This window comes from Burkholderia pseudomultivorans, from assembly GCF_902499075.1.
Classification (GTDB): domain Bacteria; phylum Pseudomonadota; class Gammaproteobacteria; order Burkholderiales; family Burkholderiaceae; genus Burkholderia; species Burkholderia pseudomultivorans.
In genome coordinates, this window is sequence record NZ_CABVPP010000001.1 from 286885 (window position 1) to 344555 (window position 57671).

The 57671-nt window shown below is 68.0% G+C and carries 49 protein-coding genes, 1 tRNA gene and 1 pseudogene (1 of these 51 running past the window's edge); 24 read left to right on the plus strand and 27 right to left on the minus strand.

Going from position 1 to position 57671, the window contains the following annotated elements:
• Positions 1-16: 16 nt before the first annotated feature.
• Together BST28156_RS01245 and BST28156_RS01250 are read right to left on the minus strand one after the other, a co-directional pair.
• Complete coding sequence (locus BST28156_RS01245) at positions 17-571, minus strand: DUF3005 domain-containing protein (RefSeq protein ID WP_060243155.1); 555 nt, start codon at positions 569-571, stop codon at positions 17-19.
• A 197-nt stretch (positions 572-768) separates the two neighbouring features.
• A complete protein-coding gene (locus BST28156_RS01250; RefSeq protein WP_060243152.1) occupies positions 769-993 on the minus strand; it encodes a hypothetical protein in 225 nt (74 codons plus the stop codon).
• A gap of 242 nt (positions 994-1235) precedes the next feature.
• Between BST28156_RS01250 and BST28156_RS01255 the strand changes: the two genes are divergently transcribed.
• From BST28156_RS01255 to BST28156_RS01265, 3 genes are all read left to right on the plus strand, one after another.
• Complete coding sequence (locus BST28156_RS01255; RefSeq protein WP_174901241.1) at positions 1236-2786, plus strand: NCS1 family nucleobase:cation symporter-1; 1551 nt, start codon at positions 1236-1238, stop codon at positions 2784-2786.
• Between the two features lie 38 nt (positions 2787-2824).
• Positions 2825-3553, plus strand: a complete 729-nt coding sequence (locus BST28156_RS01260; protein ID WP_174901242.1) for an aspartate/glutamate racemase family protein — start codon at positions 2825-2827, stop codon at positions 3551-3553.
• A gap of 61 nt (positions 3554-3614) precedes the next feature.
• Positions 3615-4763, plus strand: coding sequence for a LysR family transcriptional regulator (locus tag BST28156_RS01265; protein WP_174901243.1), 1149 nt, complete (start codon positions 3615-3617; stop codon positions 4761-4763).
• Positions 4764-4822: 59 nt separating this feature from the next.
• Here BST28156_RS01265 and BST28156_RS01270 read toward each other — a convergent pair whose 3' ends face one another.
• Positions 4823-6376 carry an MFS transporter gene (locus tag BST28156_RS01270; RefSeq protein WP_174901244.1) on the minus strand — a complete coding sequence of 518 codons (1554 nt, stop codon included), beginning with the start codon at positions 6374-6376 and terminating at the stop codon, positions 4823-4825.
• Between the two features lie 100 nt (positions 6377-6476).
• Here BST28156_RS01270 and BST28156_RS01275 point away from each other — a divergent pair, with 100 nt between their 5' ends.
• Together BST28156_RS01275 and BST28156_RS01280 are read left to right on the plus strand one after the other, a co-directional pair.
• Positions 6477-7355: a LysR family transcriptional regulator gene (locus BST28156_RS01275; RefSeq protein ID WP_174901245.1), complete on the plus strand. Its 879-nt coding sequence runs from the start codon at positions 6477-6479 to the stop codon at positions 7353-7355.
• 260 nt (positions 7356-7615) lie between these two features.
• Positions 7616-8563: an ABC transporter substrate-binding protein gene (locus tag BST28156_RS01280; RefSeq protein ID WP_174901246.1), complete on the plus strand. Its 948-nt coding sequence runs from the start codon at positions 7616-7618 to the stop codon at positions 8561-8563.
• A gap of 40 nt (positions 8564-8603) precedes the next feature.
• Here the strand turns inward: BST28156_RS01280 and BST28156_RS01285 are convergent, their stop codons facing one another.
• A complete protein-coding gene (locus BST28156_RS01285; protein WP_174901247.1) occupies positions 8604-8996 on the minus strand; it encodes a phage protein NinX family protein in 393 nt (130 codons plus the stop codon).
• A 189-nt stretch (positions 8997-9185) separates the two neighbouring features.
• Here BST28156_RS01285 and BST28156_RS01290 point away from each other — a divergent pair, with 189 nt between their 5' ends.
• The 6 genes and pseudogenes from BST28156_RS01290 to BST28156_RS01315 all read left to right on the plus strand — a co-directional run bounded on the left by BST28156_RS01290 (position 9186) and on the right by BST28156_RS01315 (position 15078).
• The gene (locus tag BST28156_RS01290) at positions 9186-10253 is read left to right on the plus strand and encodes an ABC transporter substrate-binding protein (RefSeq protein ID WP_174901248.1); all 1068 of its coding nucleotides are present in this window, start codon (positions 9186-9188) and stop codon (positions 10251-10253) included.
• Positions 10254-10267: 14 nt separating this feature from the next.
• Entirely contained in the window at positions 10268-11110 is an 843-nt protein-coding gene (locus tag BST28156_RS01295) for an ABC transporter permease (protein WP_060243125.1), read from the plus strand.
• Positions 11111-11143: 33 nt separating this feature from the next.
• Positions 11144-11968, plus strand: a complete 825-nt coding sequence (locus BST28156_RS01300) for an ABC transporter permease (RefSeq protein WP_174901249.1) — start codon at positions 11144-11146, stop codon at positions 11966-11968.
• Positions 11969-12007: 39 nt separating this feature from the next.
• Entirely contained in the window at positions 12008-12859 is an 852-nt protein-coding gene (locus tag BST28156_RS01305; RefSeq protein ID WP_060243120.1) for an ABC transporter ATP-binding protein, read from the plus strand.
• Positions 12860-13007: 148 nt separating this feature from the next.
• A complete protein-coding gene (locus tag BST28156_RS01310; RefSeq protein WP_009690305.1) occupies positions 13008-13952 on the plus strand; it encodes a TauD/TfdA dioxygenase family protein in 945 nt (314 codons plus the stop codon).
• Positions 13953-14128: 176 nt separating this feature from the next.
• Positions 14129-15078: pseudogene (locus BST28156_RS01315) on the plus strand (TauD/TfdA dioxygenase family protein).
• Between the two features lie 72 nt (positions 15079-15150).
• Here the strand turns inward: BST28156_RS01315 and BST28156_RS01320 are convergent.
• Positions 15151-16812 (minus strand): ABC transporter substrate-binding protein, encoded by a 1662-nt coding sequence (locus tag BST28156_RS01320; protein ID WP_174901250.1) that lies wholly within the window; start codon positions 16810-16812, stop codon positions 15151-15153.
• Between the two features lie 284 nt (positions 16813-17096).
• Between BST28156_RS01320 and BST28156_RS01325 the strand changes: the two genes are divergently transcribed.
• On the plus strand, positions 17097-17504 hold the full coding sequence (locus BST28156_RS01325) for a DUF427 domain-containing protein (protein WP_174901251.1): 408 nt from the start codon (positions 17097-17099) through the stop codon (positions 17502-17504).
• A gap of 248 nt (positions 17505-17752) precedes the next feature.
• Positions 17753-18745, plus strand: coding sequence for a sulfonate ABC transporter substrate-binding protein (locus tag BST28156_RS01330; protein WP_174901252.1), 993 nt, complete (start codon positions 17753-17755; stop codon positions 18743-18745).
• A 28-nt stretch (positions 18746-18773) separates the two neighbouring features.
• Here the strand turns inward: BST28156_RS01330 and BST28156_RS01335 are convergent, their stop codons facing one another.
• Positions 18774-19355: a putative glycolipid-binding domain-containing protein gene (locus BST28156_RS01335; RefSeq protein ID WP_174901253.1), complete on the minus strand. Its 582-nt coding sequence runs from the start codon at positions 19353-19355 to the stop codon at positions 18774-18776.
• Between the two features lie 67 nt (positions 19356-19422).
• On the opposite strand from BST28156_RS01335, the gene BST28156_RS34625 reads away from it, so the two are divergent.
• Positions 19423-19758: a type 2 periplasmic-binding domain-containing protein gene (locus BST28156_RS34625; RefSeq protein WP_254596331.1), complete on the plus strand. Its 336-nt coding sequence runs from the start codon at positions 19423-19425 to the stop codon at positions 19756-19758.
• A 21-nt stretch (positions 19759-19779) separates the two neighbouring features.
• Here BST28156_RS34625 and potE read toward each other — a convergent pair whose 3' ends face one another.
• Entirely contained in the window at positions 19780-21165 is a 1386-nt protein-coding gene (potE, locus tag BST28156_RS01345) for a putrescine-ornithine antiporter (protein ID WP_174901254.1), read from the minus strand.
• A gap of 41 nt (positions 21166-21206) precedes the next feature.
• Complete coding sequence (locus tag BST28156_RS01350) at positions 21207-23507, minus strand: Orn/Lys/Arg family decarboxylase (RefSeq protein ID WP_174901255.1); 2301 nt, start codon at positions 23505-23507, stop codon at positions 21207-21209.
• 484 nt (positions 23508-23991) lie between these two features.
• Here BST28156_RS01350 and BST28156_RS01355 point away from each other — a divergent pair, with 484 nt between their 5' ends.
• Positions 23992-26169, plus strand: coding sequence for an ornithine decarboxylase (locus tag BST28156_RS01355; RefSeq protein ID WP_174901256.1), 2178 nt, complete (start codon positions 23992-23994; stop codon positions 26167-26169).
• A 172-nt stretch (positions 26170-26341) separates the two neighbouring features.
• Positions 26342-27505, plus strand: a complete 1164-nt coding sequence (locus BST28156_RS01360) for an MFS transporter (RefSeq protein ID WP_174901257.1) — start codon at positions 26342-26344, stop codon at positions 27503-27505.
• Positions 27506-27608: 103 nt separating this feature from the next.
• Here BST28156_RS01360 and BST28156_RS01365 read toward each other — a convergent pair whose 3' ends face one another.
• The 8 genes from BST28156_RS01365 to BST28156_RS01400 form a co-directional block, all read right to left on the minus strand.
• Entirely contained in the window at positions 27609-28766 is a 1158-nt protein-coding gene (locus BST28156_RS01365) for an iron-containing alcohol dehydrogenase (RefSeq protein WP_174901258.1), read from the minus strand.
• Positions 28763-29098: a putative quinol monooxygenase gene (locus BST28156_RS01370; RefSeq protein ID WP_174901259.1), complete on the minus strand. Its 336-nt coding sequence runs from the start codon at positions 29096-29098 to the stop codon at positions 28763-28765. The genes BST28156_RS01365 and BST28156_RS01370 overlap by 4 nt, the downstream gene beginning before the upstream one ends.
• Before the next feature lie 34 nt (positions 29099-29132).
• Positions 29133-29705, minus strand: coding sequence for a glycerol-3-phosphate responsive antiterminator (locus BST28156_RS01375; RefSeq protein ID WP_060253108.1), 573 nt, complete (start codon positions 29703-29705; stop codon positions 29133-29135).
• Positions 29706-29710: 5 nt separating this feature from the next.
• Positions 29711-31273, minus strand: coding sequence for an FAD-binding oxidoreductase (locus BST28156_RS01380; RefSeq protein ID WP_174901260.1), 1563 nt, complete (start codon positions 31271-31273; stop codon positions 29711-29713).
• On the minus strand, positions 31270-32949 hold the full coding sequence (locus BST28156_RS01385; RefSeq protein ID WP_059515037.1) for a glycerol-3-phosphate dehydrogenase/oxidase: 1680 nt from the start codon (positions 32947-32949) through the stop codon (positions 31270-31272). The genes BST28156_RS01380 and BST28156_RS01385 overlap by 4 nt, the downstream gene beginning before the upstream one ends.
• An 18-nt stretch (positions 32950-32967) precedes the next feature.
• A complete protein-coding gene (locus BST28156_RS01390) occupies positions 32968-34509 on the minus strand; it encodes an FGGY family carbohydrate kinase (RefSeq protein WP_174901261.1) in 1542 nt (513 codons plus the stop codon).
• Positions 34506-35969 (minus strand): MFS transporter, encoded by a 1464-nt coding sequence (locus BST28156_RS01395; protein WP_174901262.1) that lies wholly within the window; start codon positions 35967-35969, stop codon positions 34506-34508. The genes BST28156_RS01390 and BST28156_RS01395 overlap by 4 nt, the downstream gene beginning before the upstream one ends.
• Positions 35970-36202: 233 nt before the next feature.
• The gene (locus BST28156_RS01400; protein WP_174901263.1) at positions 36203-36925 is read right to left on the minus strand and encodes an SDR family oxidoreductase; all 723 of its coding nucleotides are present in this window, start codon (positions 36923-36925) and stop codon (positions 36203-36205) included.
• Between the two features lie 133 nt (positions 36926-37058).
• On the opposite strand from BST28156_RS01400, the gene BST28156_RS01405 reads away from it, so the two are divergent.
• The 3 genes from BST28156_RS01405 to BST28156_RS01415 all read left to right on the plus strand — a co-directional run bounded on the left by BST28156_RS01405 (position 37059) and on the right by BST28156_RS01415 (position 40628).
• The gene (locus BST28156_RS01405) at positions 37059-38006 is read left to right on the plus strand and encodes a LysR substrate-binding domain-containing protein (RefSeq protein ID WP_174901264.1); all 948 of its coding nucleotides are present in this window, start codon (positions 37059-37061) and stop codon (positions 38004-38006) included.
• A gap of 137 nt (positions 38007-38143) precedes the next feature.
• A complete protein-coding gene (locus tag BST28156_RS01410; RefSeq protein WP_009690835.1) occupies positions 38144-39532 on the plus strand; it encodes a uracil-xanthine permease family protein in 1389 nt (462 codons plus the stop codon).
• A gap of 469 nt (positions 39533-40001) precedes the next feature.
• Entirely contained in the window at positions 40002-40628 is a 627-nt protein-coding gene (locus tag BST28156_RS01415) for a hypothetical protein (protein WP_174901265.1), read from the plus strand.
• Between the two features lie 177 nt (positions 40629-40805).
• On the opposite strand, the gene BST28156_RS01420 is transcribed toward BST28156_RS01415, so the two are convergent.
• The 7 genes from BST28156_RS01420 to fdnG form a co-directional block, all read right to left on the minus strand.
• Positions 40806-40901: transfer RNA gene (locus BST28156_RS01420), tRNA-Sec, on the minus strand.
• A gap of 30 nt (positions 40902-40931) precedes the next feature.
• A complete protein-coding gene (selB, locus tag BST28156_RS01425) occupies positions 40932-42860 on the minus strand; it encodes a selenocysteine-specific translation elongation factor (protein ID WP_174901266.1) in 1929 nt (642 codons plus the stop codon).
• Positions 42857-44296, minus strand: a complete 1440-nt coding sequence (selA, locus tag BST28156_RS01430; protein WP_174901267.1) for an L-seryl-tRNA(Sec) selenium transferase — start codon at positions 44294-44296, stop codon at positions 42857-42859. Before selA ends, selB begins: the two co-directional genes overlap by 4 nt.
• Before the next feature lie 135 nt (positions 44297-44431).
• Positions 44432-45367 carry a formate dehydrogenase accessory protein FdhE gene (gene fdhE / locus BST28156_RS01435; RefSeq protein WP_174901268.1) on the minus strand — a complete coding sequence of 312 codons (936 nt, stop codon included), beginning with the start codon at positions 45365-45367 and terminating at the stop codon, positions 44432-44434.
• Between the two features lie 110 nt (positions 45368-45477).
• Complete coding sequence (locus tag BST28156_RS01440) at positions 45478-46104, minus strand: formate dehydrogenase subunit gamma (RefSeq protein WP_060243067.1); 627 nt, start codon at positions 46102-46104, stop codon at positions 45478-45480.
• Complete coding sequence (gene fdxH, locus BST28156_RS01445; RefSeq protein ID WP_060243064.1) at positions 46101-47015, minus strand: formate dehydrogenase subunit beta; 915 nt, start codon at positions 47013-47015, stop codon at positions 46101-46103. Before fdxH ends, BST28156_RS01440 begins: the two co-directional genes overlap by 4 nt.
• Positions 47016-47025: 10 nt before the next feature.
• Positions 47026-50097 carry a formate dehydrogenase-N subunit alpha gene (fdnG, locus tag BST28156_RS01450; protein ID WP_174901269.1) on the minus strand — a complete coding sequence of 1024 codons (3072 nt, stop codon included), beginning with the start codon at positions 50095-50097 and terminating at the stop codon, positions 47026-47028.
• A gap of 143 nt (positions 50098-50240) precedes the next feature.
• Between fdnG and BST28156_RS01455 the strand changes: the two genes are divergently transcribed.
• The 3 genes from BST28156_RS01455 (at position 50241) to BST28156_RS01465 (ending at position 53681) form a co-directional block, all read left to right on the plus strand.
• Positions 50241-51164 carry a YihY/virulence factor BrkB family protein gene (locus BST28156_RS01455; protein WP_060243056.1) on the plus strand — a complete coding sequence of 308 codons (924 nt, stop codon included), beginning with the start codon at positions 50241-50243 and terminating at the stop codon, positions 51162-51164.
• 408 nt (positions 51165-51572) lie between these two features.
• Positions 51573-52733, plus strand: a complete 1161-nt coding sequence (locus BST28156_RS01460; RefSeq protein WP_060243054.1) for a porin — start codon at positions 51573-51575, stop codon at positions 52731-52733.
• A 474-nt stretch (positions 52734-53207) separates the two neighbouring features.
• The gene (locus BST28156_RS01465; RefSeq protein ID WP_060243052.1) at positions 53208-53681 is read left to right on the plus strand and encodes a VOC family protein; all 474 of its coding nucleotides are present in this window, start codon (positions 53208-53210) and stop codon (positions 53679-53681) included.
• A 24-nt stretch (positions 53682-53705) separates the two neighbouring features.
• Here BST28156_RS01465 and BST28156_RS01470 read toward each other — a convergent pair whose 3' ends face one another.
• Together BST28156_RS01470 and BST28156_RS01475 are read right to left on the minus strand one after the other, a co-directional pair.
• Positions 53706-53870 (minus strand): hypothetical protein, encoded by a 165-nt coding sequence (locus BST28156_RS01470; RefSeq protein WP_155640678.1) that lies wholly within the window; start codon positions 53868-53870, stop codon positions 53706-53708.
• A 156-nt stretch (positions 53871-54026) separates the two neighbouring features.
• Entirely contained in the window at positions 54027-54476 is a 450-nt protein-coding gene (locus tag BST28156_RS01475) for an HU family DNA-binding protein (protein ID WP_006492882.1), read from the minus strand.
• A gap of 258 nt (positions 54477-54734) precedes the next feature.
• Here BST28156_RS01475 and BST28156_RS01480 point away from each other — a divergent pair, with 258 nt between their 5' ends.
• Entirely contained in the window at positions 54735-55853 is a 1119-nt protein-coding gene (locus BST28156_RS01480; RefSeq protein WP_060243050.1) for an acyltransferase family protein, read from the plus strand.
• Between the two features lie 265 nt (positions 55854-56118).
• On the opposite strand, the gene galU is transcribed toward BST28156_RS01480, so the two are convergent.
• Together galU and BST28156_RS01490 are read right to left on the minus strand one after the other, a co-directional pair.
• Positions 56119-57006: a UTP--glucose-1-phosphate uridylyltransferase GalU gene (gene galU, locus BST28156_RS01485; RefSeq protein WP_040129812.1), complete on the minus strand. Its 888-nt coding sequence runs from the start codon at positions 57004-57006 to the stop codon at positions 56119-56121.
• 227 nt (positions 57007-57233) lie between these two features.
• A complete protein-coding gene (locus BST28156_RS01490) occupies positions 57234-57377 on the minus strand; it encodes a hypothetical protein (RefSeq protein WP_006479318.1) in 144 nt (47 codons plus the stop codon).
• Between the two features lie 212 nt (positions 57378-57589).
• Between BST28156_RS01490 and BST28156_RS01495 the strand changes: the two genes are divergently transcribed.
• On the plus strand, positions 57590-57671 hold the 5' portion of the coding sequence (locus tag BST28156_RS01495) for an acyltransferase family protein (protein ID WP_060243047.1). Its footprint extends 1094 nt past the window's final position; the window shows 82 of its 1176 coding nt (coding positions 1-82); its start codon is at positions 57590-57592; its stop codon lies beyond the right edge, outside the window.

Sequence of the window (57671 nt, forward strand, 5' to 3'; positions counted from 1 at the left end):
ACGGACCGCCCGCACCTCAGTCGACGCGCTCCAGACGGATCACATGCTCGGCGCGCGTGCCGTCGCCATGCTCGATGTCCACGTCGCCGACATGGCGCACGCGCCAGCCCGGCCGCGTCGCGATCTGCGGCAGGTTGCCGGACGGCCGGCTCTCGATGCCGCCGAGCCCTTCGTCCGGCGTATCGATGCTGTCGTCGAGCGACGCATTCGAATAGATCACGTTGTCGTGCCACTCGGACGCGCCGGTTCGCGCCTCCATGCCCTTGCCGTCGACGTCGACCGTGTTGTCGGTCATCGCCATGTTCGCGTTGTCCAGCGTCACGATCCGGCCCGCCGCGCGGCGCACGGGATCGCCGCTGTCGACCGCATGCGCGCTCGTATCGATCGGCGGCAGGCCGGTCGGCGTCTTCGCCGCGATGGCCTCGGGCGACAGCGGCCGATGCTGCGCGACCTCGGCCGCCTGCGTCGCCGCATCCGGCATGTCGTGGCCCGCCGCGGGCGTCTTCACGGGGCTTTTCGCCACCGCTTCCTGCTGCTGTTTCGGGGTTGGATTCGATTCCGCGTTCTGCATCGCACCTCCTTGTCCGGCCGGCGTGCGCACGCGTCAAGCCGGCGCGCCGCCGGTCCGGAATTCGCTACAACGGCCCTTGCAAATCTTTCAAACGCGCGCGCCCCCACGCGCGCCGCCCGGCGCACGTGTCCGGCTGGCACGATCGCACGGCATACCGCACCGCGGTGCGGCCGGCACACCGTCCGCGAACGCGCCCGTCAGCCGCCGCTCGCGCCGCTCGGCGACGAAGCCGCGCCCGGCGCACTCGCCCCGGCGCCCGGCGCGGTGGACGGCGCGGGCGACATGCCGCCCGTGGCGCTCTGGCCTGAACTCGTGTCGCCGGTGTCGGCCTTCTTCTGACAGCCCGCACCTGCCGCCAGGCCTGCGATCAGGATGCCGGCGAACACGGCACGCGATACGTGACGAAGTGAATATCGCTGCATGACACCTCCTGCCGATGTCGTGTGGATGGAACCCGATTACAAGCAATTCGCGTACCGCCGCCGTCCGCCACAGCGAAGCCGTCGTCGATCCACCCCCATTCATTTTCCGAATGCCGGCCACGCGAATATTTAATTTCCCATCGCTCCGACGCCCGCCCATACTCGCGTACGAATCCGACACATAACATCCACGGTGGCCGGGCGAGCGTTGCGTGCATACGCGGCCGGTTCGCGCCCCGAACATGGAAGGAGACACCGGCGTGCAACTGGAAGCCACCCACCGCGCGGGCATCATGCTCGGCGCGGACGACGCATCGCATCGAACCGACGCGGCCGCGCGCGACCCTGCGCTGAGCCCGCGGCTGCACAACCCCGATCTCGCGCCGACCCGGGCCGAGGGCCGGACCTGGGGCCGCTACAGCATCTTTGCGCTGTGGACCAACGACGTGCACAACATCGCGAACTATTCGTTCGCGATCGGGCTGTTCGCGCTCGGCCTGTCGGGCTGGCAGATGCTCGCATCGCTCGCGATCGGCGCGGTGCTCGTCTACTGCTTCATGAACCTGACCGGCTACATGGGCCAGAAAACCGGCGTGCCGTTTCCGGTGATCAGCCGGATGAGCTTCGGCATCTATGGCGCACTGCTGCCCGCGATGATCCGCGCGGTGATCGCGATCGCATGGTTCGGTATCCAGACCTATCTCGCGTCGGTCGTGCTGCGCGTGCTGCTCACCGCGATCTGGCCGGGCCTCGCCGCGTTCGACCGGAACGCGGTGCTCGGCCTGTCGTCGCTCGGCTGGATCACGTTCGTCGCGATCTGGTTCGTGCAGATCGGCATCCTCGCGTACGGGATGGAGATGGTCCGCAAGTACGAGGCGCTGGCCGGCCCGATCATCCTCGTCACGACGCTGTCGCTCGCCGCGTGGATGTTCAGCCGCACCGGCGGCCATCTCGCGCTGTCGATCGGCGCGCCGCTGACGGGCCTGAAGGCCTGGACGGAAGTGTTCGCGGGCGGCTCGCTGTGGCTGGCGATCTACGGCACGCTGGTGCTCAACTTCTGCGATTTCGCACGCTCGTCGCCGAGCGCGAAGACGGTGCGCGTCGGCAATTTCTGGGGCCTGCCCGTCAACATCCTCGTGTTCGCGACCATCAGCTTCGTGCTCGCGGGCGCGCAGTTCAAGCTCAACGGTCAGGTGATCCACAGCCCGACCGAAATCATCGCGACCGTGCCGAACAAGCTGTTCCTCGTGCTCGGCTGCCTCGCGTTCCTGATCGTGACGGTCGCCGTCAACATCATGGCGAACTTCGTCGCGCCCGCGTTCGTGCTGACGAGCCTCGCGCCGCACCGGCTGACGTTCCGCCGCGCGGGCCTGATCAGCGCGACGGTCGCGGTGCTGATCCTGCCGTGGAACCTGTACAACAGCCCGGTCGTGATCGTCTATTTCCTGTCGGGCCTCGGCGCGCTGCTCGGGCCGCTGTACGGGATCATCACGGTCGACTACTGGCTCGTGCGCAAGCAGCGCGTGAACGTGCCCGACCTCTATACCGAAGCGCCGACCGGCACTTACTTCTACACGCGCGGCGTGAACCGCAAGGCGCTCGCGGCGCTGGTGCCGTCCGCGCTGATCTCGATCACGCTCGCGGTCGTGCCCGCGTTCAGCGCGATGACGCCGTTCTCGTGGCTGCTCGGCGCGGCCGTCGCGGGCAGCGTGTACTGGCTGAGCGCCGATCGCAAGCGCGAATACGAAGAGCGCTCCGGCGAGCACATTGCGGTCGCCTGCGCGCAGCACTGAACCTCGAACACATGCAACAGGGAAATACGGAGTCGCCGATGAGGATCCTGATAGTTAACGTCAACACGACCGAGTCGATCACCGACGCGATCGCCGCGCAGGCGCGCGCGGCCGCGTCGCCCGGCACCGAGATCGTCGGGCTGACGCCGCGCTTCGGCGCCGAATCGGTCGAAGGCAACTTCGAAAGCTATCTCGCGGCGATCGCCGTGATGGATCGCGTGCTGAGCTACGACGAACCGTACGACGCGGTGATCCAGGCCGGCTACGGCGAACACGGCCGCGAAGGCCTGCAGGAACTGCTGACGGTGCCGGTCGTCGACATCACCGAAGCGGCGGCCGGGGTCGCGATGCTGCTCGGCCATCGCTACTCGGTCGTCACGACGCTCGACCGCACGGTGCCGCTGATCGAGGATCGCCTGAAGCTCGCCGGGCTCGACGCACGCTGCGCGTCGGTGCGCGCGAGCGGCCTCGCGGTGCTCGAACTCGAGGAGAGCCCGGCCCGCGCGATCGAAGCGATCGTCGAGCAGGCGCAGCGCGCGGTGAAGGACGATCGCGCGGAAGTGATCTGCCTCGGCTGCGGCGGAATGGCCGGCCTCGACCGGCAGATCGAGGAATGCACGGGCGTGCCGGTCGTCGACGGCGTGTCGGCCGCGGTGGCGCTCGCCGAAGCGCTGGTGCGCCTGAAGCTGAAGACGTCGAAGGTGCGCACGTACGCGCCGCCGCGTCCGAAGCGCATCGTCGGCTGGCCGGCCAGCTTCGCGAAATGATGCGCCGCCGGCCGGCCGTTGCCATGCGTGCGGGCCGCGTGTCGCGGGGAGGATCATCGCCATGCGGGACGCGCTAGATCCGCACGCCTGCCCGGCCGGCGCGTTCGATACCACGAACGCGCTCGACGTACTCGATGCGCGCCTGATGCGCATCCTGCTCGTGCTGCTGACCGAGCGCACCGTGTCGCGCGCGGCCGTGCGGCTCAACATGTCGCAGCCGGCGACCAGCGCCGCGCTGAAGCGGCTGCGCACGCTGCTCGGCGATCCGCTGCTGGTGCGCAGCCGCTACGGGATGGTGCCGACCGAATTCGGCGCGCGGCTGATCGAACCGCTGCGCAACGCGCTGCGTGTGATCGACTTCATCCGCATCCAGCAGCCTAGATTCGATGCGCGCACGTCGGTGCGCACCTACCGGATCGGCTGCCCCGACTACCTGAACGTGCTGTTCGTGCCGAAGCTCGTCGCGCTGTTCCGCGAACGCGCGCCGAACGCGCAGCTCGTGTTCCATCCGCTCGGCGACGGCTTCGACGACGAGCGCGCACTCGCCGACGGCGAACTCGACCTCGTGATCGACAACCGCCCTGCCCGGCTGTCGCGGTTTCGGCAGGACCACCTGTTCGACGATCGCGTCGTATGCCTGATGCGCGCCACGCATCCGCTCGCGCGACGCGGCACGATGACGGCCGCCGACTTCGCCAATGCGCCGCAGCTGTGCCCGACGCCGTCGTGGCTCGAAGCGTCGGGCGCGATCGACCGGCAGCTCGAACGCGTCGGCCTGCAGCGGCGGATCGTCGTCACGCTGCCGCACTTCGAACTCGCCGCGCACGCACTCGTGCGCTCGGACCTGCTGCTGACCACCACCTACCGGCTCGCGCGGCATTACGCGAAACTGCTGCCGCTCGGCGTCGTCGCGTTGCCGGCCGATCCGCCCGACATCGCGTACCGGATGACGTGGAACGAAGCGGGCTCGTGCGTGGAAGGCGTGCACTGGCTGCGCGGGCTGGTTGCCGAAGCGACGCAAAGCTGGCTCGGGGCGGAAGCTGTGCAGCCGGCGGTCGCTGCGATCCCGGCATCGAAAGCGGCCGCTGCGGTCGCGCCGGAACCCGCTCGCACGCCGCGTCGCCGGCATGCGACGCAGTGCGGCAAGGCACCACGCGCGCCCGTCGCGCGCGTGTCGCGTCCTCATCGTCTGCCGTCGAAGTCGCACTGAGGCGTACGCAGCGTTCCAAGTCGCGCCATCTCGAACGGAACCGCAGCGAGCTTCGCCCGTCACGCCGCGCGCATTGGCTGCGCAAGCAACCGGTATGCGACCACCGCAACCCCGAGCGCCAGCACGCCGCTCACGACGAGCGTATCGCCGAAACCGCGCGCGAACGCCGTCGGCGCGGCCTGCGCGAGCGCGCCGGCGGCCGATGCCGGCACGCGCCCGAGCGCCTGCGCGAGATCGCCGGCCAGCAGGCTCGACATGAATCGTGCATCGACGCTGCCGCGCAGCGCGGACCCGGCCTCCAGCAGGCGGTCGAGCTGCGCATGCGTGCGAGCCGCCAGCACCGCGCCGAGCACGCCGACAGCCGTCACGATCGCCGAGAAGCGCGTCGTCGTGCTGATCCCCGACGCCATCCCCGTGCGGTTCGGCGGCACGCACGCCATGATCGCCTTCTGCGTGTCGCCGTTCATGATGCCCGCGCCGCAGCCGGTCACGAACATGCCGAGGGCGACCCATCGATACTCGCCGCTCGCCGTCAGCGCCGCGGTCGCGAGATTGCCCGCGCCGATCAGCGCAAGCCCGCCGGCCAGCACGCCGCCGGACGATACGCGCGCCCCCAGCGCCGCGCCGAGCGACGGTCCCGCGATCATCGCGAACGCGAACGGCAGCATCCCGAGTCCTGCGTCGATCGCCGACATCCCGAACGCGTTCTGCAGGTACAGCGGCAGGAACGTCATCATCACCTGCGCGCAGGCCGCATAGCCGAACATCGCGAGCACCGCGCCGACGAAGCGCGGCTCGCGGAACAGCGCGAGATCGATCATCGGCCGCGCCTGCCAGCGTTCCGCGCCGACGAAGGCCGCGAACAGCACGGCGGCGAGCGCGAGCCGGCCGAGCGTCGCCGCCGACAGCCAGCCGTGCGACGGCGCGCCGATCAGCGCCGCGATCGCGCCGGCGAGCGCCGCGCCGAACAGCAGGCTGCCGGCAAAGTCCACGCGCTTCGCGTGCGGATCGCGCGACTCGTCGATCGCGACACGCGCACCGGCCGCCAGCAGCGCGCAGACCGGCAGATTCAGCAGGAACACCCAGCGCCAGCCGATCCACTGCGTGATCGCACCGCCAACGAGCGGCGCGACGGCCGTCGCGATACCCATGCACATGCCCCACACCGCCCATGCGCGCGCGCGTTCGCGACCGTCCGGGAAACGGTTCGCGATCACCGCGAGCGCGGCCGTCAGCAGCAGCGCGGCGCCCGCGCCCTTCGTCGCGCGCGCGGCGATCAGCCAGCCGGCCGAGGGCGCGATGCCGCAGCCGAGCGACGCGATCGCGAACAGCGCAAGGCCGATGCCGAGCATCCGCTTGCGGCCGAAGCGGTCGGCAAGGCCGCCGGCCGGCAGCAGGCACGCGGCGAACGCCGTCATGTAGGCGCTGACGACCCATTCGATGTCGGCGAAGCTCGCATGAAAGCTGCGCGCGATGCTCGGCAACGACACCGCGACGACGTTCGTGTCGAGCACGATCAGCGAGCAGGTGGCCGACGCGACGGCAAGCGTCGCGGCGGCCGGCATGCGGGGGCCCGCGCGCGTCGTGGCTGGCGCCGGTGAAGAAAGGGACATCGACGACTCCGGGACAGGATGGACGAGCCGTATGCTAGGCTTGCCCGGTATTGCCTGTCATTGACACTCCCACGCTGTTTTATTGACGAATCCTGCAATCATGGACCGGCTCGAATTCCGTCACGTCCGCGCGTTCCTGAGCGTCGCGCAGCATCTGCACTTCGCTCGCGCGGCCGAGGCGCTCGACATGGCGCCGCCCGCACTCACGCGACAGATCCAGGAAGCCGAGCGCCTGCTCGGCGTGCGGCTGTTTCACCGGTCGCGGCGCGCGGTCACGCTGAGCGCGGCGGGCGAGGCCTACCTCGGCGAGGCGAGCGCCGCGTTCGAGCATCTGCGGCGCGGCCGCGAGCTCGCGGCGCTGGCCGAGCGCGGCGAGCTCGGCCGCATCGAGATCGGCTATGTGTCGTCCGCCGTCTATTCGGGCACCTTGCAGCGCACGGTCGGCGCGTTTCGCGCCGCGCATCCGCGCATCGAACTGGCCCTGCGCGAAGTGCCGATGGACGACGTCGCGCGGCAGCTCGACGCCGGCCGGCTCGATCTCGCGTATGTGCGGCCGCCGTTGGCGCTGCCGGGCGGCCTGCGGATCGTCACGCTGCAGCGCGACGTATTCGTCGCGGCGGTGCCGGCCGATTCGCGTTACGCGTCGATGGCGACCGTGCGCGCCGCCGACCTCGCCGATGCGCGCTTCGCGGTGCCGGAGCAGGAGCTGGGCACGCTCGAAGTCGCGCGCCGCGGCCGCTTCGCGCCGGTGATCGCCGCGCGGCCGGGCGGCTTGCTCGCGGTGCTCGCCTGCGTGTCCGTGAACGGCTGGGTCGCGGTGATTCCCGATGCGCTCGCCGACTGCGTGTCGCTGCCGGGCGTCGTCTACCGGCCGATCGCGGGCAAGCCGATCATGTCGGAACTCGCGCTCGCGCATCGGCGGTTCGAAAAAGCGCCGGCAGTGCGCGCTTTCCTGAAGACGGTCGTGCCGGCCGCGTAATCCGCGTCGGCTATGCACGGGCCGATGACGAACGCGCGTGACCGCCGCCAATATCACCGGCGCCCGTCGCGCCGTCGCGGCACATTCCACGCGAACTTCGCGCTGCCGGCCCGCGTGTGTGCATGCAAGCCTCGGCCGCCACGCACCCGCTCCGCCCGAATATGCATTTCACGATTCGATGTTTGCCGGCGGGAAACCGATTCCGTAAGCTGCCCGGCAGCCGCGCCACGAACGCGCGGATCATCGAGGACACGCCGCCGATGCATCACGCCCCTTCCGTCGCCCGCCGCCGCACGCTGCTGCGTCTCGCGGCACTCGCCGCCGCGCCGCTCGCCGGTCGCGCGCTGCCCGCCCGCGCTGCGGCGCAGGATCTGTCGAACGTCACGCTGGTGCTCGGCGACCAGGCCGGCGGCCTGCGCGCACTCGCGGAGGCCGCGCGCGTGCTCGACGGCGCGCCGTACCGGTTCCGCTGGGCGAATTTCCAGGGCGCCGCGCCGCTGTTCGAAGCGCAGCGCGCGGGCGCGATCGATCTCGCACCGGCCGGCGACCTGCCGGTGCTGACCGCCGCGCTCGGCGATCCGGCGCTGCGCATCGTCGCGACCCGCGTCGGCTCGCCGGCGTCGCTCGGCATCGTCGTGCAGCCCGACTCGCCGGTCCGCACGGTCGCCGACCTGAAGGGACGCGCCGTCGTCGTATCGTCGGCGCGCGGCAGCATCTCCCAGTACCAGTTGTACGGCGCGCTGCGCGAACACGGCCTCGCGCCCGCCGACGTCGACGTGCGCTTCGTGCTGCCCGTCGATGCGTTCGCCGCATTCGAGGCCGGCCAGATCGCGATCTGGGCGACCTTCGATCCGTACTACGGGCATGTGGTGCGACGCGGCGCGCGCGTCGTGCGCGACGGCAGCGGCATCAACTCCGGACTCGCGTTTCTCACGTCGCCGGTCGACACGCTGAACGATCGTGCGAAACGCGCGGCGCTCGCCGACGTGCTCGCGCGGCTCACGCGCGCCGGTCAATGGGCGCTGACGCATCCGGCCGACTACGCGAGCGTCTATGCATCGCTGACGCGCCTGCCGCCCGATGCGGCCGCCGACATCGACGTGCTGCAACGCGTCGCGGATCGCGCGGCGGCGGATGCGATCCTGCCGAAGCGGGTCGACGTCGCGTCGATCGCGATCCGGAACCTGGGCGCGCCCCAGGCGGGCTAGGAGCGGAAACGGACGGTTCGGGTTCGCAAGATCGAATTCGTCATACCGAAGGCGGCGCGCGGCGCGGCCGCGTCATGTCGAGATCCGGCACGTCGTCGCCGAACGTCGACGCAACCAGCGTGCGCATCGCGGCGACCAGCAGCGTCGGGCCCGACTGGTTGAATGTGCAGCGCTCGCCCGCGGCCGGCACCGCGCGATGCAGCACGGCGCGCCACGGGCCGCGCGCGCCGTCGCGCTCGAACGCGGCAAACGGCAGCCGCTCGACGATCGGGCCGCCGTCGGCCCAAGACGACGACGGCGCGAACGGCACCGCCACGCCGCCCGGCTCGCCAACCACCGTGCACCCCGACGCATCGACGCGCGGCGCGGCGCGATCTTCGGCCATCGCCACCCAGTAATCCAGCGCCGCGCCTGTCAGGTCCTCGACTTGCATGCCCGCCTCCGCTTCGTGTCCGGCGGCGACACGCGCATCGCGTTTCCCCGCCACCGTCTTTGATCCCCCGCGCCAACGCGATAAGCATAGTTCAAATCGTTGCTTGTCCGCGCCCGGAGCGTCATCGAGAATGACCCGACGGGCTCGCGCCCGGTTTCGTTCCCCTAACGTTTCCACTCCGATCGATCCATGCTTCCACTGCGTCTGCTGCGATCGCTGCTGATCGCCTCCGTCTTCGCGCTGCCGGCCGCCGCCGCGCACGCGGACAAGCCCGCCACCATCCGCATCGGCGTCGCGCAGCAAGGCGCCGGCGATCCGCCGACCTTCGGCGGATCGTCCGCGGCGACCGTGCAATTGCAGCAGCTCGTCGAAAAGGAATTCGCGGCCGACGGCATCAAGGTGCAGTGGCTGTTCTTCAAGGGCGCCGGGCCGGCCGTCAACGAAGCGATCGCCAACAAGGCGCTCGACTTCGCGTACCAGGGCGACCTGCCCGCCGTGCTCGCGCGCGCCAACGGGCTCAAGACGCATCTGCTGCTCGCCACCAGCGTGCGCTCGGGCGTCAAGATCGCGGTGCCGCCGGATTCCGACATCAAGTCGATCAAGGACCTGAAGGGCCGTCGCGTATCGATCTTCCGCGGCACGAACCTGCAGCTCGTCGCCGACAACGCACTTGCGAAGAACGGGCTCGATGAACGCGACCTGCGCGTGACCAACCTCGACACCGCGAGCGCGCTGGCCGCGCTCGCGTCGAAAGGCATCGACGCGTCGGTGAACGACTACCAGCTGTACAAGCTGCGCGACGCGGGGCTCGCGAAGATCATCTACGAATCGCAGAACGACGGCCCGCAGTTCACGCGCCAGACCCACCTGCTCGTGCTCGACGACTTCGAGCGCGCGCATCCGGACATCGTGCAGCGCGTGGTCGACGCGGTCGTCAAAGGCGCGCGCTGGTCGTCCGACGAAGCGAACCGCGACGCGCTGTTCAGGCTGTGGGCGAAGAGCGGCGTGCCGGTGTCGTCGTGGCAGGCCGACTATGCGAACCAGCGCCTGAAGGACCGCCTGTCGCCGCTGATCGACCCGTTCCTGGTCGCGCGCTACAAGGCCGTCGCACAGGATGCGCTGCGACTGAAGCTGATCCGCCAGCCCGTCGACGTCGACGGCTGGTTCGAGCCGAAGTATCTCGACAATGCACTGCGTGCGCAGAAGCTCGAACAGTACTGGCCGCGCTACGACGCGTCCGGCAAGCCGCTGTCCTGAACCGGAATCCGCCGATGAGCGACACCGCGATCCCGATCCCGTCGTCCGACCCGCATGCGCTCGGCGCGTCGCCGCGCCGTCGTACAACCGTGAAGCGGCTGGCGTGGCTGCTCGCGCCGTGGGCGCTGCCGGCGCTGCTGTTCACGCTATGGAGCGTAGGCAGCGCGCGCGGCTGGATCGCGCCGCAGATCCTGCCGCCGCCCGAGCAGGTCTATCAGGCGCTCGCCGAACTCGCGGCGAGCGGCGATCTGCTGCGCCATACGCTGATCAGCCTGCAGCGCGTGCTGGTCGGGTTCGCGGCCGGCACGCTGCTCGGTTTCGCGATCGGCGCGGCGCTCGGCCTGTCGCGCACGTTCGAAGCGTACGTGCTGCCGAGCTTCAATGCGCTGGTGCAGATTCCGGTGCTCGGCTGGCTGCCGTTCCTGCTGCTGCTCGTCGGCGTCGGCGAGCCGCTGAAGTACCTGCTGATCGCGCATGCGGCGCTGGTGCCGGTCACGCTGAGCACGCTGCAAGGCTTTCGTCAGACGCCCGCCGCGCTCGACGAGGTTGCGCGCGGGTTCGGCTACACGCGCAGGCAGCGCATCGTCCACGTCGTGCTGCCGGCCGCCGTGCCGACGCTCGCGACCGGCGTGCGGCTCGCGTTCACGAAATCGTGGCTCGCGCTCGTCGTCGTCGAGCTCGTCGCGTCGTCGGAAGGGCTCGGCTACCTGATCGTGTACGGCCGGCAACTGTTCCAGCTCGATCTCGTGATGGCCGCCGTCGTCGTGGTCGGCGCGGTCGGCCTGCTGATCAACCGGCTGCTCGATGCGCTCGAAGCGCGCCTGCGTCGCGGCGTGCCGTCCGCGTTTCGCGGCTGACGCTGTGCGCCGCGCTTCCCGAGGAGTCCTGTCATGCCGCATTCCGCCACGCCGATATCGCACGACGCGCAGCGTGCTACCGTCGTGACGCGACGCCGCCCTGCACCCGACTGGCGCGGCCTCGTGCTGCCGCTGGCCGCGGTTGCGATCTGGTGGGCGATCGCTTCTGCGCACCTGATCAACAGCGGGCTGCTCGTCAGCCCCGCCGACGTGCTGCGCACCGCATGGACGCAGATCGCGAGCGGCGCGCTGGTCCGCGCGCTGTCGGCGTCGCTTGCGCGCGAAGCATGCGGCTTCGCGATCGGCGCGACGGGCGGGCTGCTGCTCGGCGCCGCGCTCGGGCTGTCGCGCATCGCGACGCGCATCGTCGGCCCGAGTTTCGACACCTTCAAGCAGATCTCGCTGTTCGCGTGGATCCCGCTGATCTCCGTGTGGTTCGGCCTCGGCGACGTCGCGAAGGTCGTGTTCCTGTCGCTCGCCGCGCTGCTGCCGGTCGCCGCGCATACCTGCGACGGCATTCACGCGGTGCCGCGCGCGTACGTCGACGTCGCCCGCGCGCTGCGCTATTCGCGGCTTCAGCTCGTGCGCCACGTGATCCTGCCCGCCGCGCTGCCGTCGATCTTCACCGGACTGTATCTCGGCCTCATCTATTCGTGGCTCGCGACGCTTGGCGCCGAATACCTGCTCGTCGCGGGCAGCGGCATCGGCAACACGCTGATCGACGGCAGCGAGCAGTTCCGGATGGATCTCGTGCTGTTCGGGATCATCGTCGTCGGCGCGACCGGATGGGCGCTGAACGCGATCGCCCGCGCGATCGAGCGCAAGGTGCTCGCGCGGCGCGGCGACCTGAACGCCTGATCGTCCCTTTTCCCCGTGACTTGCTACGCCTGCTCCGCCATGACGACCCTCGCCTCCGATTCGCTCGACATCCTCCACGTAAGCAAACGCTACGCGCAGCGCGGCGCGTCGCTCGCCGTGCTCGACGACGTGTCGCTGCACGTACGCGCCGGCGAATTCGTCACGATCGTCGGCGCGAGCGGCTGCGGCAAGTCGACGCTGCTGCGGCTGATCGCGGGGCTCGACACCGACTACGCGGGCGAGATCCGCGCGGGCGACGAGATCGTGCGCGACACGTCGCTGCAGCGCGGCATCGTGTTTCAGGACCATCGGCTGTTCCCGTGGCTGACCGTCGCGCAGAACATCGAGGCCGCGCTGCGCAACGCGCCGCTCGATGCGCCGCAGAAACGCCGCGCGGTTGCGGACCACATCGCGCTGGTCGGGCTGAACGGCTTCGAGCACGCATATCCGAACCAGTTGTCCGGCGGCATGGCGCAGCGCGTCGCGATTGCGCGCGGCCTCGTGAACCGTCCGCGCGTGCTGCTGCTCGACGAGCCGTTCGGCGCGCTCGACGCGCAGACGCGCACGCGCATGCAGAACGAACTGCTGCGCATCTGGGAACAGGAACGCATCACGATGATCCTCGTCACGCACGACGTCGACGAAGCCGTCTATCTCGGCGATCGCGTCGTCACGATGGCGCCGCGCCCCGGCCGCATCGAGCGCATCGTCGACGTCGCGCTGCCGCGCCCGCGCCGCCGCGATTCGCCGGCCTTCGCGCGGCTGCGCGACACGGTGCTCGCCGATTTCGACGATAGCGACGCACACGACGACGACCGGCCGGGCGGCACGCCCGCGCGGACCGATGCGTCGCACGCGCAGCGGATCGGCGCATGGCGGCTCGCATGGTAGGCGCACACGCACGCGCCATTGCATCGCATTCCCGCGCATATCGATCGTTCTCGTCCGCACGCTAAGGTTGTGACGATTGATCGGTTCCGGTTCCGCGCGGTCCCTGCTTGAATGGAAGCCCGAACGCCCTCACCTCAGGAGACTCCCGATGTCCGAAGTCCAGCACGCCGCTCACCCGTCATCGCATGCCGCGCCGCGTACGGCCGCCGCCCCGCTCCAGCTTCGCCAGGTCGCCGGCCGGATCGGCGCCGAAATCTCCGGCGTGCGGCTGTCGGCCACGCTCGACGATGCGACGTTCGACGCGATCCAGGCCGCGCTGCTGCGCCACAAGGTGCTGTTCTTCCGCGGCCAGCGCCATCTCGACGACGCCGCGCAGGAAGCGTTCGCGCGCCGCTTCGGCGACACGGTCGCGCATCCGACCGTGCCGTCCGTCGACGGCAGCGCGCATCTGCTCGAACTCGATTCCGCGCACGGCGCACGCGCCAACTCGTGGCATACCGACGTGACCTTCGTCGATGCGTACCCGAAGATCTCGATCCTGCGCGGCGTCGTGATCCCGCCGGTCGGCGGCGACACGGTGTGGGCCAACACGGCCGCCGCGTATGCGCATCTGCCCGACACGCTGCGCACGCTCGCCGATACGCTGTGGGCCGTCCATACGAATGCGTACGACTACGCGTCGACCCACGTGCACGCCGACGAAACGCAGCTGAAGCGCTACCGCGAAGTGTTCACGTCGACCGTCTACGAGACCGAGCATCCGGTCGTGCGCGTGCATCCTGAAACGGGCGAGCGCACGCTCGTGCTCGGCCACTTCGTGCAGCGAATCAAGGGCCTGTCGACGCAGGACTCCGCGCATCTGCTGCAGGTCTTCCACGAACACGTGACGCGCCTCGAGAACACCGTGCGCTGGAGCTGGCAGGAAGGCGACGTCGCGATCTGGGACAACCGCGCGACCCAGCATTACGCGATCAACGACTACGGCGATGCGCGCCGCGTCGTGCGCCGCGCGACCGTTCACGGCGACGTGCCGGTCGGCATCGACGGCCGGCAAAGCGTGGTGCTGAAGGGGCCGGGCGCCACGCTGCAGTAATGCGCGTCGCGCGGGCGGGAACGGCAGCGCGTCGCCGTTCCCGCCTGCACGGCGCAGCGGCCCGTCACCGTCGCCATGACCGGAAACCCGACCATGCATCCTCGCCCGCCAAACCGGCTCGCCAGCCCGTCGCGATGTCGGCCGTTCGTTCCGTTCACTTCCGCCAGGAGCGTCGCATGAGCGCCCTACTCGAACCCGCCGGCCAGCCGGTCGACGTGATTCCGCTGTCCGCCCACATCGGCGCGGAGATTCGCGGCGTCGACCTGACCCAGCCGCTGACCACGCCGCAGATCGCCGCGATCCGCCACGCACTGCTGAAATGGCGCGTGATTTTCTTCCGCGAACAATTCCTCACGCACGAGCAGCACGTCGCGTTCTCCGCGCAGTTCGGCGAGCCGACGGTCGGCCACCCGGTGTTCGGGCATGTCGACGGACACCCTGCCGTCTATTCGATCGCGAAGCACCGCAAGGCGACGCGCTTCGAAGGCGAGCCGGTGCGACGGCCGTGGACCGGCTGGCATACCGACGTCACCGCGGCCGTGAATCCGCCGTGGGCGTCGATCCTGCGCGGCGTGACGATTCCGCCGTACGGCGGCGACACGCAGTGGACCACAATCTCGTGCGCGCGTACGAGACGCTGTCGGCGCCGCTGCGCGGCTTCGTCGACGGCCTGCGCGGCATTCACCGCTTCACGCCGCCGGCCGGCGCCCGCGCGACCGGCGCCTTCGACGAAGCCGTCGAGCGGCGCCCGCTCGTGACCGAACACCCGCTCGTGCGCGTCCATCCGGAGACCGGCGAGCGCGCGCTGTACGTGAGCCCGAGTTTCCTGAAATCGATCGTCGGGCTGACGCCGCGCGAAAGCCAGGCGCTGCTCGAACTGCTGTGGGAACACGTGACGCGGCCGGAATTCACGATCCGCTTCAAGTGGGAACCGCGCAGCATCGCGTTCTGGGACAACCGCGCGACCGCGCATCTCGCGCCCGTCGACATCTTCGATCTCGACTTCGATCGCCAGCTTTACCGCACCACGCTCGTCGGCGACGTGCCGGTCGGCCCGGACGGACGACCGTCGGTCGCGCTCGAAGGCTCGCCGGTGGAAACCGCGGCGGCGGTCGCGCTCAACTGACGTGCGACGCGGGCACGGACCGGCGCGCCGGTCCGTCGTCGTCAGCCCATCGATACATCGAACCGCTGCGCTTCAATCGAGCCACACGCCGTCGAACCGATGGCCGCCGAGCGGCGAAAACGCGAGCCCGTGCACGCGCTTCGACACCGGCAGCGACACGATCGACGTCGCGATCGGCGTGAACGGCACCTGATCCTTGAACACGACCTGCGCCTGCTCGTACAGCGCCGTGCGCTTCGCGACGTCGGCATTCGTGCGCGCCGCGTCGACGAGCCGCTCGAAATCGGCGTTGCACCACTTCGCGAGATTGCTGCCGTGCACCGCGTCGCAGCCGAGCAGCGCGCCGAGCCAGTTGTCGGGATCGCCGTTGTCGCCCGACCAGCCGTACAGGATCGCGTCGTGCTGGCCGTCCTGCTTCGAGCGCCGGTTGTATTCGCCCCATTCGTAGCTGACGATCTTCGCGCGCACGCCGATCTTCGCCCAGTCCTGCTGGATCAGTTGCGCCATCAGCTGCGCGTTCGGGTTGTACGGACGCTGCACGGGCATCGCCCACAGCGTCAGCTCGAAGCCGTTCGGGAACCCCGCGCGCGCCAGCAGCGCCTTCGCGGCGGCCGGATCGTGCGGCGCATCCTTCAGGCGCGGGTTGTACGACCATTGCGCCGGCGGCATCGGGTTCGTCGCGATCGTCGCGTCGCCGTTGAAGACCGTTTTCAGGATCGCGGCCTTGTCGATCGCGATGTCGAGCGCGCGCCGCACGTCGACGCGATCGAGCGGCGGATGCTGCGTGTTGTACGCGACGAAGCCGACGTTGAACCCCATCGCCGAAAACAGCGTGAGCGACGGGTTGCGCCGCACCGTGTCGAGATCGGTCGGGCGCGGGAACACCGACACCTGACACTCGCCGCCGGTCAGCTTGTGCAGGCGCGTCGCCGGGTCGGGCGTGATCGAGAACACCAGATGCGCGAGCTTCACGTCGTCGGGCTTCCAGTAGTCGGGATTCGCGTCGTAGCGGATCACCGCGTCCTTCTGGTATGCGCGCAACTGGAACGGGCCCGTGCCGACCGGGAACTGGTTGATGTCGGCCTCGCGATGGCGCGCGGCCAGCTGCGACGCATACTCGGCCGACAGGATCGACGCGAAGGCCATCGCGAGATTGCGCACGAACACGACGTCGGGCGCTTTCAGCGCGAAGCGCACCGTATAGTCGTCGACCTTTTCGATGCGCTCGATATTGCGGTCGAAGCCGAGGTCGCTGAAGTACGGGAAGCTGACCGGGTAAGCCTTGCGGAACGGATCGTCGCGATCGAGCATCCGGCGGAACGTGAAGACCACGTCGTCGGCCTGGAACGGGCGGGTCGGCTTGAACCATGCGGTCGTCTGGAATTTCACGCCGCGCCGCAGGTGGAACGTGTAGATGCGCTGGTCGGCCGACACGTCCCAACTGGTCGCCAGGCCCGGCTCGAGATCGAGCGTGCCGCGCCGGAACTGCACGAGTTCGTTGTAGATCGTATGCGTACTCGCGTCGAAATCGGTGCTGGTCGTGTGCTGGCCGGGATCGAAACCGGCCGGGCTGCCTTCGCTGCAGAACACGAGCGTGCTGCCGGCCGGTGCGGCAAGCGCATGCGACGCGGCCCCGGCCAGCATCAGCGACGCGGCGATGCAGCGAAGCGCGCTCGCGAACGGCGACGCGTTGCGCGCGCGACGCGCGGCGGGCGGGATCAAGCGGATTTTCATGGCGATAGAAAGGGATGGATGGCGGTCATACGAATGAAGACGGACGATCTTCGCGCCTGTCCCGCCGATCGCGAACCAATCGATTCGGTATTGCTTATCGCCATCGCTGCATCCCGGCGCCGCCGCGCAAAAACGTCCGCGCAAGCGTCGGGGCAGACCCGCCGTCATCCGGCCCCGTGCAGGTTCCGCGGAATCGGCGCATCGTATCGGTTGGCTGACCGGACGCCGGCGCACGCGCGCCGGGATCCGCCGCCTGCGCACCGCCCATACCAGGAGGACACACGATGCCTGACAGCCCCGATACGCAATCGCGCCCCGTGAAGACGCCGGGCCCCGACCATCCGATCACGGTCTCGCCGCATCCGTCGCGGGTGGTCGTCACCGTGGCCGGCCGGGTCGTCGCCGATACGCAGCGTGCGCTGGCGCTGCGCGAGGCCACCTACCCGGCCGTGCTGTACATTCCGCGCGAGGACGCCGACATGACGCTGCTGCAACGCACCGACCATGCGACGTACTGCCCGTACAAGGGCGACTGCGCGTACTACTCGATCCCGGCCGGCGGCGAGCGCGCGGTCAATGCGGTGTGGACGTACGAACGTCCGTATCCGGCCGTCGAAGCGATTCGCGGACACCTCGCGTTCTATCCCGATCGCGTCGATTCGATCGTCGACAGCGCGGCCGACCCGGATTGAGCGTCCGCGGCATCCTGCCGGCCCCGCCGCCGCAGTGATGCGACGCGCATCGCACGGGCCGCTTCCGTACTGCGCCGCGGCTGATTTGCATATGCGGATTCGTTGGTTGGCCGCCGGCCCGCGCCGACGTATCGTGCGGAGTCCGGCAGGGACCGTCCCGTTGCGCGCATCGCCCGCATCCGGCCCCGCCGTGCGCCGACCGCGCCGCATTCCGCGCGCGGCCCGCTTTCCGCACGCAGGACGCTTCAATGAACGACACAACGACACCGGCGAACCCGCGTCGCCGCCAGTGGCTGCAACACACGGCCGCCGGGCTCGCCGGCCTCGCGCTCGGGCCGCTCGCGAACCTGCCCGCACACGCGCAGGGCAGCGGCACACGGCTGCGCGTGGGCTTCCAGAAATACGGCAACTTCGTCGTGCTCAAGGCGCGCGGCACGCTCGAGAAGCGGCTCGCGAGCCAGGGCGTCGCCGTGCAGTGGCTCGAGTTTCCGGCCGGCCCGCAATTGCTCGAAGGGCTGAATGCCGGCGCGGTCGACGTCGGCACGGTCGGCGAGACGCCGCCGATCTTCGCGCAGGCGGCCGGCGTCGATTTCGTCTACATCGGCAACGAGCCGCCGGCCCCGCAAGGCGAGGCGATCGTCGTGCTGCCCGATTCGCCGATCCGCACGGTCGCGCAGCTGCGCGGCAAGAAAGTCGCGTTCAACAAGGGCTCGAACGTCCACTACCTGCTCGTGAAGGCGCTGCAGCACGCGGGCCTCACGTATGCCGACATCCAGCCGATCTACCTGACGCCCGCCGACGCGCGCGCCGCGTTCGTCCAGCGCAGCGTCGACGCGTGGGTGATCTGGGATCCGTATCTGGCGGCCGCCGAGCGGCAGCTCGGCGCGCGCGTGGTGGCGAACGGCGAAGGGCTCGTGCGCAATACCCAGTACTACCTCGCGGCGCGCAAGTATGCGTCCGCGCAGCCGCAGGTGCTGCGCGCGCTGCTCGACGAAGTCGATGCGGTCGACCGCTGGGGGCGCGACCACATTCCCGAGGTCGCCGCGCAACTGTCGCCGCTCGTCGGTCTCGACGCGCCGACGCTCGAAGTCGCGCTCAAGCGCACCGGCTACGGCGTGCAGCCGATCGCCGATGCGACGATCGCCTATCAGCAGAACATCGCCGACGCGTTCAGCACGTTGAAGCTGATTCCCGGCAAGGTCACGGTCGCCGACGCGCGCTGGCACACGACGCCCGCATGACGCGGCGCGACGCACTGGACCGATGCCGTTATCGTGACGGCGTCGCGCCGATCCGCTTCCACTCGTCGTAGTCGGTGACGAGGCCCGCTTCGTCGACCGCAATATCGGCCGCGTAGGTACCGCTCTCGTAGCGATACACGCGCTCCGCCGTTCGCGTATAGCGCTGCTCGCCGCGCAAGACGTCGAAGTCCGGGAAGCGCAGCCATGCAGTCCGGATGGCGGCCGACTCGCCGATACGCAGCCCGAGCCGCCGGATCGGCAGCGTATTGGTCGACGGGCTGAAGCCGAGATCGACGTCGGTCGCGCCGTCGAGAGACGGTGCGTCGATCCCCTGGATCGTCCACCGTCCGTTGTCGCATGCGATATCCAGCTGCTGCGGCGCCGCGCCGAGCCAGCGCGTCACGCGCGCGGCACGCGTCAGCCAGTCGGCGCCGCACGCGATCGCATAGTCGATGCGAAACGGCGTACCGTCGATCGCGCCCGCGACCGAACCCGACAGGTCGATCCCGGCGGGCGTCTCGACGAGCCGGCACCATTCGGCCGCCTGCCACGTCTGCACGATCTGCCACGCGACGCATCGCGTGCGCGCCGGTTCGTTCGCGTGCGTCATGTTGTCGTCTCCCGTTTGCCGATTGCGGTCGATCGGCGTGTGCGCGTCGCGCTGCCGCGTCGATCGAATGCAAAAACGGATTGTCGCTCATGGCGCCGGCAGGACGTGCGGTTTCGACGACGAATCGTCGGTCGGGCCGGCCTGCACGGTGCATCCGCGCCGGCCTCCACAGGAACGTGCGCAACCCCGTTCGCACACGCCGATCTCGAAAGCGGAACACACGCCCGGCGGCACCATCCGCCTCGCATCGCCGCAATGCTTCGGCGAAGTCGTGATTCCGAAGGCGCCGATGCACATCCGCACGCTGTACCCGCAACTGCGCATCGATCTCGTGCTGAACGACAACATCGTCGACCTGCTGAAAAAGGAACTGCCCGCGCTGTTGCAGAAACCGGCGCGCTAACGACGGCCGGCCCCCCCGTCGTCACGCCTGCAGCGACTTCCCGGGCTCCTTCGCGTGCGCGTCGACTTCCATCTGATAGAAACGCGCGCTGACGAAGCCGAACAGCGTCCAGCCCGCGAACACGCACAGGCCGCCGAGCATCAGCGCCTGCTCGCCGGAGCTGAACAGCGCATAGAAGCTGTACGCGGTCGCCACCATCGCGATCACGTTGGTCACCAGCGCCTTGGCCGGCGGCACGTTCGCGATCTTCTGGATCGTGATCAGCGCGGCCATCGACATCACGTAGGGCACCAGGTTCGTCACGACCGCGAGATCGACGATCTTCTGGAACTGGCTGCTCAGTTCCGGGCTGATCGTCATCAGCGCGAGCGCGACCTGCGCGGCGAGCAGGATCACCATCCCCACGATCGGCGTGCCGGTGCGCGTCGCGCGTGCGAATACCGGCAGGAAATAGCCGACGTCCGCCGAGCTCTTGAATACCTGCGCGACCGTGAACTGCCAGCCGAGCAGCGAGCCGATGCACGCGATCACCATCAGCGCGGTAACGATCGTGCCGACCGTCGGCGTGAACATCGTCGCGAATGCGATGCCGAACGGCGCATTCGACTTCGCGAGAATCGCATTGGGCACGATGCCCGCGATCACGTTGGTCGACACGATGTAGAACACCGCCGATGCGATCGTGCCGCCGAGCACGGCGATCGGCACGTTGCGCTCCGGATTCTCGACGGCGTCCGAGTTCGCGCACGCCGATTCGAGCCCGAGAAACGCCCACAGCGTCACCGCGATCGAACTGCCGACCGCCGGCCCGAACGGCAGGTTCTGCGGATTCCATGCGGCGCCCCACGTGGCGGCGCTGAACCAGAACCAGCCGATCAGCGACACGACGACGACCGGGATGATCACCCCCCACACGGTGACGGCGCCGATGCGGCCGGTGATGCGCGAGCCGCCGAAGTTCGCGACCGTCGTCAGCACCAGCAGGAAGATCGTCCACAGGCCCGTCTGCAGCGGCGTCAGCGTCGCGTTGAACAGCACGGTGCCGTAGCCGACCGCCGTGACGCCGATCGCGACGTTCGCGATCACGAGCGACAGCCCGTACGTGTAGTTCGCCATGTAGTTGCCGGCCTTGCCGAACGCGTATTCCGCATAGCCGCCCATCCCGCCCGGCTTGCGGCTCAGCATCCCGCAGCGCGCGAACGCATACGCGAGCGCGAGCGAGCCGCCGGCCGTGACGATCCACGACAGCAGCGAGATCGTGCCGACCTGCGCGAGCTTCGACGGCAGCAGGATGATGCCGGAGCCCATCATGTTGACCGCCGTGAGGATCGTCAGCTGCCAGACGTTCATCCGGTTCTTCGGCGCGGCCGCCGGGGCCGCATCGGACATGCGCGCTGCGTTTTCCATGATGTCGATCCTTCGGGGTGAGGCCGTCGCCGGCCGGTCGATCAGGCGGTCAGGCAGTACACGCGGTACGTGCCGTCCTCGACTTCCACGCCGTGCGTGTCGTGCGCGAATCCCGGGAAGCGCCGGTCGTACGCTTCGAGCGCCTTCAGATAGCCGAGCACCGGGCCGCCGGCCGGCCCTGCGTCCTCGCCCGGCATCAGCAGCGGAATGCCCGGCGGATACGGCACGACGCCCGTCGCCACCGTGCGCCCCGCCAGTTCGTCGAGCGTGACCTGCTCGACACGGCCCTGCACCAGATGCTCGTATGCGCGCACCGGACTCATCTCGGGCCGCGGCAGGATCGAGAACGCCTCCGACATCAGCCGCGTCGTGCCGAGCTGCTCCATCGCCGCAAACATCGTGTCGGCGAGATCCTTCAGCCCCATGCCCGCATAGCGCGCGCCATGCTCCTTCACGAGCGACGGAATCGCGAGATCGAGCGGCAGGTTCGCGTCGTAGTCGCGCTTGAAATCGCACAGCGCGCTGACGAGCGAGCCCCACTTGCCCTTCGTGATGCCGATCGAGAACAGGAACAGGATCGTGAAATCGGTCGTCTTCTCGACCACGATGCCGCGCGCATCGAGATACGCGGTCACAACGCTCGCCGGAATCCCGACCGGCATCAGGCCGCCGGCCGGCGCGACGCCCGGTGTGACGATCGACACCTTGATCGGGTCGAGCATGCAGTAGCCGTCCTCGATGTTGCCGAACCCGTGCCACTGCGCGCCGGGCCGCAGCACCCAGCATGACGGATCGGTCGCGAGCAGTTCGGGCGGCGCATCGTGGAACGGCAGCGTGCGGCCGGTGCGCGTCTCGAGCACGGTATCGGGCTGCCAGCATTCGAAGAACCAGTCGCCCTTCGCCGCATACTCGCCGTTCATCCGCGCGATCATCTGCCGGAACGCGACGGCCTCCTCGATCGACTCGCGCGTCAGCGCTTCGCCGCCGGGGCCGTCCATCATCGCGGCCGCCACGTCGTTCGACGCGATGATCGCGTAGTTCGGCGACGTCGACGCGTGCATCATGAACGTTTCGTTGAATTGACCATGCGGAATCGGCTTGCGTCCGTCGCGCACGTGGATGTACGACGCCTGCGACAGCGCGGTCAGCAGCTTGTGCGTCGACTGCGTCGCGAACACCGTGGGCCGGTCCGCATGATGGTCGCGCGGGTCGCCGTGCATCGCATGGCGGTCGCGATAGATCGGGTTGAAGCGCGCGTAGCCGTACCAGGCTTCGTCGAAGTGCAGCCGGTCGACGCTCGCGCCGAGCAGTTCCTCGACGCGCGTGACGTTGTAGCACAGGCCGTCGTACGTCGAATTGGTGACGATCGCGTGTTTCGGCTGGCGATCGGCGAGCCCGGCCGCGAGCGGATTCGACGCGATCGCGTCGCGGATCGCCGTCTGCGTGAGTCGCTCGGACGCGATCGGCCCGATGATCCCGTAGCGGTTGCGGGTCGGCACCAGGTAGGTCGGGATGGCGCCGGACATCGTCATCGCATGTTCGGCCGACTTGTGGCAGTTGCGGTCGCACAGCGCGATCTGGTCTCGGCTCACGCTTGCCATCAGGATGATGCGGTTCGACGTCGACGAGCCGTTCGTCACGTGATACGTGCGATGCGCGCCGAATACGCGCGCCGCGTAGCGCTCGCTGTCGCCGATCGGCCCCGAGTGATCGAGCAGCGAACCGAGTTCGCCGACCGAGATCGACAGGTCGGAGCGGAACAGCGATTCGCCGAAATATTCGAAGAACGCGCGGCCGACCGGCGACTTCAGGAAGCCCGTGCCGCCCGTGTGGCCGGGTGTGTGCCACGAGTATTCGTACACGCGCGAGAACCGCGCCAGTGCGCCGAACATCGGCGGCAGCACGGTCGAGCGATAGCGTTCGATCGCCGCGTGAATGCGTCCGCCGATGAAGTCCGGGGTGTCTTCGAGCAGCCACACGAAATCGTCGACCTGGCCCATCACGGCCGCCGGCACCGACGACGCGACGCTGCGGTCGGCCAGCAGGAAGATCGGCACATTGCCGTTGCGCCGGCGGATTGCATCGACGACCGACTCGGAAGGCTCGTGGCCGTCCACGCCGAGATCCCAGTCGAGCAGCACGCACTGGATCGACGGGTCGGAGCGGATCAGCACGATCGCGTCGTCGGCGGACGTGGCCGTGAGCACGTCGATGTCGCGCTGCGCGAGTTCCGCGCTCAGCGTGCGGACCGCCCGCCCCGCCGCCGTTTCCTGCGAAATCTCGTCGTCGACCAGCAACGCGCGCATGCCGAGACGACGAATGCCACCGCCGGAGATGTTCATGATGTTGCCCTCGCTGTTCCGATGCTTCGATTGGTCTGTTTCGTCCCACGAGCACGCGGACAGCCGACCACGGGCGCGACATGAGACGCTCGCCATTCCGGTTTGCTTTGCCATCCAATTCGGTGGCGACTATGCCATAGATGCCGGTCGATGAAAAGCAAGCGATTCGGATAAACCGTCGCCTGTTTTTAAACCGGCTTTCACGCGCCGTTCATTTTGATGTGCAATGCAGCATGCCATTTCACGTCGCGCCGGATCATTTTCATTCCGTAATGAAGCATGTATATCCGATCGATTGAATTCGCGGGATTTTGTTGCTACGATCGGCTGCGCCGGGACGTATGCGGCGCCGGCTTCGGCGCTGCGCGGCGCATTCCGGCCGATTCGGCATTCGCGGGAGCATTTTCAAGCGGCAACGGCGTCTGTCGGATTTGAAGCGCGCCGTTGCGACTCCCGTTTTCCTGACATTAACGGGAGAATTCGCGTGAGCCTGTTGAAAATCGCAGTCGAACCGTCCCTGACCGGCGCCTTTCTGACCACGCACGAACAGGTCGACGTATTCCATACCGATTTTACGAATATCGCCGCAATAGTCGTCGGGATTGATGCGGCGCCGAAAATTCTGCAGGCGGTCGAACGAACCGGATTCGCGATTCCGTTCTTCGTCGCGGTCGAGCCCGGCCAGGAAGTCCCGCCGTCGATCTTGCCGAACGCAAACGGCGTGATCCAGCTCGGGCACGGCGGCCGGCATTACTACGGCCGGCAGATTTCCGCCGCCGCCGAGATCTACAGCGAAGCGCTGCTGCCGCCGTTCTTCAAGGTGATGCGCGAATACGTGCAGCGCGGCTACGTCGAATTCGACTGCCCCGGCCATCAGGGCGGCCAGTTCTTTTCGAGCCACCCGCTCGGGCGGACGTTCTTCGACTTCTTCGGCGAAACGCTGTTTCGCGCCGATCTGTGCAACGCCGACGTCCGGCTCGGCGACCTGCTGATCCACGAAGGCCCCGCGCTCGAGGCGCAGCGCAACGCGGCGCGGATCTACAACGCGGACAAGACCTGGTTCGTGCTGAACGGCACGTCGATGTCGAACAAGGTCGTCACGAGCGCACTGCTCGCGCCCGACGATCTCGTGCTGTTCGACCGCAACAACCACAAGTCCGTGCACCTCGGCGCGCTGGTGCTGTCGGGCGCGCGGCCCGTTTACCTCGAAACCGCGCGCAATGCGTGGGGGCTGATCGGCGGCGTCGACAGCGCAGCGCTCGACGAAACGCGGATCCGCGACGCGATCCGCGAAGTCGCGCCCGAACGCGCCGACCTGCCGCGCCCGTTCCGGCTCGCGGTGATCCAGCTCGGCACCTACGACGGCACGATCTACAACGCGCGCGAGATCGTCGACCGGATCGGCCGACTGTGCGACTACATCCTGTTCGACTCGGCGTGGGTCGGCTACGAGCAGTTCATCCCGATGATGCAGGATTGCTCGCCGCTGATGCTGGCGCTCGGCCCGGACGATCCCGGCATCTTCGTCACGCAGTCGGTGCACAAGCAGCAGGCCGGGTTCTCGCAGACGTCGCAGATCCACAAGAAGGACCGCCACATCGAAGGCCAGAAGCGCTTCTGCGATCACCGGCGCTTCAACAACGCGTACATGATCCACGCGTCGACGAGCCCGTTCTATCCGATGTTCGCGGCGCTCGACGTCAATGCGCAGATGCACGCGGGTCCGGCCGGCAAGCGGCTGTGGCGCGACTGCGTCGCGCACGGCGTCGACGCGCGCAAGCTGCTGCTGAAGACCTGCCGCCAGATCCGGCCGTTCGTGCCGCAGACCGTCGACGGCCGGCCGTGGGCCGACTACCCGACCGGGCAGATCGTCGACGACCTGCGCTTCTTCCGCTTCCATCCGGCCGACGCGTGGCACGGCTTCGAAGGCTATGCGAACGACCAGTATTTCGTCGACCCGTGCAAGCTGCTGCTGACGACGCCCGGCATCGATCGCGACACGCACGCTTACGCGCCGTTCGGCGCGCCGGCGCCGATCCTCGCGCGCTATCTGCGCGAGCACGGCGTCGTGCCCGAGAAGGCCGACCTGTACACGATCCTGTTCCTGCTCACGCCGTCCGAGAGCTTCGGCAAGCTGCAGCACCTGATCGCGCATCTCGCGCAGTTCGAACGCCATCTCGACCAGGACACGCCGCTGCGCGACGCGATTCCGTCGCTGTGCGAAGCATATCCGGAGCTGTACGGCGACATGCGCCTGCGTCAGCTGTGCCAGCGGATGCACGACTTCTATCGCGGCCATGACATGAAGCATCTGCAGAAGCAGATGTTCCGGCGCGCGCAGTTCCCGAAGCAGGCGATGCTGCCGCAGGCCGCGAACGCCGAACTGGTCCGCAACCACGTCGAGCTGGTCGCGCTCGACCGCATCGAAGGCCGGATCGCGGCCGAAGGCGCGCTGCCCTATCCGCCCGGCATCTTCTGCGTGGTGCCCGGCGAAGCATGGGGCGGGCCGGCGCTCGACTATTTCCGCGCGCTGGAAGCGGGGATCAACACGCTGCCGGGTTTCGAACCCGAAATCCAGGGCGTGTACCTGCAGACGAAGCCGGACGGCACGCGGCAGGCGTTAGCGTACGTGGTCGCGAACGACACGCACGAATCGCGGTAGCGACGCCGTGGTCGCGCCGTCCCGCGCGAAACTTGCGCGCGGCGCGCGCCTGCGGTAGCGTGCTGCTTTCCGGGATAACCGAAGCCTCGCGTCGAAACCCATCCGTCGATTCGATCCGATGCGGCCCGTCCTTGCCGACGCCGTCGCGTCGTGCGTACAGGAGGGGTTTCCGTTGGACACTCGCGTTTACCTGCTCAGCGCCGCCGTATTTCTGGCCGGCGTCGCCGAAAACATCTGCGTCGGCATCCTGCCGGCCCTCTCCGCCGGCCTGCACGTGTCGGTCGCAGCCGCCGGCCAGCTCACCACGATTTTTTCCGCCGTGTTCGCCCTGGCCGCGCTCGTCGCGGCCGCATGCATCGCGCGCGTCGAGCGGCGCACCGCGCTGCTCGCGTCGCTCGGCGCGTTTGCGGCCGCGAACCTGCTCGCCGCGGCCAGCCCCTGCTATGCGAGCCTGTTCGCCGCGCGCGTGCTGATGGCCGCGAGCTGCGCGACGCTGATCCTCGTCGCGACGCGGTTCGCGGCCGAACTCGCGCCGCCGTCGCAGCGCGGCCGCGCGATCGGCATCGTGTTCATGGGGATCAGCGCATCGCTCGTGCTCGGCGTGCCGATCGGGATGCGCATTGCCGACTGGGCCGGCTGGCGGGCGGTATTCACGTCGATCGCGCTGCCCGCGCTACCCCTCAGCGTGTGGCTCGCGCACCGGCTGCCGCGCAGCGCGAGCCTGCCGGCTTCCGAAGCCGCTGCCGCGCCGTACCGCGCGGTGCTCGGCCGCCCGCGGCTGCTGGCCGCGCAATGCGTGTCGATCGCGATGATCGGCGGGCACTTCACGCTGTTCGCCTATCTCACGCCGTACCTGCAGGCCGTGCTGTCGCCGGGCGCGGCCGCGCTCGAAAGCCTGTATGTCGCGTTCGGTGTCGCCGGCGTGACCGGCGCGTGGCTCGGCGGGCTGCTGTCCGACCGGCTCGGCGCCTCGCGCGCGCTGTGCGCGTGCCCCGCGGCGTTTCTCGTCGCGATGGCGATGCTGCCGGCCGCCGGCGCATCGCCGTTCGCGTTCGTGCCCGCGATGATGCTGTGGGGCGCCATCAGCTGGTCGATCTCGCCGATCGTGCAGAACTACCTGATCCACGCCGCGCCGTCGCTGGCCGATGCGAGCGTCGGCATCAACGTGTCCGCGATGCACGCGGGCGTTGCACTCGGTTCGGCGTTCGGCGGCGTGCTGGTCGGGCGCGATGCGCTGCTCGCCACGCCGTGGGCCGGTTGCGCGCTCGTCGCCGTCGCGCTCGGGTGCGCATGCGTCGCGGCGCGGTCGCTGCGGCAAACGGCGCGCGCGTCGTGAACGGCACGCTGTGCGTTGCTCGCCGGGCGCGGCCATCATGCCGATCCGATCGCTCGGTCCGCTGCGAACCGCCTTCGTCCTCGCCCGCGCCGTCTCCGCCGCGTCACCACGCCTGCCGATAGATCGCCAGTGCGTCGGCCTCCGTCACCTCGCGCGGATTGTTCACGAGCAGCCGCGTCTGCAGCATCGCATCCGACGCCATCCTCGGCAGGTCGCCTTCGCCGATCCCGACCTCGCGCAGCGTCCGCGGTATGCCGGTCGCGACGATCAGCCGGTCGATCTCGTCGATCAGCGCCTGCGTCCTCGCTTCGTCGCTGCCCGTCGCCGCCGGCGCGACGATCGCCGCGAGTTCCGCATACAGCGGCGCGGCGGCCGGCGCGTTGAAGCGCAGCACGTGCGGCAGCACGAGCGCATTCGACAGCCCGTGCGGCACATGGAAGATGCCGCCGACCGGATACGCGAGCGCATGCACGGCCGCGACCGGCGCGTTCGCGAACGCCTGCCCCGCGAACATCGCGCCGACCAGCATCGCCTCGCGCGCGTGCCGGTCGCGGCCGTCGTCGCAGGCCGCGAGCAGGTTGCGCGACAGCAGCGTCAGCGCCTGAACGGCCAGCATGTCGGAGACCGGGTTCTTCAGCCGCGACGACGTATAGGCCTCGATCGCATGCACCATCGCGTCGATGCCGGTGGCGGCCGTCGCCGCGCGCGGCAGCCCGAGCGTCAGCTCGGCGTCGAGAATCGCGACGTCCGCGAACAGCTGCGGCGACACGACGCCCATCTTGCGCGCCTCGCCGACCGTGACGATCGACACGGCCGTCACCTCCGAACCGGTGCCGGCCGTGGTCGGCATCTGCACGAGCGGCAGCCGCGCGCTCGCGACCTTGTCGACGCCGTACATGTCGGCGAGCGGCTGCTGCCCCGGCGCGAGCACCGCGATCAACTTCGCGACGTCCATCGACGAACCGCCGCCAAGGCCGAGCACGATTTCCGCGTCGGCCGCGACGGCGCGCGCGGTCGCGTCGAGCACCACCTGTTCGGGCGGATCGGCGATCACGTCGTCGATCACCGTGACCTGCCAGCCGTGCGCGGCCAGGCTCTCGAGCGCGGGCGCGAGCACGCCGCTGCGATGCAGGAACGCATCGGTGACGACGCACAGCCGCGCGAGCGCCGGAAAGCGCTCGCGCAGCAGCGCGCCAAGCCGGCGCGCCGCGCCGAATTCGACGATCTGCGTCGGGACGGTACGGAATTGAAACGGGTTCATCGGACCTCTCCGGGTGGCGTCGCCGTGCCGATGTCGGGCTGCACCATGAAGCGCGTCACGTCGCGGCGATCGAGCAACGGAATGATCGCCCCGACGCCGATCCGCTGGAAATGCGGCGTTTCCCGATGCACGTCCAGCCCGTCCGCGTCGCGGTATCGCTCGAGGATCAGGATATGGTCGGGATCGTCCGGCGCGCGGAAATACGCGTAGTCGAGATTCTTCGGTTCCGCGCGCGTCGCCGGCGCGAGTTCGGCGAGCAGTTCGATCACGCGGTCGCCCTGGCCCGGTTTCGCGTAGTAATGCACGATGACCTGCAGATAAGGTTCGTTCATGCTGCCCTCCCAGGAGGTGGATGAGATGCGCCCGTCACGACGGGTCGAGATTCCACAACGCGCTGTCGCTCGTCGACACCGCGACCGCGCCGTGCCGGCGCGCGCTGCGCACGTCGTCCGCATTGCAGACGAAGCCCGACGCGACGATCGGCGGCAGCGCCTGTCGGTCGGCGTCGCCCAGGTGCGCGAGCATCGGCGCCGGCATCAGCTGCACGAGGTTCGGATCGCTCTGCTCGATCGCCTTCACGCTGCGCGGCCAGGTCGAGCGGTCGGTCACGAAAACTTTCTGCATCGTCATCAGCCCGGCGCGGTTCGCGCGCTGGATCGTCGCGACGCGCGTCGACACGACGCTCGCGACGCCGATATCGGCCAGATACTCGACGCCGCCTTTGTCCTGCGAGAGCCCGTCGCAGCTGTCGATGTTGACGATCACGAACTTGCCGGCCCGCGCGAGCGCCGTGACGACCGCCTGCAGCCGGCGCAGGTCGACGTTCGCGACGATGCCGACCTCGGCCGCGCTGTCGACGAAGCGGTCGGCCTGCTCGGCGCCGTACAGCGTGGCGATGACGGGATGACGGGCGAGACGCGCGCCCAGCGACTTGTCCATGACGTTCAGCGGTCGACGTGCGGGCCGGTCTCGTCGCCGAGACCGAGCTTGCCGGGGTTGAGGATATGCGTCGGATCGAGCGCGCGCTTCACCGCCTGCAATACCGGAAACGCAGTGCCCAGCGAATCGCGCATGTACGGCGAACGCAGCAGCCCGACGCCGTGGTGATGACTCAACGCCGCATTGTATTGGATCAGCACCGCGTTCGCTGCGTCCCACGCGGCGCGATACCAGGCGGCCCGCTGCTCGACCGCGACGTCGCCGCGCAGCGAAAAATACAGGCACGCGCCGTCCGCATAGGCATGCGACTGGTGCGCGGAACCGGCCAGCGTGCCGGGCACCGCTTGCAGCGCGGCCACAACGTCGTGATAGATCGCCGCGAGATCGCGCCAGCGGCCGCACATCTCCAGCGTGTCGGCGACGAAGCCCGGGCTGCGCTTGAAGCCTTCCGCGCTCTTGCCGGTCAGGTAGCGCGTGTCGAGCCAGCGCTCGAAGATCGCGTCGCCGTCGAGCCGGCGCCCGCCCGCTTCGCACACCTGCGCGCTGATTGCCAGTACCGCGTCGACGATCTCGCGCGCGCCTTCGTCGGCGATCAGCAGCACGTTCGTATCGGGCAGCCCGAACTGCACGCCGCTTTCGAGCGCATCGTAGAGCCGCAGCGCCGCCGGGTTCGCGCCGCGCTGCAGGATTTCGCGGCACGCATCGAGGCCGGCCGCGAAGGTGTCGAAGCCGTATGCGATCGCGCGTCCGTAATCGGGCAGCCGATGCAGCTTCAGGCGCGCGCGCACGATGATGCCGAGCGTGCCCTCGCTGCCGATGAACAGCTGCTGCAGGTCGGGGCCGACCGCCGCGCGCGAATAGCCGCCGACGGTGATCAGGCTGCCGTCCGCGAGCACGACGTCCATCCCGAACACCATGTCCTCGATCTTGCCGTAGCGCGTCGACAACTGCCCCGCGCCGCGGCACGCGATCCAGCCGCCGATCGTGCTGATCCCGAACGACGACGGCCAGTGCCCCATCGTCAGCGCGTGCTCGCGCTGGATCGTTTCCTCGAACACGTCGCCGAACATGCCGGCCTCGACCTCGACGATCTGGCTTTGCGCATCGACGCCGATCAGCCGGTTCAGCGCGCACACGTCGAGCACGATGCCGCCGCGCACCGGCAGCGCCGCGCCCGTCACGTTGCTGCGGCCGGCCGACGCCGTCACCGGAATCGACGCCGCGTGCGCGATGCGCATCACGGCCTGCACCTGCGCGACCGTCGACACGCGCACGATCGCCGCATGCGGCGTCGCAGGACGGCCGGCCGTCTCCGTCACCATCGACGCGGCCCACCAGTCGCGCGTCCACGCGACGACGTCGGCGGGCTGCGTGAGCACTTCGTCGGCCACCGCGCGCAGCGCGTCGACCTGCTGTGCCGACAGCGCGACCGGCGCGCGCTGCATGCCGGCCTCGACGGCCGCGCCGCCTGCCGCCGGCAGGTTCAGCGAATAAGGCGGCGGCGTATGCGCGCCGACGACGTAGTTGCCGCGGTTGTAGCCGCGCTTGATGGCTTCCTTGCTGATCATCCGTTTTCTCCCATGAGGATGGCTTTTTCGAGTGCGACGGCGGCGACGTAGTCGCGCACCTGACTGGCGACGGCTGCATCGGACAGGCCGAGCTCCGCCTTGAGGATGGCGCCGACGCGCGGCGCCGCGCGCGCCGAAGCGTCGCGCGCCATCAGACGCGCACGCGTGCGGCGCGACAGCACGTCGTCGACGCTGCGCGCGAACTCGTGGCGCACCGCGTAGACCACTTCCGCTTCGCTGTACGGCAGCCCGTCGACGATCGGCGCGAGCAGCGACGGCGTCGCGTCGGCGATGTCGCTGACGAAGCGCGCCTCGGTGCCGTAGCGCTCGCCGAGATGCGCGGCAAGCCCGCCCGACGCGACGATCGCCTGCGCGTCGTAGCCGGCCGCGCCGAGCAGGTAGGCCGATTTCGTGCGGCAGCGCGTGGCGCGGCCGAGCAGCCTGCCGACCGTATCGATGGTCTGCTCGGCCATGTGCCGCGACGTCGTCAGCTTGCCGCCGACGATCGTCACGAGCCCGTCCGGCGCGACGCGGATCTCGTGATTGCGCTTCATCTCGATCGTCTTGCCGCCCGGCGGCCCGACCAGCGGCCGGCATCCGGCGATGCTGCCGACCACGTCGTCCGCGCACAGGTCGGTCTTCAGCGCGGAGCGCGCGCCTTCGAGCAGGAAATCGAGCTCGCGCCGCGTGCAGTGCACGTCGTCGAGATCGCCGTCGTAGTCTTCGTCGGTCGTGCCGAGATACGACACGTTGCCCCAGCGCGTGATCGTCGCGCGCCGGTTGCGGCCCGGTACCGGGATCGTCACCGTGCAGTCGTTGCGGATCTTCAGCCACGGAATCGCGACATGCACGCCCTTGGCGGGGCGCACCTGCAACGCCGACGCATCGCCGTTGCGCGCGCCGGTCCAGTCGCGCAGCCAGACGCCGGTCGCCATCACGACGACGCGCGCGCGCACGCGCCGCTCGCGTCCGTCCGCATGCACGATCGCGCCGTCGACCTTGCCGTGGCCGTCGCGCGTCAGCGCGACGACGCGCGCATGGTTCGCGACCGCCGCACCATGAAACGCGGCCGTGCGCACGAGGTTCAGCGTGAGCCGCGCATCGTCGACGCGCGCGTCGAAATACATGAAGCCGCCGGTCAGCCAGGTTTCGTCGAAGGTCGGGCAATGCGACAGCACTTCCGCCTTGGTCAGCTTCTGGTGCAGGATGCCCTCGCGCCAGCCGCCGGCGATGTCGTAGGTCCACAGCAGGCTTTCGAAGGCCTTCGCGAGGCGCGGGTCGAACACGCCTTCGCGCTCCATCACCGGAAACAGGAACGGCAGCCGCTGCACCAGATGGCGCGCGTTGCGCCGCAGACGCTGCCGTTCGAGCAGCGAATGGCGCACGAGCCCGAGATTGCCCTGCTCGATGTAGCGCAGCCCGCCGTGCACCATCTTCGACGACTTCGACGACGTGCCGGACGCGAAGTCGCTCTTCTCGACGAGCGCGACGCGCAGCCCGCGCAGGCTCGCGTCGAGCGCCGCGTAGGCGCCCGTCACGCCGCCGCCGACGATCAGCACGTCGAACGCGTCGGTCTCGAGGCGCGCCAGATGGTCGTCGCGGTTCGCCCGCAGCGGCTCGGTGCCCGTCATGTCGGCCCGGTCCGCCCGGGGCTTTCTGGATGGCAGGAACATCATGCTGGTTGTTCTCCGTGCTTACGCATGAGCAAAATCGGCTGCGTGCGCCAGCTCGGACGCGATCCGCGCATGCCATGCCGCGCGCCGCCGCTGCCGACTGTCCGCATCGATCGACGGCTCGAACACGGCATCGGTGACGAGCGTCGCGCAGGCCGCGTCGAGCGAATCCCACAGCAGCCCGGACGCACCCGCGAGAAACGCCGCGCCGCGCAGGCTCGCGCGATCGCCTGCGCGGATCCGCCGCACCGGCACGCCGCTCACGTCGGCCTGGATCTGCAGCAGCGTATCGCTGCCTGCGAGGCCGCCGCCGACGATCAGCTCGGACACGTCGGCCCGCGCGACCGCGCGGTTGGCCTCCATGCACGACGCGACCGAATGCGCGATGCCCTCCAGCACCGCATACGCGACTTCGGCCTGCGTCGTCGCAATCGAGATGCCCGACAGCAGCGCGCGCGCATTCGGCTCCATCCGCGGCACGCGCAGGCCCGTCAATGCCGGCACGAAGGTCACGCCGCGCGACGAATTCACGGTGCCCGCGAGCGTGCTGATCTGCGCCGGATCGTCGAACCAGCGCAGCTTCTCGCAGATCCAGCGCAACGCGGAGCCGGTCGTCGCGACGAAGGTCTCGAGCGAGTAATGCGACACGCCGCCGTGCCGGCGCGCGGTCATCGCGAGCGTGCCGTCGTGCGCGTCGCCGGGTTCCGCCCGGCCACCGACCTCGGGCCGCGTCGTGCCCGTCAGCAGATCGACGAAACTGCCCGTGCCATGCACGCACATCGCGTGGCCGCGCTCGACGCAGCCGAGGCCGATCGCGCCCGCGAACTGGTCGCCCGCGCATGCGAGGATCGGCACGTCGATGCCGAGTACGTCGGCGCGCGTGCGGCCGAACGCGTCGGCGTCCTCGCGCAGCGCCGGCAGCAGCTCGCGCGGAAAGCCCAGCGCATCGATCCAGCGGTCGAAATAGCGATGCTCGCCGAGCAGGTAAGCGCTCGCGGACGTCGCGTTCGTCGGCGTCGTCACGCATGCGCGCGCATCGGACAGATGCCACAGCAGCCAGGTATCGATCGTGCCGAACGCGAGCCGGCCCGCGCGATGCGCGTCGGCCACCGGTTGCGACGTGCGCAGCTGATGCACGGCCCACAGATACGGCGAGCGCACGCCGGCCGGCCGTCCGACGCGCGGCAGCAGCTCGCGGTCCCAGTCGGCCGCGAGCCGGTCGAGCTCGTCGGCATGGCGCGTGTCCTGCCAGACCATCGCCGGCACCAGCGCGCGTCCGGTGTGCGCGTCCCACAGCACGGCGGTCGCGCGCTGCGTCGCCAGCGCGAGCGCGACGACGTGCACGTGCTGTTCGCGCGCTTGCGCGAGCGTCGCGCGGCAGACCTCGAGCGTCTTGTCGAGGATCGCGTTCGCGTCCTGCTCGACGACGCCGGGCCGCGGGCTGTCGACCGACAGCGGCAGATAGGCGAGGCACGACACGTGTCCGCTCGCGTCGACGAGCGCGGCGCGCGTGCCGGACGTGCCTTCGTCGATCGCGAGAATGGCGTTTCGGGATTCGGTCATCGCTGGGTTTTCTCGATGGCGGGTTTGAGGAGGGTCGACGTCGCGCGCGCATCGTCGTCGAAGTGCGGCGCGTCGGGTTCGTTGTCGGGATTGATCGTCGTGCGTGTCGGATCCCAGCGGATCGCGAAGCAGATCGCGCTCGCGACGCACGGCACGATCGCGAGGATCAGGAACGTGTGCTCGAGGCCGTAGCGCGCGCGAAACAGCGGAAACACCAGCAGCCCGAGCGCCGCGCCGATCGAGCCGAGCGCGCCGACGATGCCGTTCGCGCCCGCGCGCAGCTCGCCGCGATACGACAGCGACGACAGGCTCTTGCCGTTCGCGCCGGGGCCGGCCGAGTGGAACAGGATGAACAGCGACGGCACGACGACCGACAGCCACAGCGGCATGCGCGCATGGAACAGCCCGAGCACGACCAGCATCGCGCAGACCGCCGCGAAGCCGAATGCCGATGCGCGCCGCAGCCCGACACGGCGACCGACCGTCGACGACGAGAACCCGCCGACGATCCCGAACAGGTTGAACACGAGCGCGCCGAGCGTCGCATAGACGAAGTCGGTGCCGAACAGGGCCGCGCTGATCAGCGGCAGATACCAGCCGATCGCGAAGTATTCGATCGACTGGCCGATCTGCACGGTCGCGGCGAGGATCGTGCGCGGCAGGTAGACGCCGCGAAAAATCAGCAGCAGGTTCGCGAGGCCGCGCGTGGCCGGATTGACGATCGGCGTGCGTTGATGCGCGGGTGCGGCGGCAAACGCATGGCCGTAGATGCGCGTCATCGCGCGCGCCGCGTCGTCGAGCCGTTCCTTGCGCGCGAGCCAGATCGGGCTTTCGACGAGGAACGCGCATTGCAGCGCGAGAATCGCGATGCCGAACACGGCGGTGGCGGCGACCGAGTAGCGCCAGATCGAATCGCCGACCTGCCACGAATGAAACAGCAGCGCGAGCAGCAGGTTCGAGCAGACGGCCGTATACCACATGCCCTGCCACGTATTGAGCCGGCTCTTCAGGCGGGCCGGCGTGAATTCCGCGAGCATCGCCATCGCGATCGCGAAGTCGATTCCGTAAGCCATCCCGACGAAGAAGCGGCCGGCGAGGATCGTGTCGAAGTCCGGCGCGAACACCACCAGCAGCGCGCCGATCACCGACAGCACCTTCGCGGCGATCAGCGGCCGCACGCGCCCCCACCGGTCGGCCATCCAGCCGCCGATCGGGTTGAACGCGATCGCGACCCACGACGCGAACGACGTCATCCACGCGACCTGCGCGGCCGACAGATGCAGTTCGCGCGTCATCGGCCCGAGGCCAGCGCTCAATGCCGAATTGGAAAATGCGTCGAGAAACAGCCCGCCGAGCGCCAGCCACCAGATGAGGCCCGCTCTGCCCGCGATACCGGGGCGTGCGTCGAGGAACGAGATGACGTCTTCAATGCCATGAAGCTTGATCGCGATCGTTTGCACAATCGGCCTCCGTATATTTGTTCTGTAAGAGGCTCGACATTGCAGATGCGATCGACGCAAGAAGAGACCATCCTACAGATAGTCTCTTATCTAGATCTGCCCGCGCAATTTACGGCGGAGATCGCGGGCGTGTCAAGCGCGATGGGTTGTGCGATGCAGCGAGCGGCGTGCGGTCGGGTTGCACAATCGTTGCGCGCACAACTTCACGGGCAGGCGATCGCATCGGTGCGCACTCACCACGGAACCGTCCGTCCCAGATAGTCGAGATACGCGAGCCCGGGAATACCCTGCCTGCCGATCAGCACGTTCACGAGGTTCGGCACGCTTTCGTCGATGCTCAGCCGCGCGTCGGGGCCGCCCAGATCGGTACGGACCCAGCCGGGCGCCATCAGCACCATCGCGCGGCCGGTGTCCGCATGACGGGCCGCGAAGCTGCGCATGAACTGGTTCAGCGCAGCCTTGCTGCCGCGATAGACCTCGCGCATCCCGGTGACATTGTTCGTCACGCTGCCCTGCCCCGACGACATCACGCCGATCAGGCCGTCCGCGGCGAGGAGGTCCTGCAGCGTCTCGACCGTGCGCATCGGCGCCAGCGCGTTGGTGATCATCACGCGCACGAACTCGTCGGTCGTTACTTCGCCGATCGTCTCGCGCGGGTCGTTGGTGGTGCCGGCGTTCACGAACAGCATGTCGAAGCGCCGCCCCGCCAGACGCGCATGCAGCGCGGCCAGTTGCGCCGGCTCGCAGATGTCGAGCGTCTCGATCTCGAGCCGACCGTCGAAGCGGGCCGCCAGATCGTGCAGTGGAGTACGCGTCGAACCGCCGCGCACGGTGCCCACGACGTTCCAGCCTTTTTCCAGGAATGCCTGCGCCATCGCAAGGCCCAGGCCGCGCGAAGCCGCGACGAGCAGGATCGACGGGGCGTTCCGGCTCGAATTCGAGGGGGTCGATTGCATGGGTTCTGCCTTTGCCGATTGCTGTGATTCGCCCACTATAGTCAGGCGGCAGCCCAGGCGCCAGACGCATGTGACGCAAACAATAGTTGCGTCTGACGCGCTGTGTTCATGCTCGATGACGTATGCTGCCCACATGGAAGACATCGACCTGAACCTCGTCACCGCGCTCGACGTGCTGCTGACCGAAGCCAGCGTCACCAGTGCCGCGCGCCGGCTGGGCCTGAGCACGTCCGCGATGAGCCGCACGCTCGCGCGGCTGCGGATCGCGACCGGCGATCAACTGCTGGTGCGCGCCGGCCGCACGCTCGTGCCGACGCCGCATGCGGCCGCGTTGCGCGACCGCGTGCATGCGATCGCGCGCGACGCGCATGCCGTGCTGCGGCCCGCCTCCGCCGACGTGGATCTCGCGTCGCTCGCGTCCACCTTCACGATCCGCGCGGCTGCGTCGTTCATGGACATGCTGGCCGGCCCGGTGGTCGCCGCGATCGGCGAACTCGCGCCGCGCGTGCGCCTGCGCTTCGTAGCGAAGCTCGACCGCGATCCGGGGCCGCTGCGCGACGGCACGGTCGACCTGGAAATCGGCAAGCGCGGCGACGATGCGCCCGAACTGCACACGCGCCTGCTCTTTCACGACCGGCACGTCGGCGTCGCGCGCGCCGGGCATCCGCTGTTTGCATCGGCCAGGATCACGGCTTCGCGCTACGCGGGCTGCGGTCAGGTGATCGCGTCGCAGCTCGGGGATTTCGGTGGACCGGCCGATGACTCGCAGACCGCCCGAAATTTCGGCCAAGCCACCGTGCGTGTCGTCGTGCCGGGCTATCCCGATGCGATGCGGGTAGCGGCCAGCACCGACCTGATCGCGCTCGTCCCGCGCTCGAGCCTCGGCAATGCGCTGTCGCCGGGGCGGGTCGAGACGCTCGGATTGCGCAGCTTCGAGATCCCGGCGCGGCTGCCGGACATCGAGATCTCGGCGCTGTGGCATCCGCGCATGCACGGCGATCCGGTGCATCGCCGCTTGCGCGGCGCCGTCATCGATGTGTGCCGGCGTGCTTATCCGGAGGCGGTCGCGGCGCGCGCCTGATCCGGTGCGCACGCCGGACCGCTCTCACGCATCGCGTCCCGGCCCCGCCGAATCCCGACTATTCGCATCGCGCCGGGAGCGCCAACGGACCCTTCGGCTAAAATGCCGCACTTTCCACCTTGTCCGGCCCGCTCGCCATGCAACCCGCCTCCTCCGCCCAATCCGCCTCCCACGGCGCCGACGACGCAGAATCGTCCCGCGACCTCGTCTACGGCCCGAACGACCGGCCCGCGCCGATGGTCGCCTTCGTCGCCGCGGTCCAGCATCTGCTGGCGATCATCGTGCCGATCGTCACGCCCGGCCTGCTGATCTGCCAGGCGCTCGGCGTCTCCAGCCGCGATACGACCCTTATCGTGTCGATGTCGCTGGTGATTTCCGGCATCGCCACCTTCGTCCAGTGCAAGCGCTTCGGGCCGCTCGGCGCGGGGCTGCTGATCGTCCAGGGCACGAGCTTCAACTTCGTCGGCCCGCTGATCGCCGGCGGCAGCGTGATGGTCAAGCAGGGCACGCCGGTCGAGACCGTGATGGCCGCGATCTTCGGCGTCGTGATCGCGGGCTCGTTCGTCGAGATGGGCGTGTCGCGCATCCTGCCGTTCGTGAAGCGGCTGATCACGCCGCTCGTCACCGGCATCGTCGTGCTGCTGATCGGCCTGACGCTGATCAAGGTCGGCCTGATCAGCATGGGCGGCGGCTACGGCGCGATGGCCAACGGCACGTTCGCGAGCGCGCAGAACCTGACGCTGTCGTGCCTCGTGCTCGGCACGATCATCCTGTTGAACCGCGTGCCGATCGTCTGGGTGCGCAGCACTGCGCTCGTGATCGCGCTCGTGATCGGCTATCTCGCGGCCGCATTCCTCGGCCGCCTCGACTTCACCGGCATGCACCAGGCCGCGCTGTTCCAGATCCCGACGCCGCTGCACTTCGGCATCGGCTTCTCGTGGTCGCTGTTCATTCCGATGCTGATCATCTATCTCGTCACGTCGCTCGAAGCGATCGGCGACGTCACGGCCACCAGCAAGATTTCGAAGGAGCCGGTCGAAGGGCCGGTGTGGATGCAGCGGATCAAGGGCGGCGTGCTCGTCAACGGCGCGAACTCGCTGCTGGCTGGCGTGTTCAATACGTTCCCGAGCTCGGTGTTCGCGCAGAACAACGGCGTGATCCAGATTACCGGCGTCGCGAGCCGCTACGTCGGCATCTGGATCGCCGGGATGCTGGTGGTGCTCGGGCTGTTCCCGGTTGTCGCCGGCGCGCTGCAGGCCGTGCCGGAGCCGGTGCTGGGCGGCGCGGCGATGGTGATGTTCGGCGCGGTGGCCGCGTCGGGCATCAACATCCTCGCGGGCATCCATCTCGACCGCCGCGCGCTGCTGATCATCGCGGTGTCGCTGGCGCTCGGCCTCGGCGTGTCGCAGGTGCCGGACATCCTGAACAGCCTGCCGCATGCGCTGAAGAACGTGCTGGAATCGGGCGTCGCGACGGGCGGGATCTGTGCGCTCGTGATGAACTGGTTCTTGCCGGAGAAGAAGTAAGCGACCGGGACGGGGCGAGCGGTTGGCCGTCGATCGGCCCGCGACGTCGGGCAATCGATGGATTCGGCGTGCAGGCCGTCGCCGGTCTGCACGCGTTGCGGTACGGGTTGAACGTGCATCGAGGATGGTCAACGTGAAGTCGATCACACCGAGAAGCCGCAATCCCGGCGCGTTGCCGATGCTGCACCACCGGTCGGATACCGATCGCTGGCTGCTCTGTTCCGAAGTCCGAGCGCATGAAAACTACTGTAGCCGGCGACGATCATGAATCTGTACTCGCGCCGGACAGTCGGCCGTGCAACGGGCGAAACGCCTCGCTCGCTCGGCCGAGCCCAATGAGCAAGCAAGTGATACGGCCAAGGCGATGCTGCGCATCAAATGAATGCGGTCGCTTCGCGTTCGAGCTTTGAGACCCGCGATCCCGACGGGCACCGCGGCCCGCCCTCTTAGGAAGCTAGCCGTCCTCGGCATGATCGATTTGTATGCTGTCCACGAAGAAAAGGCACTGGATGGTCTTCTGACGATTCACCCTTCTCGTTGGTTATATGCCGGCCGGCATTTGGGCCATAGCGCCGTCTTTGACCTCCTCTCTAGAGAGGACCAGGCAGTACGCGTCGGAAATCAAGTCATCCGACACTTCCGGCAGCTTCGTGACGCAGGTCTGGATAGCAAGACGCGGCACAAGCGCGGCTATTATTACGCAACGCCGGCAGTTGCTAAACGCTACTTCGAGTACGTTCCGCAAGGGCGCATGCTCGAATGCGCGGTTCGAGACATGCTGTCCTTGTCCAACCCGGACGGATATGCCGAAGTTCATACTCCGGCTGGATTTGTGGATCTGCTACTTCCGTCTGCCGTCGTCGAGGTCAAGAGCTTCATCAGATGGAAGCATGCCCTTGGTCAGGTACTGGCGTACTCCACCTACTATCCTCACCACGCTAGAGTCATCCATCTCTATGTGCACGGTGATCGGAAACCGAGACTCGACCCGCAGCTGCGCGTTTGTTCGCAGTTCGACGTCCAGATCAAGTATCAAAATCTGTTACCCGGCGATCTTGGCCCCATGTCTCGACTTGGCAAGATAGTAGCCGCGTGACCTATCATGGGCGCTATTAACGGCGATCGCGACACGGCTCTCAAATGTGATTCGGATTGTCGTTCCTGAGAGTGAGCCGGGATCCTCGGGCCGTACTGCTCCCGGTATACAGCATTGGCTGCCGACTATCGCCACCATCCGACGTTCTTCCGACAGATGGGCCCCTGAACGCCCTGATGGCGGAAGGCAGCCGGAGTCGAACCGACCCGGGAGTGTCTGACACCCCCAACCGAGTTTGAAGCCCGGCCGTACCACCGGATACGAATGCCTTCCTCGAGGAAACCAACAAAGAACAACAAGCGCCTACGCCCGACTACCACCGATCCAACCGCTGTCAGGCCGCAGGAAGTGAAGATCGCGGTGGAAGCGAGTATACCCAACCCGGTCGAAGAACTCGAGAATCTGGATCGCGCGCTTGCGCCCGAGTCCCGTCGCATCGCGAAACGTCGCGGCATCCAGCGCGCTGCCGCGCGACTGCACGAGATGCGCAACCAGTTCGGCCAGCTCGCGCACCACGTCGGCGTGATAGAACAGGTCGCGCACGACCTGATGCACATCGCCGCGCCGCGCGAGCTTGCGCAGCAGCGCACGCACCGTCTCCTCCGCCACGCCCGTGTCGCGCGCCAGATCGCGCACCCACGGCGGATCGAAGCGCCCGGCCTGCAGCAGCGGCAGCAGTTGCTGCGCCACGGCCTCCTCGCGCGCATCGAGATTCACCGCATGCGACGGCAGATGCAGCCACGGCCCGCTGCGCGCAACTTGTCCGCCATCGACCAGCGCATCGACGAGCGCGCGCCACAGCGCATCGCCGATGAGCGGCGCGGCCATCCGCCGCAGCCGCGCAGCGTCGAGCCCCTGCTCGTCCGGCATCCGCTCGTGATACGTGCGCAGCACCTCGATCGCGCGCGCCTGCAATGCAAGCCAATGCGCACGCGAAAACACCGCGCCGTCGTTCGACGCGGCATCGCGCTGGCCGATCGCCAGCGCATCGTCGGGTAACGTCAACGCATCGGGCGCGAAGCCGGTCAGGTGCGTCAGCGTCGCCCGCGAGATACCGAGCGGCGCCTGCGCGAGCAGCGCATCGAGCCGCCCTTCGTCGAGCCATTCGGCCAGCGCATCGAGCCATGCGCGGCGCGCAGGCGTGCGGCGCTTGCGTGCGGGCCCGAACGGATCGAGCACGCGCCCGCCGCCGACCGTGCGGGTCGCCTGCGGGTTGCGGACGATGAAGCGATCGCCCGGCAACGCGAACACGGGCTCGTCGAACACCAGTTGCACGCGCATCCGCTGGCCGGCCGCAAGCGTATCGCCGTCGAGCAGCGCGACGTGCGCGACACGATGCAGCGTGCCGAGATGCACGTGCAGCGGTGCCCAGTGCGTGAGCGTCAGGCCCGCATCGTCGAGCAGCGTCAGCTCGACGTCGAGGCGCGGCGAGGTCGCGGCCAGACGCGCATCCGCGAGGGTATCGCCGCGCTCGACGTCGGCCTTGTCGACGCCCGCCAGATTCAGCGCGCAGCGTTCGCCTGCGCGCCCCGTCTCGACCGCCCGGTTCTGCGCATGGATGCTGCGCACGCGCGCCGCGCCGCCGGTGCGCACGACGGCCAGCGTGTCGCCGGTCGTCACGCGGCCCGCGAACGCGGTGCCCGTCACGACGGTTCCCTGCCCCGCGAGCGTGAAGACGCGATCGACCGCGAGCCGGAACAGGCCGTCGTCGCGCCGCGCGCGCCACGCGATCGCCGCATCGGTCAGGCAGCGCTTCAGCGCGGCGACGCCCGCATCGCCGGCAAGCGTCGCGCAGGTTTCGAAAATCGGTGCATCCGCCAGCGAAGAATCGTGCAGCCACGCAGCGATCTCGTCGCGCACCTGCGCGATGCGCGCGGCATCGACGCGATCGCACTTCGTCAGCGCAACCGCGCCGTGCGTCACGCCGAGCAGTTGCAGGATCGCGAGATGCTCGCGCGTCTGCGGCATCACGCCGTCGTCGGCGGCGATCACGAGCAGCGCGAAATCGATCCCGCACGCGCCGGCCGCCATCGTATGAATCAGCTTCTCGTGGCCCGGCACGTCGATCAGGCCCAGCACGTCGCCGTTGTCGAGCGGCGTATACGCATAGCCAAGTTCGATCGAAATGCCGCGCGCCTTCTCCTCTTTCAACCGGTCGGTGTCGACGCCGGTGAGCGCGCGCACGAGCGTCGTCTTGCCGTGGTCGATGTGTCCTGCAGTGCCGACGATCATGCAGCCGGCCCCGCAGCCTGCGCGCATTGCGCGACGAAAGCCGCCTCGTCGGCGGCCTCCAGGCAGCGCAGATCGAGCCGCAGCGCGTTGTCGGCCACGCGCCCGATCACGGGGCGCGGCCAGTCGCGCAGCCGTTTCTCGAGCTGCCCGAGCGCACGCCCGCCGCGCTTGCCGTCCGGCGTGCGCACGACGAGCCCGGCGCTCGGCAACTGGTCGACCGGCAGCGCACCGCTGCCGATCTGGCTGAACATCGGCTCGACGCTCACCGCATAGCCGCTGCCGAGCGCAGCCTGCAATGCCGGGCGCACGCGTTCGGCCGCGTCGGCGATCTCGCGTTGCGGGCGCGTCAGCAGGCGCAGCGTCGTGAGCCGCTCGCGCAGGAATTCGGGTGCCTGGTACAGGCGCAGCACGGGTTCGAGCGCGGCGAGCGTCAGCTTGCCGACGCGCAGTGCGCGCTTGAGCGGATGCTTCTTGATCTTCGCGATCAGCGCGCGGTCGCCGACGATCAGGCCGGCCTGCGGGCCGCCGAGCAGCTTGTCGCCGCTGAACGTGACGAGGTTCGCGCCGCCCGCGACGGTTTCCTGCACGGTCGTTTCGTGCGGCAGCCCCCATTGCGCGAGATCGGCGAGCATGCCGCTGCCGAGATCGACCGCCACCGGCAAGCCGTGCTCGCGCGCCAGCGGCGCGAGTTCGGCCAGCGTGGTTTCCTTCGTGAATCCGCTGATCGCGTAGTTGCTGCAATGCACCTTCATCAGCAGCGCGGTGCGCGGGCCGATCGCATCCGCGTAATCGCGCAGATGGGTGCGGTTGGTCGTGCCGACTTCGCGCAGCTTCGCGCCCGCGCGACTCATGATGTCGGGAATCCGAAATGCGCCGCCGATCTCGACGAGTTCGCCGCGCGACACGACAACCTCCCGCTTCGTCGCGAGCGCCGACAGCGTCAGCAGCACGGCCGCCGCATTGTTGTTGACGACGGTCGCCGCCTCGGCGCCCGTCAGTTCGCGCAGCAGATCGTCGATCAGGTCGTCGCGGTCGCCGCGGCGGCCCGTCGCGAGATCGAACTCGAGGTTCACGGGCTGCGTCAGCGCGTCGACCACCGCGCGCACCGCGTCGTCGGGCAGCAGCGCGCGCCCGAGATTCGTATGCAGCACCGTGCCCGTCAGGTTGAACACCGCGCGCAGCGCGCCCGCATTCTGCGCGGCGAGCGTGCGCGCGACCGCCGCCGCGATGCGCGGCTCGTCGAGCGGTTCGGCGCCGACCCGATCCTGCTGTGCGGCGCAGCGCCAGCGGTCGAGCTCGGCGCGCACCGCGTTCAGCACGCGCGTGCGCCCGTACTCCGCCAGCAGCGGCTGCAGCGGCCCGGACGACAGCACGCGCTCCACGGACGGCACGCGCGCGAGGACGGCATTCAGTTCGTTCAAACCCGGTTCGGACACGTGTGTCTGGTTCCTTGTCGGCAGAAGTTGGCACGCCGTGGATCCGCGCCGGGCGCTCGAGCGCCCGTGCGGATCCGCTGCGTCAGGATCGAATCGGCCGAAGCCGTCGCTGCTTCGGCGTCTGCTGCGCGCCGCTTACCCGGCATCCTTCGACAGGTCCGGCCACAGCAGCGGATTCGGCGAGCTGCGCTGGTAGCCGGCCTCGTTCATCAGCAGATCGAGCGTCAGGCTCGCGAGATCGTCCGCCAGCGGCTCGAACTCGTAGTCCTTTTCCTGATAGCCGATCTTGCGATAGGTCTTGCATTCGTCGCACGATTCGGCCTTCACGGCTTCGCTGCCGCCCTCGATCCCGTGATACGCGATGCCCTTCGTCGAGTCGCAGTGGGAACACTTCGTGCGCACCATGTGCCACTCGGTCGTACACAGTCCGCACTGCAGGAAGCGGTAGCCCTGGAACTGGCCGCCGACGCGGATCACGCTCGCGACCGGATGCGTGCCGCACACCGGACACAGCCCCGGCTGGTCGAGATACGGGACGTCGGCCGGCGCGACGCGGCTCGCGAGATCGGTCCACACGACCTGCAGCGCGGCCATCAGGAACGGCGCGGTGGCCGGATCGACTTCGGCGAAGCGCAGCGCGAGGACCGCGTCCGCCTGCGCGTCGAGCTCGGCGGGCGTCATCAGGCGCAGGCGGTCGAGCAGCTTCGCGAGCGACGGGTTTACGAGCCCCGCGCTCTCGACGCGGTCGAGCAGTTCGTACAGCACCGCGCGCCATTGCGGGTCGCGTTCGCCGCCGAGCGCCGGCACGAGCGGCATCGAATGCTGCTGCGCCCGCGCGATCGCGTCCTTCGACGGCATCGGCAGGTTCAGCGACTGCAGCACCGCATGCTGCGCATCGGCGACGGTCGCCATCAGCCGCAGATAGCCGGCGATCGGATTCAGGTCGGCGAGCTTGCGCAGCCGCGTGGCGCGCGCGGAGAACACGGTGCCGCGCTCCGGCAGGCGAAAGCGCGGAATGGCGGAATGATCGAGCGCCGAAATCTCGGTCGGTTCGAGAATACGTTGTGTCACGAAAGTGTCTTCCAAAAAAACAAGCGCCGACAAATCGGCGCTTTCGGGCGATTCCGGCCGCTGGCGGAGCGGCGCGACCGAAACCCGGCGCACCGCCCCGTTCCGCCGCGTTACTTCACGCTTTCACGGAACCACTTCGGGTGGTGCTTGCGCGCCCAGCCGAGCGTGACGGTGCCGCGCACCATCGCGCCGATCGAGCCCTTCACCCACAGTGCCGCATAAATGTGCACGATGATGCTCGCGATCAGCACGAACGCCGCCACCGCATGCACGACGGCCGCCGCGCGGATCACCCCGATCGGGAAGTAGAACGAGAAGTAGCGCCGCCAGATCACGATCCCGGACAGCAGGAGCAGCAGCAGGCACGCCACCAGCGTGAAGAATAGCAGCTTCTGGCCGGCGTTATAGCGACCGACGGGCGGCAGCTTGTCTTCCCGGTTGTTCACCACGTCGTCGATCTGCTTCAGCCACTGGCGATCGTCCGCGTCGAGCGTGTTGTGATGCCAGAAACGCACCACCAGGATCGCGAACGACACGAACATCACGAGGCCGACGAACGGATGCAGGATCCGCGTCCACTGGCCGCCGCCGAACAGCGCGGTCAGCCAGAACATCGACGGATGAAACAGCGCGAGCCCGGACAGCGCGAGCAGCACGAACGTGATCGCGGTGATCCAGTGGTTCGTGCGCTCGTTCGCCGTGTAGCGGACGATCAGGTTGGGGTCGTCGTGCTTCATTTCGCGTCCTCCTTGATGCGTCGCGCCTCGTCGCGGGCGGCGGCTTCCTCTTCGTCGCTCACCTCGTTCGGACCGACCCGCACATAGTGGAAGAACCCGGCGAGCGCGGTCAGTGCGAGGCCGGCAACCGCGAGCGGCTTCGCGATGCCCTTCCACAGCTTCACCATCGGGCTGATCGACGGATTGTCGGGCAGCCCGTGGTACAGCGACGGCTGGTCCGCATGGTGCAGCACGTACATCACGTGCGTGCCGCCGACGCCCTGCGGGTCGTACAGCCCCGCATGCTCGAAGCCGCGCTCCTTCAGGTCCTCGATCCGCTCGGCCGCGTGCTGCTTCATGTCCTCCTTGGTGCCGAACACGATCGCGCCGGTCGGGCAGGTCTTCACGCAGGCCGGTTCCTGGCCGACCGCGACGCGGTCGGAACAGAGCGTGCACTTGTAGGCGCGATGATCCTTCTTCGAGATCCGCGGCACGTTGAACGGGCAGCCGGTCACGCAATAGCCGCAACCGATGCAGTTCTCCTCGTGGAAATCGACGATCCCGTTGTTGTACTGCACGATCGCGCCCGGCGACGGGCAGGCCTTCAGGCAGCCCGGATCCTCGCAGTGCATGCAGCCGTCCTTGCGGATCAGCCATTCGAGGTCGCCTTGCGGATTCTCGTATTCGGAGAATCGCATCACCGTCCACGAATGCTCGGTGAGGTCGGCCGGGTTGTCGTACACGCCGACGTTGGTGCCGATCTCGTCGCGCAAGTCGTTCCATTCCATGCATGCCGTCTGGCATGCCTTGCAGCCGATGCACTTCGATACGTCGATCAGCTTCGCGACGCTGCCGGTCACCGGTTCGCGCGCCGTGGGCGGCGGCGTCGTGGTGGCCGACACGCGCTTGATATCCAGCGATTGCAATGCCATCTGTTCCCCCTTACGCCTTTTCGACCTTCACCAGGAACGACTTGAATTCCGGTGTGTACGAGTTGCCGTCGCCCACGGACGGAGTCAGCGTATTGGCGAGATAGCCGGGCTTCGCCAGACCCTTGAAGCCCCAGTGCAGCGGCACGCCGACCGTCTGGACCTTCTTGCCGTCGACCGTCAGCGGCTTGATCCGCTTCGTGACGAGCGCGACCGCGACGATGTAGCCGCGCTTGGACGACACCTTCACGCGCTCGCCGTGCGCGACGCCGACCTCCTTCGCGAGCTCCTCGCCGATCTCGACGAACTGCTCGGGCTGGATGATCGAGTTCAGCCGCGCATGCTTGGTCCAGTAGTGGAAATGCTCGGTCAGCCGGTAGGTCGTCGCGACGTACGGGAACTCCGACACCTTGCCGAACGACGCGCGGTCGTCCGGGAACACGCGCGCGGCCGGGTTGTTCAGCGCCTGCGGGTTGTTCGGGTGCAGCGGGTTCGCGGCGAGCGGCGTCTCGAACGGCTCGTAGTGCTCGGGGAACGGACCTTCGTTCATCCCTGCGCGCGCGAAGAAGCGCGCGACGCCTTCCGGGTTCATGATGAACGGGCCCATCCCGTTCTCGGGCGGCTCATCCGCCTTGAAGTCGGGAATGTCGGCGCCCGTCCACGCCTTGCCGTTCCAGCCGATCAGCTTGCGGGTCGGATCGAACGGCTTGCCGCTCACGTCGCACGATGCGCGGTTGTACAGGATCCGCCGGTTCGCCGGCCATGCCCACGCCCAGTTCAGCGTCTGGCCGATGCCGGTCGGATCCGAGTTGTCGCGCCGCCCCATCTGGTTGCCGGCCTGCGTCCACGCACCGCAGAAGATCCAGCAGCCGCTCGCGGTCGTGCCGTCGTCCTTCAGCTGCGCGAACGCGGCGAGCTGCTCGCCCTTCTTCACGAGCACCTTCGACGGGTCCTTCGGGTCGGGCAGATCGGCGAGCGCCTTGCCGTTGAACTCCATCGCGAGTTCCGCAGGCGTCGGGCTTTCCGGGTTCGCGTACGGCCAGGTCAGGTTCACGATCGGGTCCGGATACTTGCCGCCATCCGCCTGATACATCTTGCGGATGCGCAGGAACAGCCCCGACATGATCTCGAGATCGCTCTTCGCTTCGCCGGGCGGCTCCGCCCCCTTCCAGTGCCATTGCAGCACGCGGCTCGAACTCACGAGCGAGCCGTCTTCCTCCGCGAAGCACGTGGTGGGCAGACGGAACACCTCGGTCTGGATCTTCGACGCATCGACGTCGTTGTAGTCGCCGTGATGCTTCCAGAACTCGGACGTCTCGGTCGCGAGCGGATCCATGATCACGAGCCACTTCAGCTTCGCGAGCGCCGCAGCCGTCTTCACCTTCGACGGCGCCGCCGCGAGCGGGTTGAAGCCCTGGCAGATATAGCCGTTCATCTTGCCGGCCGCCATCAGCTCGATCGCCTGCAGCAGGTCGTACTGCTTGTCCAGCTTCGGCAGGTAGTCGTAGCCCCAGTTGTTCTCGGCGGTGGCCGCGTCGCCCCACCACGACTTCATGAAGCTGACGTGGAACGCCTTGTAATTCTTCCAGTAGCTGAGCTGGTTCGGCCGCAGCGGCTGCTGCGCGCGCTTCTTGATGTAGCCGTCGAAGTCCTGCTCGGCCTGCATCGGCAGCGTCATGTAGCCCGGCAGCAGGTTCGACATCAGCCCGAGGTCGGTCAGCCCCTGGATGTTCGAATGGCCGCGCAGCGCATTCATCCCGCCGCCGGCGATGCCGATGTTGCCGAGCAGCAGCTGCACCATCGCGCCGGTGCGGATCATCTGCGCGCCGATCGAGTGGTGGGTCCAGCCGAGCGCGTACAGCACCGTGCCGGCGCGGCCGGGCACCGCGGTGGACGCGAGCATCTCGCACACCTTCAGGAACTTCTCTTTCGGCGTGCCGCAGGTCTGCTGAACCATGTCCGGCGTATAGCGCGCGTAGTGCTGCTTCAGCAGGTTGTACACGCAGCGCGGATGCTGCAGCGTCGGGTCGACCTTCGCGTAACCGTCGTCGCCGCGCTCGTAGTCCCAGCTCGATTTGTCCGGGTACGCGTGCTGCTCCGCGTCGTAGCCGGAATAGATGCCGTCGTTGAACGCGAAATCCTCGCGCACGATGAACGTGAAGTCCGTGTAGTTCTTCACATACTCATGCTGGATCTTGTCATTCGTCAGCAGATAGTTGATGACGCCGCCCAGGAACACGATGTCGGTGCCGGTGCGGATCGGCGCGTAATAGTCGGCCACCGAGGCCGTACGCGTAAAGCGCGGGTCGACGACGATCAGCCGCGCCTTGCGGTGCGCTTTCGCCTCCGTTACCCACTTGAAGCCGCATGGATGGGCCTCGGCTGCATTGCCGCCCATCACGAGAATCACGTCCGCGTTCTTGATGTCGACCCAATGGTTCGTCATCGCTCCACGGCCAAACGTCGGGGCAAGACCTGCCACCGTCGGGCCATGTCAGACACGCGCCTGATTGTCGAATGCGAGCATCCCCAGACTGCGGACAGTCTTGTGGGTCAGGTAGCCGACTTCGTTGCTGCCGGCCGACGCGGCCAGCATGCCGGTCGTGAGCCAGCGGTTGACCTTCGCGCCGTCTTCCGCCGTCTCGACGAAGTTCGCGTCGCGGTCGGCCTTCATCAGCTTCGCGATCCGGTCGAGCGCGTCGCTCCACGAGATCGGTTCCCACTTGTCCGAGCCGGGCGCCCGATACTCGGGGTGCGTCAGGCGGTTCGGGCTGTGGATGAAGTCGATCAGGCTCGCACCCTTCGGGCACAGCGTGCCGCGATTGACCGGGTGGTCGGGGTCGCCCTCGATGTGGATGATGCTCGGCTGCGCGTTCTTCGCGCCGTCGCCGAGGCCGTACATCAGGATGCCGCAACCCACCGAGCAGTAAGGGCAGGTATTGCGCGTTTCGACTGTGCGCGCCAGCTTGTACTGTCGGACTTCGGCGAGCGCTTCGGACGGAGAGAAGCCCATCAGGGCTAGACTCGATCCGGCAAGCGACGTGGCCGTCACCTTCAGGAACTGGCGCCGGGACATTTGTAGCATGGCGGTCTCGGCGTTATTGTGGGGTGGGAACTGAAAGGAATTATAGACAGTTCGCGCAACCATGACCGAATCTTCGGATCAATACTGAATTGTCCGTTTATCGACGAGTCCGATTATCGGCAACGACCCGCCATCGACAGACCATGAAACGACAGATCACCACCGAAGCGACGCGCCTCGCGCAACAGCAGGCCAACTGGGCACTCACCGCCTTCAAGCGCTTCTCGTCCGACCGCTGCTCGGCGATGGCCGCGGGCATCGCGTTCTTCTCCGCGTTCTCGCTCGCGCCGACGCTCGTGATGGTGATCGCGGTGGCCGGCTGGTTCTATGGCGACGACGCCGCGCGCGGACAGGTGTTCGAGCAGGCGCATCAACTGATCGGCGACGATGCGGCGGCCAGCATCCAGACCATCGTGCAGAACGCGCATCGCGCGGGCGAGCGCGGCGGCCTCGCGACGCTGATCTCGTTCGCCGCGCTCGCGGTCGGCGCATCGGCGACCTTCGCGTCGCTCAGCGCCGCGCTGAGCGTGATCTGGCCGGCCACCGAAAACCGCTGGTCGAGCATGCTCGGGCTCGTGCGGGTGCGCCTGATCTCGTTCGGGCTCGTGCTCGGCGTCGCGTTCCTGCTGATCGTGTCGCTCGTGCTCGACACCGCGATCACGTTCGTCGGCACCTGGCTGCTCGGCAATTCGCCGTATGTCGTCGTCACCAACCTCGTCCAGTTCTTCGTCGGCATCGCGGTGCTCGCGGGCGCGTTCGCCGCGCTGATGAAGTTCCTGCCCGATGCGCGCGTCGCGTGGCGCGACGCGGCGGTCGGCGGCATCGTGTCCGCGATCCTGTTCTCCGGCGGCAAGAAGCTGTTCGCGCTGTACCTCGCGCACGCGGGCACCGCCAGCGCGTTCGGCGCGGCCGGATCGTTCGCGGTGCTACTGATGTGGCTGTACTTCTCGGCGCTGGTGCTGCTGCTCGGCGCGGAATTCGCGGCGGCGCGCGGCGTCGCCCATCGGCGCACCGGCGACGCGCCGGCCGCGACCGGCACCGCCGCCGAACGCTCGCACGACGGCTGATTCGTTCCGGTATTCGTCGGACGTTGCGCGCGACGCGCTCTACGCAACCTCGTCCCTTTTTGCAACCACGCACGCGACAGGCATGTCGCGTCGGCTCGATACGCCATTTGCACCTGCGCGCATTTGCTTTGCAAAGGCAAACGTTTGCGCTCGCCGATTTTTGTGCGGCAACCCGTCGAATCAGCCCGTCCGTCATCTTGCATGCAAAACATCGCAACAATCGCAGCGCAGCAATTGTCAACTATTTCAAAAACAGGAACAGTTGTTGATGTGCTTGATATATATGGCTTTTTCTTTGTTGTTACCTTTTCGAGACACTTTATTTTTTAAGCTTTCTTGCGTGTATGGCACTGAGCTATTCTCCAATCCGCAACAAATAACGAATCACTTGCGTGGAGAAACTCAACGATGAAGAAACTCGCTCTGTCGACCCTCTCGCTCGCCCTGCTGGGCGCCGCCGGCGCAGCCCAGGCTCAGTCGAGCGTGACGCTGTACGGCGTGATCGATACGTCGATTGCCTATGTTCACGGCAATGACGGCCAAGCCAACAACATGTGGCAAATGCTGTCGGGCAACCTGCAAGGCAGCCGCTGGGGCCTGAAGGGTGCAGAAGACCTGGGCGGCGGCCTGAAGGCGATCTTCCAGATCGAAAACGGCTTCAACCCGGGCACGGGCAAGCTGAGCGCATCGAACACGATCTTCAACCGCCAGGCATTCGTCGGCCTGCAAAGCAACCAGTACGGTACGCTGACGCTCGGCCGCCAGTACGACCCGGTCGTCGACCTGGTCCAGGCAGTCACGGCTGACAACTACTTCGGCAGCTTCTTCGCGACCCCGGGCGACGTCGACAACAACGACAACAGCCTGCGCGTCAGCAACGCGATCAAGTACACGTCGCCCGTCTACGCCGGCTTCCAGTTCGAAGGCATGTACGGCCTGAGCGGCATCGCAGGCAAGCCGGGCCAGGGTCAGACGTGGTCGGCTGCCGCCGCCTACAACAACGGCCCGATCGGCATCGCCGCCGGCTACTTCTACGCGAACAACCCGTCGCCGACGACCACCGCGATCCGTAGCGGCTGGGGCTCGACGACGTCGGACAACATCGTCGACGGCCCGATCAACGCAGGCTACGTGACGGCGAAGTCGATCGGCATCGCGCAAGTCGCAGGCCAGTACTCGATCGGCCCGGTGACGTTCGGCCTCGGCTACAGCAACGCGCAATACAAGCCGGACGCCTACTCGGCGTTCTCGTCGACCGAGAAGTACAACACGGGCCGCGGCTTCGTGACGTACCAGGTCACGCCGCCGCTGCTGCTGGGCCTCGGCTACTCGTACACGAAGGCGAGCGGCAACACGGACGCGAAGTACCATCAGGTTTCGCTGGGCGCGGACTACTCGCTGTCGAAGCGCACGGACGTCTACCTGGTCGGCGCGTACCAGCACGCCAGCGGCACGCAGCTCAACGACGACGGCACGACGTCGGCCGCACAGGCATCGATCGGCTCGTACGGCTATGCCGGCACGAAGTCGCAGGAAATGGTTGCACTCGGCCTGCGCCACAAGTTCTAAGAAGTACGTTTCCGGCGTGCAAGGCGTCTTCGACGCCCTGCCGCCGAACTGGAAAGCCAGTCATCGGTTTCGGCCGTGGCTGGCTTTTTTTCGCCTGTCGCGGGCGCCCGCCGCGCGCTCGCGGTCGCGATGCAGCCCTGCGGCCAGGCCGGGCCGACAGCAGCCCGCACGACGCGCCGGAACGCCGTTGCCGGGATCCGGGAAGGCCGACAGCCGCTGCCGGCTGGACGGCCTCTATCGCAGCCGAAGCCGCGGCGCCGACTGCAACCGGCGATCGTGCCACCGCGGTTTCCACACGGAAGAAACCGGCCCAGAATGGCGTGGACGTCGCCGCGCGCATCCCGTTCGCCACGTCGCAGCCGATCCTGCGCACGATGCGTGTCGCAGGCCGGCGTGTCGATTCCGGCAAGCGTCGTTCGTCGTGTCGATGGCGGCACGCGACTTGCCCCGCCCATACCCCACAGGAGATTCGTCATGCCGATTCAGAAGATCACGCCTTTCCTCTGGTACTCGACGGCAGCCGAAGAAGCGGCGACGTTCTATGCAGGCATCTTTCCGGACTCGCGCGTCGTTCGCGTCACGTCGGTGCAGGGCACCGGCGGCACGAAGGTCGTCGAGTTCGAGTTGTTCGGCCAACCGTTCTTCGCGATGAGCCACGAACAGGCCGAATCGTTCAATCATGCGATTTCGCTGCTGGTCAACTGCGCCGACCAGGCGGAACTCGACCGCTACTGGAGCGCGCTGCTCGACAACGGCGGCACGGCCGACGGCTGCGGCTGGCTCAGGGACCGCTTCGGCGTCTCGTGGCAGATCGTCCCCGACGACCTGATCCCGATGATGGCCGACCGCGATCCGGTCAAGGCCGGGCGCGTGGCCGCCGCGATGATGCAGATGACGAAGTTCGATGTCGCCGCGCTGAGGGCGGCCTATGCGGGAACGGCCGGTTGACGAAGCGCATCGCGGCATCCGCCGCTACGCCGGCAGCATCGAGACGGTTCGCGTCGCATCGACGATGAACGCGGCGAGCGGTTCGCCGGACAGGATCGCGAGATTGCGATCGACAAGCGCCGGATGACGCCACGGCAGCACGTCGTCGTGCGCGACGAACCGCGCGAATGAAGACGCGCAGCGCGGCACGCAACGCGCCGCGCATCGTTTCTTCGCGGCCCTATGACATGCGCGGGTTTGCGCAGTCCGCGCGGCGCAATAAAAATCCCCGCACGCTTTCGCGTACGGGGATCGCGGGACATCGCAACGGCTGCCGACCCGAATGCCGGCAGCCGTTGCGCGGCATTACGCCGCTGCGTCCTTCAGCTTCTTCAGCGCACGTGCCTTCACGCGCACGCTGGCCGGCTTTGCCGGGAACCAGCGCTCTTCGCCCGTGAACGGATCCTTGCCGAAGCGCTTCTTCTTTGCCGGCACGACTTGCGCCGTGATCTTCAGCAGACCCGGCAGCGTGAACTCGCCTGCGCCCTTCTTGTGAACCGAGCCCAGCACGACGTTCTCGAGTGCGGCGAGCACTGCCTTGACAGCCTTCACTTCGACAGCAGCGCGCTCAGCGATGTGCGTTGCGAGCGATGCCTTCGTGAACTTGTCCTTCAGCGGCGTCGGAGCGGCCGGTGCTGCCTTCGCGACAGCCTTCTTGGCCACTACTTTCTTCGCGGGCGCAGCCTTTTTGGCAGCCACTTTCTTGGTCGCCGGTGCGGCAGCCTTCTTGGCCACCTTTTTTGCGGAAGTCGCCATGTTTCTCCTACCAGGTGTGGTCGTTGGATACACGAAGCGTGCAACGCGCGCGCTTCAACGCCGGATTCTACAAGCGCCGTGACGCTTCGTGCAGTACTTTTGTGCGTTTTCGCGGGGTTTCCCGCAGGTTTTGTTGCGCGCGACCGACTCCATCGACGCCCGAGCAGCGAAAAACGCCTTCACGTATACGTCCGAACGCGAATTACGTTCGATATTTGCGCACCTATACTGACCTCGCTCAGTGCCCCGGATGCCTTCATGCGCGAAGTCAGATACGTCAAAGGACTCGACGGCCTGCGAGCCATCGCCGTCATCCTCGTTTTCCTGTCCCACAAGGGCCACGTCCTCGCCGTCGACGTGGGCAAGCTCGGCGTGTGGACGTTTTTCCTCATCAGCGGATTCCTGATCGTCGGCGAGCTGCACCGCAACCGCGAGGCAGTCGAGTGCGGCGCGATGACGCGCCGGCACGCGCTCGCGCTGTTCCTCGCGAAGCGCGCGCTGCGGATCTTTCCCGTCTACTACCTGCTGCTCGCCGCACTCGCGATCGCGCACGCGCTGTTCTACCAGCGCGGCGTCAATCTCGGGCTCGCGTGGCACGCGGTGTTCCTGTCGAATTACTGGATCGGCGTCGTCAAGGACGGCTGGCCGGGCTCCACGTCGCACTTCTGGAGCCTCGCGGTTGAACAGCAGTTCTATCTGATTGCGCCGCTCGCGCTGCTCGCGGTGCCGGCCGCGCGACACGTCGCGCTCGGCGTCGCGGCCGTCGCGCTGTGCGCGCTCGCGCATCTCGCGCTCTATGCGAGCGATGCGTCGCCGGTGCTGATCTACGCGTTTTCCCCGTGGAATTTCGCGCTGATCGCGCTGGGCGGACTCGGCGCGGTGGCGCTCGCCGATCGCGGCCCGGCCGTGGTCCGCCGCATTCCGCCCGGCTGGCTCGGCGCCGCCGGCGTCGTGTTCTTTCTCGCGCTGCCCGCGCTCACGACGCTGCCCGACGTCGTCACCGGCCTCGCGGATCTCGGCCTGTCCGCGTCGCTCGGCTCGCTGATGCTGTGGATCGTCACCGAACCCGACCATCCGGCCGTCGCGCTGCTCGACTGGGCGCCGCTCGTCTACCTCGGCACGATCAGCTACGGTTTCTACCTGTTCCACAACCTGATTCCGGCGCGCTTCGGCGTGATGCCCGCGCTGTTCGCGCGCGTGCCGCTGCCGGCAATCGTCCGCGACGCGCTGCCCGAACTGCTGCAGTTCGCGCTCGCCGTACTGCTCGCGCACCTGTCGTGGCGCTACCTGGAAAAGCGGCTGCTCGACTTCAAGAAGCCGGTCGCCGCGATGCTGGCCCGGCACTTCGTCGCGCGGCCCGGCACGTCGCCGCGCTGAACGGGAAACCGGTACCGGAGCGGCGCGGCGGCATACGCGCAGCGACGTGCAGCAAAAGCGGCGTCAGCGAATCACGGCGCACGCGCCGCATGCGGGCATCGTCCCGGCCGCAGCCGTCGTTCGCCCGATTCGCACCCGCCGGGAATCGGCACGGCCGCTCGCCTCGCGACAGGCAGCCGCCCGCCTCGCCCGAACGCAAAAAAGCCCCGGCAAGCCGGGGCCAACGGAACAACCACCACCTGAAACAGCGGAGCAGCGCGGCTGCTTATGCGACAGCAGCCAGCGCAGGCAGACAGGTACGCAGGTACGCCTCGAATTCGCGGCTGACTTCCGGATGCTGGAGCGCCAGCTCGACGGTCGCCTTCAGATAGCCGAGCTTGCTGCCGCAGTCGAAGCGTGTGCCGTAGTAGCGATACGCGAGCACCTGCTCGTTCGCGAGCAGCGACTGGACCGCGTCGGTCAGTTGCAGTTCGCCGCCCGCGCCCGGCTTGAGCTTGCGCAGATGATCGAAGATCGTCGGCATGAACACGTAGCGGCCGACCACGCCGAGGTTCGACGGCGCATCTTCCGGCGCCGGCTTCTCGATGATGCCCGACAGCTTGATGACATCCTCTTCCCATTCGCGGCCTTCGACGACGCCGTACGAGCGGCTGTCCTCGCGCGCGATCGTCTCGACGCCGATCACCGAGCTGTGATAGTGGTCGAACACGTCGACGAGCTGCTTGAGCACCGGCTGCTCGCCGTGCAGCAGGTCGTCGGCGAGAATCACCGCGAACGGCTCGCCGTGCACGAGCTTTTCGGCGCACAGCACCGCGTGGCCGAGGCCGAGCGCTTCAGGCTGGCGCACATAAAAACAGTTCACGTGGCTCGGCTTGATGCCGCGCACGAGTTCGAGCAGCTTTTCCTTGCCGCGCGCCTCGAGCTCCGCTTCGATCTCGTAGGACTTGTCGAAGTGATCCTCGATCGCGCGCTTGCTGCGCCCGGTCACGAAGATCATCTCGGTGATACCGGCGTTGATCGCTTCCTCGACCGCGTACTGGATCAGCGGCTTGTCGACGACGGGCAGCATTTCCTTCGGGCTCGCCTTCGTTGCCGGGAGGAACCGCGTGCCGAGACCGGCAACGGGGAACACGGCCTTGGTGACTTTCAACATGATTGCATCCTGATTGCGTTGATTGCGCCGCGTCGACCGGCGACCCGGCGCGATTGTTTTCCGAACGGTCTATCGGTGTCGGCGCCACGATCCGCTCCACGCCGTTTACTTCCGATATGGACCGATTGCCCATAAATCCGGAAAGTCGATAATCCCGTCATGCGGTCGATATTGCCGAACCGATTGCCGAAGCAGAAACAAATTACCGATTTTCCGGATACAAATACTTACGATTCGAATTCCTCGATATAGGGCACGCCGCCCCGTTCGAGACCCGGGCGAATCGGCTCGTTCTTCAGCGCCTCGCGGTACGCCGACAGCACGGCCATGACCAGCAGTACTGCCGCGCTCGCGATCCAATGCATGTCCATCTTGCCGCTCCTTGCATCAATCAACTGGAGCTTCAAACTATCAGAAAAAAATCGGCAAATAATTTGCGCGTCCTGCGAAACCGCTTTCAGAACCGGATAAAACCACCATCTGAAATTCGCTTATTTTCCGGCGTGATTTTTTTATTCATTGATCGAATTCTTGCGCATTACGATCGAAGCATCCCTTCATCCGTCGCAAGGAACCGAATCGCATGCAAGCTTTCAGCGGATCGTCTTTCACCGCGCCGCCCGTCGCCGACCACAAGGAACACGTGATCGACGCGATGCGCGGCT

Coding starts and splice junctions, on each gene's coding strand:
- BST28156_RS01245 (WP_060243155.1), bottom strand. CDS start 571: ATGCAGAACGCGGAATCGAATCCAACCCCGAAACAGCAGCAGGAAGCG.
- BST28156_RS01250 (WP_060243152.1), bottom strand. CDS start 993: ATGCAGCGATATTCACTTCGTCACGTATCGCGTGCCGTGTTCGCCGGC.
- BST28156_RS01255 (WP_174901241.1), top strand. CDS start 1,236: ATGGAAGGAGACACCGGCGTGCAACTGGAAGCCACCCACCGCGCGGGC.
- BST28156_RS01260 (WP_174901242.1), top strand. CDS start 2,825: ATGAGGATCCTGATAGTTAACGTCAACACGACCGAGTCGATCACCGAC.
- BST28156_RS01265 (WP_174901243.1), top strand. CDS start 3,615: ATGCGGGACGCGCTAGATCCGCACGCCTGCCCGGCCGGCGCGTTCGAT.
- BST28156_RS01270 (WP_174901244.1), bottom strand. CDS start 6,376: ATGTCCCTTTCTTCACCGGCGCCAGCCACGACGCGCGCGGGCCCCCGC.
- BST28156_RS01275 (WP_174901245.1), top strand. CDS start 6,477: ATGGACCGGCTCGAATTCCGTCACGTCCGCGCGTTCCTGAGCGTCGCG.
- BST28156_RS01280 (WP_174901246.1), top strand. CDS start 7,616: ATGCATCACGCCCCTTCCGTCGCCCGCCGCCGCACGCTGCTGCGTCTC.
- BST28156_RS01285 (WP_174901247.1), bottom strand. CDS start 8,996: ATGCAAGTCGAGGACCTGACAGGCGCGGCGCTGGATTACTGGGTGGCG.
- BST28156_RS01290 (WP_174901248.1), top strand. CDS start 9,186: ATGCTTCCACTGCGTCTGCTGCGATCGCTGCTGATCGCCTCCGTCTTC.
- BST28156_RS01295 (WP_060243125.1), top strand. CDS start 10,268: ATGAGCGACACCGCGATCCCGATCCCGTCGTCCGACCCGCATGCGCTC.
- BST28156_RS01300 (WP_174901249.1), top strand. CDS start 11,144: ATGCCGCATTCCGCCACGCCGATATCGCACGACGCGCAGCGTGCTACC.
- BST28156_RS01305 (WP_060243120.1), top strand. CDS start 12,008: ATGACGACCCTCGCCTCCGATTCGCTCGACATCCTCCACGTAAGCAAA.
- BST28156_RS01310 (WP_009690305.1), top strand. CDS start 13,008: ATGTCCGAAGTCCAGCACGCCGCTCACCCGTCATCGCATGCCGCGCCG.
- BST28156_RS01320 (WP_174901250.1), bottom strand. CDS start 16,812: ATGAAAATCCGCTTGATCCCGCCCGCCGCGCGTCGCGCGCGCAACGCG.
- BST28156_RS01325 (WP_174901251.1), top strand. CDS start 17,097: ATGCCTGACAGCCCCGATACGCAATCGCGCCCCGTGAAGACGCCGGGC.
- BST28156_RS01330 (WP_174901252.1), top strand. CDS start 17,753: ATGAACGACACAACGACACCGGCGAACCCGCGTCGCCGCCAGTGGCTG.
- BST28156_RS01335 (WP_174901253.1), bottom strand. CDS start 19,355: ATGACGCACGCGAACGAACCGGCGCGCACGCGATGCGTCGCGTGGCAG.
- BST28156_RS34625 (WP_254596331.1), top strand. CDS start 19,423: ATGCAAAAACGGATTGTCGCTCATGGCGCCGGCAGGACGTGCGGTTTC.
- potE (WP_174901254.1), bottom strand. CDS start 21,165: ATGGAAAACGCAGCGCGCATGTCCGATGCGGCCCCGGCGGCCGCGCCG.
- BST28156_RS01350 (WP_174901255.1), bottom strand. CDS start 23,507: ATGAACATCTCCGGCGGTGGCATTCGTCGTCTCGGCATGCGCGCGTTG.
- BST28156_RS01365 (WP_174901258.1), bottom strand. CDS start 28,766: ATGAACCCGTTTCAATTCCGTACCGTCCCGACGCAGATCGTCGAATTC.
- BST28156_RS01370 (WP_174901259.1), bottom strand. CDS start 29,098: ATGAACGAACCTTATCTGCAGGTCATCGTGCATTACTACGCGAAACCG.
- BST28156_RS01375 (WP_060253108.1), bottom strand. CDS start 29,705: ATGGACAAGTCGCTGGGCGCGCGTCTCGCCCGTCATCCCGTCATCGCC.
- BST28156_RS01380 (WP_174901260.1), bottom strand. CDS start 31,273: ATGATCAGCAAGGAAGCCATCAAGCGCGGCTACAACCGCGGCAACTAC.
- BST28156_RS01385 (WP_059515037.1), bottom strand. CDS start 32,949: ATGATGTTCCTGCCATCCAGAAAGCCCCGGGCGGACCGGGCCGACATG.
- BST28156_RS01390 (WP_174901261.1), bottom strand. CDS start 34,509: ATGACCGAATCCCGAAACGCCATTCTCGCGATCGACGAAGGCACGTCC.
- BST28156_RS01400 (WP_174901263.1), bottom strand. CDS start 36,925: ATGCAATCGACCCCCTCGAATTCGAGCCGGAACGCCCCGTCGATCCTG.
- BST28156_RS01405 (WP_174901264.1), top strand. CDS start 37,059: ATGGAAGACATCGACCTGAACCTCGTCACCGCGCTCGACGTGCTGCTG.
- BST28156_RS01410 (WP_009690835.1), top strand. CDS start 38,144: ATGCAACCCGCCTCCTCCGCCCAATCCGCCTCCCACGGCGCCGACGAC.
- BST28156_RS01415 (WP_174901265.1), top strand. CDS start 40,002: ATGATCGATTTGTATGCTGTCCACGAAGAAAAGGCACTGGATGGTCTT.
- selB (WP_174901266.1), bottom strand. CDS start 42,860: ATGATCGTCGGCACTGCAGGACACATCGACCACGGCAAGACGACGCTC.
- BST28156_RS01440 (WP_060243067.1), bottom strand. CDS start 46,104: ATGAAGCACGACGACCCCAACCTGATCGTCCGCTACACGGCGAACGAG.
- fdxH (WP_060243064.1), bottom strand. CDS start 47,015: ATGGCATTGCAATCGCTGGATATCAAGCGCGTGTCGGCCACCACGACG.
- BST28156_RS01455 (WP_060243056.1), top strand. CDS start 50,241: ATGAAACGACAGATCACCACCGAAGCGACGCGCCTCGCGCAACAGCAG.
- BST28156_RS01460 (WP_060243054.1), top strand. CDS start 51,573: ATGAAGAAACTCGCTCTGTCGACCCTCTCGCTCGCCCTGCTGGGCGCC.
- BST28156_RS01465 (WP_060243052.1), top strand. CDS start 53,208: ATGCCGATTCAGAAGATCACGCCTTTCCTCTGGTACTCGACGGCAGCC.
- BST28156_RS01475 (WP_006492882.1), bottom strand. CDS start 54,476: ATGGCGACTTCCGCAAAAAAGGTGGCCAAGAAGGCTGCCGCACCGGCG.
- BST28156_RS01480 (WP_060243050.1), top strand. CDS start 54,735: ATGCGCGAAGTCAGATACGTCAAAGGACTCGACGGCCTGCGAGCCATC.
- galU (WP_040129812.1), bottom strand. CDS start 57,006: ATGTTGAAAGTCACCAAGGCCGTGTTCCCCGTTGCCGGTCTCGGCACG.
- BST28156_RS01490 (WP_006479318.1), bottom strand. CDS start 57,377: ATGGACATGCATTGGATCGCGAGCGCGGCAGTACTGCTGGTCATGGCC.